Below are 57,671 nucleotides of genomic sequence, written 5' to 3'. Positions count from 1 at the left end.
CCACTCGTCACGTTTCGACGACGCCCCGATGGTGGCGAGCAGCCCCTCGGCCTGCTGCGGGGTCAGGCCGATGCCGGTGTCGGTGACGGTGATCCTGGTGCCGTCGGTGATGACCCGGATCTCGGCGGGGCAGCCCGGGTCGATCGCACGGTGCGCGGTGATCGCGTCGACGCCGTTCTGCAGGAGCTCCCGGACGAAGACCTGGGGGCCTGAGTAGAGGTTCCGGCTGAGGATCTCGACGATCCCGCCGAGATCGACCTGGAAGTTGTGGCTCTCAGCGCGTGCGCCGTCGGGCTGGGTCATGGATCGTTCGACGCCTTTCTCGGACGGTCTCCGGGGACTGCACCAAGAATACGGTTTCCCCGTGGAATACAGCGGACCCGGCCCCACATTTCACCGTGAGTCTCGCGTTCGGTGTGGTGGGGCCGGGTCTGGGCCGGTGTCAGACGTTCGGCCTAGTGATGGTGGCCGCCTGCCGGGGAATCATCTTCCTCGGCGGGCTTCTCCACGATCGACGCCTCGGTGGTGAGCACCATGCGGGCGACGGAGGTGGCGTTGACCACCGCGGAGTGGGTGACCTTCACGGGGTCGATGATGCCCGCGTCGATGAGGTTGCCGTACTCGAGGGTGGCGGCGTTGAAGCCTTCACCGTTCGGCAGCTCGGCGGTCTTGGCGACGACCACGGAACCGTCGACGCCTGCGTTCTCGGCGATCCAGAAAGCGGGCTTGACCAGTGCCCGGGACAGGGCGAGGACGCCGACCTTGGCGTCACCCTCGAAGTCCTCGGCGTAGGTCCTGAGCTCGCGGGCGATCTGCACGAGTGCGGAACCGCCACCGGCGATGACACCCTCCTGCGCGGCCGCGCGGGCTGCGTTGATGGCGTCCTCGACGCGGAGCTTGCGCTCGCTGACCTCGGTCTCGGTGGCGGCGCCGACCTTGATGACGGCGATGCCGCCGGACAGCTTGGCCAGGCGCTCCTGGGCTTTCTCCCGGTCCCAGGAGGAATCCGTGGACTCGATCTCACGGCGGATCTGGCCGCGACGGTTCTCGACCGCCTCCGCGCTGCCCGCGCCGTCGACGATGACGGTGGAGTCCTTGGTGACGGTGATGCGGCGTGCGGAGCCGAGTGCGTCGAGGTCGATCTCGGAGAGGTTGATGCCGACCTCCGGATCGACGATCGTGGCGTCGGTGACGACGGCGAGATCATCCATGAACGCCTTGCGACGGTCACCGAAGTACGGGGACTTCACGGCGACGATCTTCAGCGTCTTGCGGATCGAGTTGACCACCAGCATCTGCAGCGGTTCACCCTCGATGTCCTCGGCGACGATGAGGACCTGCTTGCCGGAATCGACGATCTTCTCCAGCAGGGGAAGGAAGTCGGGCAGGGAGGAGATCTTGTTGCGCACCAGGAGGACCAGCGCGTCTTCGAGGATCGCCTGCTGCGCGTCGATGTCGGTGATGAAGTACGGGGACAGGAACCCCTTCTCGAAGGAGATGCCCTCGGTGATGTCGAGGGTGGTGTCCATCGTCTGGGATTCCTCGACGGTGACGACACCGTCCTTGCCGACCTTCTCCATCGCGCCGGCGACCATCTCACCGACCTCCGGATCGCGGGAGCTGACGGTCGCGACGTTGGCGATGTCCGATGCGGAGGCGACCTCGTTGGCGCGTTCCAGCAGCAGTTCGACGGTGCGCTCGGCACCGGCGGCGATACCGCGGTTCAGCTCGATGGGATTGGCACCCGCGGCGACGTTGCGCAGGCCCTCGTTGATGAGCGCCTGGGCGAGCAGCGTCGCGGTGGTGGTGCCGTCGCCGGCGATGTCGTTCGTCTTCACTGCGACGGACTTCACCAGCTGGACGCCGAGGTTCTCGAAGGGCTCCTCGACGTCGATCTCACGGGCGATGGTCACACCGTCATTGGTCACGGTCGGGCCACCGAAGGGCTTGTCCAGCACGACGTTGCGGCCGCGCGGGCCGAGGGTGACCTTGACCGCGTCGGCCAGGGTGTCCACGCCGGCCTGGATGCCCTTCCGGGCCTCCTCGTTGAATGCGATCAGTTTAGCCATGGAAGAACCCTCTTACTTGGTCACGACGGCGAGAATGTCACGGGCGGAGAGAATGAGGTACTCCTCGCCCGCGTACTTGATCTCGGTGCCGCCGTACTTGGAGAAGATGACGGTGTCACCCTCGTTGATGTCCAGCGGGATGCGGTCGCCCTTTTCGTCGAAACGGCCCGGGCCGACGGCCACGACGGTGGCCTCCTGCGGCTTCTCCTTGGCGGAGTCCGGGATGACCAGGCCGGATGCGGTGGTGGTCTCAGCTTCGTTGATCTGGACGAGGATCTTGTCCTCGAGGGGCTTGATGTTGACGTTCGCCACGATGAATTCCTCCATGTGCTCGGGAAGTTGAATGTGATTGTGCCGGTTGAGCTTGCCCAGCACAGCCGTCGTCGCGGGTGAACAACTGTGTGTCAAACAACCTACTGGCACTCTACCCTCGCGAGTGCCAGCACTCAACCGTGCGGGGTGCCACCCGACAACGGCCGCGCCGCATCATCCGGTACTCCCCCACGCCTCCACTCCGGTGCTCCCCGACCGGGCGGGCATCGCCCGCAACGCCGCGTCCAACTCTGCCGCGACGTCACCGGAATAGACCCGCACCCACCGTCGGTCCACCCCGGTACGGCCCCGGGAGTCGGTCACCGTCAACGTCAGCAGGTAGGTTCCCGGATTCCGCCACACGTGCTCCACATAATTCCCGCCCGCGGAATCCACGACCGTGCCGTCCCCGAAATCCAGCCGCTGGTGCACGGGTCCGTCGGCGAACACCCTGGACAGCATCCCCGTCACCCCCGCGGGCTGGCCCGCGAACCAGATGCCCGGCGCGTCGAGGACCGCATTCGGCGCCGTCGCATGATCGGAGACCACCGTGAGTACCGCATCCGCAGTACCGGCCGCGGCACGACCGACGGTCTCCCGTCCGACGCGTACCTCCGTGCCGGCCACCGTGATCATGTTCCGCGTGGACACTCCGTCGGGCTCCGGATCAGCGATGATGTCACCGACGGGCCGCCCGGCGGGATCGGTCAGTGTCGCCGCGACGGCGGCAGCGTCCCGGGTCGGTGGGAGCAGCCACCGATTCACCCCGTCACGCACCACCGCCACCCCGACGCGGGAATCCGGATTCGCCCCGGTGACCGCATCCATGATCCGGGGGATCCCACGCGCCAGCTCAGCGAGTACGGCGGGTTCGACGGGTTCGGCGGTGTCGATGAGCAGAATCTCGTCGACGGGGCGGGTGACCGCCACGCGCTCCCCACCATCCAGCCGTGCCCTTGCCCCGGCGGTCCAGGCGGACAACGTGTCGGCCACCGCGCGGTCCGCCGCGTCCTCGCCGGGGATGCCGGTGAAGTAGCTGAGGTGGGCCTCCACCGACGTCCCTGCCGGATCACAGAAGACGTCGTTCCGGTAGCAGTAGTCGATGCCCTCCTGCCCCGGGGCGTTGAGCGACCGTGCGGTCTCCCAGGGCCACACGGGCGGGACGGCGCGGCCGGGCACCGGCGGTGCGCTACCGGTGTTCCGGGGAGGACGGCCGTCACGGAGCGGGTTTCCCAGGTACAGCACCCCCGGCAGATGGGCCGCGTCGGAGAGTGCCCGCTCGGCGCCGTTGAAGACCAGGGCCCCCTGCGAGTATCCGACCGGTATGACCACAGGCTGACAGCCGCCCGCCTGCAGGTCGGCCACCCGGCGCACGGCGGACCGTCGCCCCTGTTCGACGGAGCCCACCAGTTCACCGAGGCGCCATGCCTCGACCGCCGGGTACTCCTCCGGACCCAACGCCCGGACCGAGAATCCGTGGAGGTCGGCGCGTTCCAGCAGTCGGGAGATGGCCGTACCCTCCCATCCCGTCGACGGGCCCGCGGCACCGGGGTACTGCCGTCGGCCGCTGAACTGGGATCCGGATCCCCGGGCGGTGAGTACCACCGGCTCCGGACAGAGGGGAACCCTCGGGGAGGTGGCGGTCTGTGCCGCGGCGATCCCGGTACCACCCACCGACGCCGCCCCGGCGACCACCAGTGCGAGCAGTGTGCGAATGGTCCTGCTGCGGGACATGGGCACTCCTGACGGCCGGCTGTCGTTCGTTTCCCCGACAATCCTAACCGGAATGACAGCACCCGTGCTGAAGCTACGCGCCGTCGGCGTCGTTCTCCCGGCGCGCGATGGCGAGCACCGATCCACGCCACAGGGAGTACTCGTCGGCGTCGTTCTCCCGGCGCGCGATGGCGAGCACCGATCCACGCCACAGGGAGTACTCGTCGGGCTCGTCATCCCGGTAGTTGCGCACCGCCTGGATACCACGGTCGACCTTGGCGATGTCCTTCTCGGTGACATCCGCGCCGTCCGCGCCGATGAAGATCACCGGGCCGCAGATGGCGGACGTCGGATCGGTGAGGAAATTCGCGTTGCCCGTGGCGGCCTTGTTCCGGGCCATCGACGCCACCGGGTTCGGCTCGGCCCCACCCGCTTTCGCTCCCGCCGAGTACAGGGCCGCCAGGGTCTCTCCGTCGTCCTGGAAGGCGACGTAGACGCGGTCATTCTCCAGGGCGCCGAGGAAGCGGGCGGCCTCCTCGATCTCGAAGGTGAGGGTGCGGCTGGTCAGATCGGGGTAGACCAGGTAACCGATGCTCATGCGGGGGATACTCCAGGGGTTTCGTCGGGGCGGTCAGTGTTCAACGAAGCAACGGTATCCCGTCCGAGGCGTCCCCAACGTCGATGTCAGGGCATCTTCCCCGACTATTCACCGATGTGTACCCGGCTGTTTTCCGGTGTCACACCTGCGGGATCTCCACGTCGAGCCCGGGGTCCGTCCCCGCTGTCAGATCACTCGGTCCGGCGCCCGCCGCGATCCGGTGGGCGGCGAGTGCGGCGATCATCACGCCGTTGTCCGTGCAGAGTCTGAGTTCCGGGACCCGGAGCTCGACACCGGCGGCACGGCAACGTGCCTCCGCCAGTTCCCGCAGCCGGGAGTTCGCGGCCACTCCCCCACCGAGGAGAAGCACCTCCGCCCCGACGTCCCCGCACGCGCGGACCGCTTTCCGGGTGAGGACGTCGACCACCGCCTCCTGGAACGACGCGCACACGTCCGGCACGTCGATGACCCGCCCCTCACGCTCGGCGGCCTCGACGTGGCGGGCCACCGCCGTCTTCAAACCGGAGAAGGAGAAGTCGTGGCGGGAATCGTCGCGACGCATCATGCCCCGCGGGAAGTCCACCGCCCTCGGGTTCCCCCGCTTCGCCAGACGGTCGATGACCGGGCCACCCGGGTATCCGAGCCGGAGCAGGCGCGCGACCTTGTCGTAGGCCTCGCCCGCGGCGTCGTCCAGGGTGGACCCCAGCTCACGCATCGGCAGCCCCACACCGTCGACCTCGAGCAGCTGTGTGTGACCGCCGGAGACCAGGAGCGCCACCGAGTGCGGCAGGTCCCGGCCGTCGAGCGTCGCCACCGCGACATGCCCGCCGAGGTGGTTGACCGCGTGGAACGGCACCCCCCACGCCGCCGCGAAGGCCTTCGCCGCACTCGCACCCACGAGCAGCGCACCGGCGAGCCCGGGGCCGATGGTGCACGCCACGGCATCCGGGCGGTCGATGCCCGCCTGCCGGAGTGCCTCCCGGGTGACCGGGCCGATCGACTCCAGGTGCGCACGCGACGCGATCTCGGGCACGACACCGCCGAAACGGGCGTGCTGATCCATCGAGGAGGCGACGACGTCCGCGAGGATCTCCAGTTCGGGTGTCACCCCGGGACCGTGGGTGATGCGCACGATGCCGACGCCCGTCTCGTCGCAGGAACTCTCGACGCCCATGACGATGGTGCGGCGGATCGTGTCATCACCGTTCTGTGCCGGTTCCGGGATGGTCGACGTGTTCACGGGTCGTTTCCTCACAGGTTGTCTCCGGTGGCCGTCCGCGCTGATACGGGATCGCGACGCATGGTGTACGCGTCCGCACCCGACGGCTGATAGTAGTTGCGGCGCACACCCAGACGGACGAAACCGTAACGCTCGTACAGGGTGACGGCCGGTTCATTGTCGCACCGCACCTCCAGGAACACCGGACCGGAGCGTTCATCGGCGGCGGCGAGCATGGCCTCCAGCAGCTGACGGCCGATACCGCGACGCTGGTGTGCGGGGTCCACGCCGATGGTGTGCACCTCGAACTCGGGGTCATCAGGAGGACCGGCCATGGCGAGGATCGCGTAGCCCACGAGGCCGCCTGGGCCCTCGAACATGGTGTCCGAACCACCGGACTGATCCGCGTCCCCGGTATCCACCGCCGCGAGGCAGAGGCAGAAAGGGTTGGCCATCTCCGAACGGAACGCCGCGGCACTCCATGGATCATCCCCGGGGAAGAGGATCCGCTCCAGTTCGGCGCACCGCTGAGCGTCGGTCGGTGCGAGACGCCGGATGACGACGGACCCCATCACAGTTCCACGTCCGGTACTGCCGGGCTGATCGGTTTCGGCTTCGGCGGCACCGCGTCCGGGCGTCGCAGGTAGAGCGGGACGATGGGCTCCGGTTCACGGGCCAGATCGGCAGCACGGACGAGCGACACCGGCGACGGCGAGAGATCCAACGCGGGCACCTCGGCGAGCGTGCCGACGCGGAGCTTCTCCGCCAGGCCTTCCGGAACGCTGAGCGAACCGACGACACCGACGAGTTCAGCGACGTCGGCGGGTTTGTTCACCGCCGGCCCCCCGACGCGGACCGGTACCGCTCCGGTGTCGGTGCACTCGTAGCTGGCCCAGTAGACCTCCCGCCGTCGCGCATCGGTGGCGATAAGAAGCCGGGACTGTGCGGGGTCCCGGTCCGCGAGCCGGATCGCGATGGAATCCAGCGAGCACACACCGTGCACCGGGATACCGAGCGCCTCACCGAAGGCGGTGGCGGTCGCCATCCCCACCCGCAGACCGGTGAACGGCCCCGGCCCGCACCCGACGACCACCGCGTCCAGATCCACCGGCTTCAGACCCGCCTCATCGAGACACTCCAGGATCGACGGCGTCAGCCGCTCACCGTGCTGGCGGCAGTCCGGGAGGATGCGCTCGGCGACGGAGCGGGCAGTCGGAGTGGTACTTCCGCCAACCGGCCCATCGGAGGCCGTGACGATACCGGTGACGATGGTCGGTGTGGACGTGTCGATGACGAGGATGTGCACGGGGAACACTGTAGTGGATCGCCGATACCGGCCCGAGAGCAACCGGAACAATAACCTGCTGCACAAGACATACGCATACATTCCATCAGCTACCACTAACCTATTCACCCCCCGTTTGGGGATGTTAAATATACCCACATCTGTTAAGCTGGCCCACATTCCTCAATCATCAATACATCGACCATCCACATGTACAGACTATTATAAAATATCCTTTTGATTACAGCATCTTTCCATATTCAAGGTTCTACTAAATATGAAGGGAGTAATTCCCATAAAATTCTAGGTAGACCACCGGCAAAAATGGAAAAATTACAAGCTGCACATAAAACGACGAGCCATCCAGCACAAACTCTTCAGCAGCAATAATGACAAATTAATATACCGTGAACACTTCAATCATAAACCAGCCGACACAGAAATGAAGGAGGTCTTATGCACATCAAACTCCAACGCATTGAAAAAATATATCGAGACGCCGATGGTCCAGTCGTTTCAGGAGTGTCCTACACATTTGAGGGCGGTACGTTTACAGCACTGATCGGTCGGTCCGGATCGGGAAAATCCACACTCCTCAATATAATGTCCGGAATCACTCAACCGACTTCGGGACAAGTTTTTTACGACGATACAGACATATTCTCAATCTCCGACAGAGAACGATCAAAAATTCGCGCGCAAACTACGTCAACAATATTCCAGGATTACAATCTGCTCCCCTTTCTGACCGCCGCGGAGAACATTGAATTGGGTAAGCGAATCAGTAAGTCCAGACATGGAAAGATATCTCCACAACAGGCCCTAGAACAGGTCGGTCTTTCCAAATTTGCCGATAAACTACCAAATGAACTCTCTGGAGGTCAGTGCCAACGAGTCGCAATAGCACGAGCGATCGCGGTGGAACCGGATATTATTTTCGCCGATGAGCCCACCGGAGCTCTCGATGAGAAAAATTCAGAGATTGTCGTCAACCTGCTCAAAGAAATGGCTAATAATGGAGTAACCGTCATCATGGTCACACATGATCCTTTTATTGCCGCCGCATCAGACAGGGTAATCGAGCTTTGCGATGGACAACTAGAACGGTCCCTCGACGTGCCCTCCGCCATCGCCATTCTGGAAGTATTCGGACATAGGAATCGGACGTAGAGAAAGATGACCGAATGAACACGATGTTGATCTGGCGTGGCCACAAAACACTGATATCTTCGCAACTTCTTATCACATGTTTCCTCACCGCAATAATGAGCGGAATACTAGGAGTTGTGGTCAGCGCCACCGACAAAGCTAACGATCTCAAAAAATCAGACATCACCAGTGTCGAACTCGTGCAAAGAGTCAATATCCTTGACGGAATTGCAGTATACAGCATCCTTGTTTTCACAATTACCGCAGTTGTATCACTGATGATGACGGCTGCGATCATTCAGTTCATTATAGCCAACACCTCACCCACTATAAGATCTTTAAGAATATACGGAGTACCTCAGACAACTATACGCTTCAGTTTCTCCGCAATCAGCACCCTCTGTTCACTGGCCGCATTCATATCGTCTGTATTCCCCTCCCCCTTAGTCGTAGCGGTGTATAAATTTACACTATCGATGACCGGACTCGATGCGAACGACATAGGTTATGGCCCGAATGTACCAATCACCCTATGGGTTTCCCTCTGCATGGGAGCATTCTCTTTATCAGTGGCATTCTGGAGTTCAAAAAATGTTTCCGCGCTAGAAAAACCCAAAAAGTCCCACATCTGCATAAGTCATACGTTCCGTTTTGCTGTCCGTCTCGGCCTTTTTATAATGTCGATAGCGGGACTTCTCGCAATCCTCAAGACTCCCACCACCATCGAAAATGTAAATGAGATCACGTTCGGAGCCATGTTCACGGCTCTTATAGCCACTTGGTGCGCATCACCCCTAATCATTGCAATCTGCGGAAGGTTAATAAAACGATTCAGCGCGCGCGGGCTTTACACCGGCGGCTTAATTTACTTTGAATCAAGAAAACTCAGTGGACTTTCACTCATCGCTTCCCTACTCCTTGGAGTTGCCGGAACAAGTACGATTCTGACGTTGGCATCTTCAACAGCAGGCGAATATCTTGCAATGAACTCGATTTCAGCTGATGCCGTGACTCCAGAACGGGTAGAAAAAACCACGAACGATGTCCAGATATCGGCATTTGATTTCGACAAAGGCTGGTTGTTCTCAGACGATCCACTCCGGCAGGCACCTTTAATTCTGTTCAATCCTTCAGCTTTTGACGAGATGCTTGACCCTTCAACAATAGTGGCCGGAAGCCTAGCGAACGTTGATAAAGAATATGTCGTCGCAGACGCTGAGAAACATGATCTCGGAGATAAAATCTCTATCATCAATGGGGATGGAATCCAACGAAATGTCACCGTTGTTGCACTAAGCAAACGCAGTTCGATATTTAAAGGCGCACTAGGGGCGAATGCTGAATCCTTCACTCCTAGCGGAGTTGACAATGTTCAACACAGATCCTACGCCAAGGCCAGCGGAGGTCTTGACATGGTTTCCAACAGTTACCCGGAAAACTCATGGAAATCGGTGGAGAATTTTGTCTCCGATGATTTGAAATCAGCTCAATCCGCACAGATTTTCTCTATCTTATCGATGGTCGGAGGAATATCAATAGTTGCACTTTTTGGACTTCTCTACAGCGCGGTTCAGTTCTCTATCGCTCAACGAAAAACTGTGTTTTCATTGAGGAGAATTGGTGCGGGGCCGTCATCACACATTTTCATTTTCACTGCACTCGGCTTCGTCATGGCGCTTTCTTCCGCAACCGTGTCAGGCCTCGCGTTGCTCGCAGCAAGGTCCCGCGTGGGTGAACTCTTCCGGTCCCTCGACATCCCCCAGTCCCCCGGGCTCCCCTCTGGAATATTGTTCGGCCTCTGGATTTTGACCAGCACAGCAGCAACCATTGGCATGATTTCAGGACAGCAATGGAGGAAATAATTCCACAGGAAAGTCTGATCTCACTGGAATCCCGACGTTAATGCGCCATGTTTTACTGTCTGAACATTAAGCCACCAGTATCCCGTCCGGGAGGTTACCTGATCCCACAGATATATAGCTTTGGCCAATTCATCCACCACAGGTGCGGGCGATTGAAGTCGTCCTGGTCTAACCAGGGAACTCACGTCGGGTTTTGCACGTTCCACGATTCCTGCCGTGTGAGCCGGCGGATCTTCCCTGACTATTCCCCGACACCGAACCTGTCAATGCCAAATCTCATATTCCTGTGAGTTCCACCTCGTCGAGGTCGATCTCCTCACCGGGGTCCGACCAGCCGTCTGAACTGCTCCAGATGATGGAGAAGGGCATGGGGTTGCCCGGTTGCGTGAACCACGTGAGGATCGGCCCCTTCGCCCCGAAGACGTACTCGGACGGAAGCTGATCAATACTCGGGGGAGGTCCTGTCTCCAGAATTTCCGTTTCGGCTATGACACGTGCCCCGTCCTCGTTCAGTGCGGCCGCGAAGCGCTGCAACACGGTCGTCTCCTCCCACTCCTCGACACGGGCACCGCCGGCTTCCGTCGCGTAGGTGAAGTCCAGCGCCGGAACGACGACCCTGTCGAACATCTTCCCCTCACCCCGGGAGTACCCGGACACCAGGTGATCGACACGATGCAGCAGACCGAAGGCGTCGATACTCTCCGTTTCGGCGGGGTATTCCGCGAACCAGACGTTCACCGGGGCGCCCGAGGGCAGCCGCATGGGCACGCTGGCCACCGGGGTCCCGTCCACCTCGACGACGTTGTGCTTCCCGATGTCCACGCCGTAACACTCCGCATCCCGGTAGTCGGTGAAATCCCAGGGTTCAACGGGTTCAGACAGATCCCATGTCAGTCTCCCCGTGTCGATGGTCGCGGTCACCGACACCGGAGAACCGTCCGGAGGGCTGAAGGTGATCACCGCGAGCGCCGCGAGATCAGCGGGAATCCCATGGTCCAGTTCCACCGGAAGGTGGACGTGCAGACCTTTTTCAGAGAGTCCCCGGGCTGCGGTACACAGGGCCACCGGGTCGAATGCGGCCACGCCCCCGATGACAGGGATCTGGAATGAAGGGGTCGGCAGATCGTGCACAACACTCACGGTTGCTCCTCAGTATGTCGTCTGGGCGCCCGGTCACCGGGTTCGCGCCATTCTCCCACGAACCTACGTCTGCATTCAGGCGTCCTCCCCCGTCACGTTCACGGGGCTGGGACCTATTTCCGCAACCGCCAACTGAGGATCCGTGCCTCCGACTCCGGGTCCTCCCGCACCGCGGTCTCCCGGTCGAAGGTGACCTCGAGCCAGGTGTCGGCGAGTTGTTCCACCAGCCCCCCACCCCATTCGGCGACGATGACGGCGTCGTCGAGTTCGGTGTCCAGGTCGAGTGAGTCGAGAGCCCCGAGGGCATCGACCTCGGCGTCGGGGTCCTCCCCGAACAACCGGTAGGCGTCGACGTGGATGAGGTCGGGACCTCCGGTGAGTGAGCGGTGCACGCGGGCGATGACGAACGTCGGGGACGTGACCCGGCCCTTCACCCCCATCCCCTCCGCCAGGCCCTGGGTGAAGGTCGTCTTGCCCGCGCCGAGAGGACCGTCGAGAATCACCACGTCCCCCGCTTCGAGTGCTGCGCCGAGTTCCGCCGCGAATGCGCGGGTGTCGGCGGCGGTCTCCAGCCGCGTGGTTCCGGAGGTCGGGAACGTGGACTTCATCGGTGCTCTCCCACTGCGTGTTGCCTGATGGACACGGTCACCGCCCCACGTACTCGCGGACCACGCGCCCGTGCGGTCGGCAGATGATCTCGTAGGGGATGGTCTCCAGGGCGTCGGCGACCTCGTAGGTCGTCATCTCGCCCGAGGTACCGGGACCGAAGATCAACGCCTCATCACCCGGGTTCACCCCACACGGATTCGACCCGAGATCGATGACGATCTGATCCATGCACACGACACCGACCTGCGGGTAGCGGTGGCCGTCGATGGTGACCCCGATCTTCCCGGCGAGCGCACGGGCCAGGCCGTCGGCGTAGCCCATGGACACGACGGCGAGCGTGCCCTCGTGCCCGGCGCGCCAGGTGTGGCCGTAGGAGACCCCCTCCCCTTCGGCGACGGGTTTGACGACGGTGACGGTCGCGGCGAGTGTCATCGCGGGCCGGAGATCACTGTCCCCGCCGGCGACGGGGTCGAGTCCGTAGAGGGCGAGACCGGGCCGGACCATGTCGAATCCGAGGTCACCTCCGGTGAGGACGGCGGGTGAGTTCGACAGGTGGTTGATGGTCGGGTTGAGCCCGGCGTCCCTCGCCGCGCGGATGGCGTCGCGGAGTCTGGCGGCCTGGGCGTCGTTCTCCGGGTTGGCGGGTTCATCGGCGCACGCCAGGTGGGAGAACACCCCGGTGACCTCGACGGCGTCGGAGGCGTCGGCCAGCATGCCGAACACCGCGCCCCAGTCGCCGGCGGGCACCCCGGAGCGGTGGAGTCCGGTGTCGGCTTTGACGGTGACCCGCGCGGTGGTCCCGAGGGATCTCGCGGCGTCGATGACGGCGTGCGCGTGTTCCGGGGAACTCACCCCGAGGTCGATGTTGTCGCGGATCGCGGCGGCGATGTCCTGCCCGGGTGTCCATATCCAGGACAGCACCGGGGCGGTGATCCCGCCGACCCGTAGTGCGTGGGCCTCCGCGAGTGTCGCGACGCCGAACTGGTCGGCGCCGTTGTCTGCCATGACCGCGGCGACGCGCGGGGCACCGTGGTTGTAGCCGTCCGCCTTGACGACGGCCATCAGCTGCGAGTCACCGGCACGTCGCTTGATCAGCCGGGTGTTGTGCGCGATGGCGGCCAGATCGATGCGTGCGGTGAGCAGTTCCATGGTGGTCCATTGTGCCACGCGGGCGAACCTGGTTTCCGTTGGTGTCTCCCCGTTCGTCGACGCCCGTCCGTCCCCACCGTCGCCTGTCACCGGTCGGGGTTCACGACCTCACGGACGACGCCGCGGACGGCCTCGGCGATGTCACCGGATGGGACCGGGCCGCCGCAGGCCAGGGCCGCCTCGGCGTGTATCTTCGCCGCGAGCGCCACCATGCCGGGGTCGGCGCGGTGGGCGATGGCGGCACCGGTGATCCCGGTGAGCACGTCCCCGGAGCCGGGCGTGGCGGCCCAGGAGCAGCCGGCGTCGACGAGGAGACACTCGTCGACGCCGGCGATGACGGTGACCCTTCCCTTGAGCAGAACGCAGCAGTTCAGTTTCTCCGCCAGCGCCCGGGTGGCGGCGATCCGGTCGGGTCCCGGGGCGGTGCCGGCGAGGCGCCCGAACTCGCGGTCGTGCGGGGTGAGAACGGTGAATGCGCCCCGATGGCCGCGGGCGGTGACGGCGTCGACGAGGTCCGTGCGGGAGGAGACGAGGGTGAGCGCGTCGGCGTCGAGAAGCACCGGCAGGTCGGTGGCGAGGAGATCCGCGAGGATACCGGCCTCGTCGTCCCCGGTCCCGGTTCCGGGACCGACGGCCCACGCCTGGACCTGACCCGCCTCGCCGGTCGTGGCGGTACCGATGACCTCGGGGTGGGCGGTGGTCACCGCGCCGTGGCAGCTCCCGGCGAAGCGGACCATCGGGGAGGTGGCGCGCAGGGCTCCGGCGGTGGCGAGGACCGCCGCCCCGGGATACCTACCGGATCCCGCGTGGATGCCCACCACTCCCCCGGTGTACTTGTCCGAGGTACGACCGGGCCTCGGCCACGCCGCGAGGTCCCCACGTTCGACGAGTCGGGCGTACGGGGTGTGGTTCTCCAGTTCCCGGTCGATCCCGAGGCCGTGGCAGGTGACGGTTCCGCAGTGTTCCGCGCCGAACACGTGCACGGGTTTCAGCGCACCGAAGGTGACGGTGTGGGTGGCGGGGAGGTGATCGTCGTGGGCGTGTCCGGTCATCGGATCGACGCCGCTGGGGATGTCGACGGCGACGACGGTCGGACCGGTGCCTCCGGTTTGGTGGCCGCGGATGATCCGGGCCGAGTCCGCACCGTGCCCCCGAAGACCACCGGATGCCCCGATTCCGACGATCCCGTCGATGATGAGGTCGGCATCCCGGATGTCTCGGACCGGTTGTTCCCCGGGTTCACGCCAGCGGGCGTGGGTCCCGAGGAATGCGGACGCCTCCCCGTGCAGTGTCGAGCCGACGGGCCACACCGTGACACCTGCACCGCGACGGGCGAGCTCGGCGGCGGCGAACAGCGCGTCACCACCGTTTCCCCCCGAACCGGCGAGAACCAGAACCTTCGCGCCGGCGGCCCCTGCACGTCGACGGTCGCGCAGGATTCGGTCGCAGTCCACCGCCAGGGAATGCGCCGCACGGCGCATGAGACCGCCACCGAGTTTCTCCAGCAGCGGTCGCTCGGCGGCGCGGACGGTGTCCGGGGTGTGGACGGGGATCATGGTTTCATCTCCTGGAAGGTGACGGCGATGAAAACCATGGTAGGACTGTCTACCCCACCTGGCGCACCCGAGGCCGTCGCCGCTTCCGCGTGACGCGCGCCCCGGCGACGGCGAGTGCACAGGCTGCGGCGACACCGAGTCCCGCGACCAGCAAGATCGTCTCGCTGCCGCCGGAGGTACCGCCGGTGAACAAGGGCAGGGGGTGTTCGCCCGCCTGTCCACCGAGGAACGCCCCCGATGCGATGCCGATGTTGAAGGCACCGGAGTTGAGGCCGGATCCGGCCTCGGCGTTGTCATCGGCGGCGCGGAGTACCCACGCCTGGGAGACCACGGAGATCGCACCGCCGAACAGCCCCCAGGCGAGCATGACCAGGCCGGCGGACAGCGGCGAACCGACGAACAGAGCGAACGCCAGCAGCGCGGTGACGACTCCGGCGGGGATGATCACGACGGTGGCGTCGAGGGAACGTTTCATCATCGGGCCCGCGAGGAAGTTCCCGGCGAGTCCGGCGATACCGAAGACGAACAGTTGGGTGCTGATCCCGGTGACGGGTACCCCGCCGAGGTCCTGCAGGAGCGGTGAGGCGTAGGTGTAGGCAGTGAAGTGCGCGGTGACGAGAATGAGTGTGTAGGCCACACCGAACTGGACCCCACGCAGTCGGGCGGTCGCCGCGATGTCGCCCAGACTGACCGCCGTGGTGGTCGTGGCCGCGGGGACGAGCAGGATCAGGCCGAGCGCCACGAGGAGGGCGGCACCGGCCACGACGATGAACGCCTCCTCCCAGGAGGTCCGCTCCCCCAGCCAGGTCGCCAGCGGCACTCCGAGGACGATGGCGGCCGCTGCCCCAGAGAACGCCACCGTGAGGGCTTTCGGGGCGTCCTTCTCCGCCGCGACGCGGACGACCGTCGCACCGAGGAGCGCCCAGAACATGCCGAGCGCCACCCCGACGAGGATGCGGGAGGCCAGGAAGAACCCGGCCGTGGGCGAGAGCGCCGAGAGCACGCCCGAGATCCCGTTCGCGGCCAGGGCACCGGCGAGGATGAACCGTCGGTCGGTGCGTCCGACGAGCTTCGGGGCGAAGATCGCGACGATGCCCGCGAGAATTCCGGGGATGGTGACGCCCAGGCCGATCGTGCTGTGGGAGGTGCCGAGGTCATCGGCGACGAGGGTCAGGACACCGATGGGCAGTTCCTCCATCGTGGTCATCACGAAGATCCCCAGGCCCAGCATGACGATGCCCGCCCAGGGGGTGCGGTTGGCCGTGTCGGACAAGGGCGTCGATTCCTTTCCTCGGTGGGTTCGCGCGAGTACGCCCCGCGACCACGAGGTGGCGCGGGGCGTGTCGTGACGCCGGTGTGCGGAACCGCGGCGTCGACGGCTGACGAAGGGGGAGACTACTCCACGGTGACTGACTTCGCGAGGTTCCGGGGCTTGTCGATGTCGTCGTTGCCGCAGTGGCGGGCGATGTCGGCGGCGAGGAACTGGAGCGGCACGGTCGCGAGCAGCGGCTGCATGATCGACGAGGACTCGGGGATCCGGATGAGCCAGTTGGCGAACGGCTCGACGGAGGTGTCCCCTTCTTCGGCGATGACGATGGTCTTCGCCCCACGGGCGCGGATCTCCTGGATGTTGGACACGATCTTGGAGTGCAGGACCTTCACTCCGTTCGGGCTGGGCACGACGACGACCACGGGCAGGTCCTCCTCGATGAGCGCGATCGGGCCGTGCTTGAGTTCACCGGCGGGGAACCCCTCCGCGTGGATGTACGCCAGCTCCTTGAGCTTCAGCGCGCCCTCGAGGGCGATGGGGAATCCCACGCCACGGCCGAGGAACAGCATGGTGCGGATCGTGCCCAGGGTGTCGGCGATCCGGGAGACGTCGTCGGCGCAGTCGAGCAGCTTCTCGATCTTCGCGGGGATGGCCTCGAGGTCCTCCCAGATGTCGGCGATCTCGTCGGGGTACTTCGTGCCGCGCGCCTGTGCGAGCGCGAGACCCACGATGTAGTTCGCCGCGACCTGGGCGAGGAACGCCTTCGTCGAGGCGACGCCGATCTCGGGGCCGGCGTGGGTGTAGAGCACGGCGTCGGCCTCGCGGGGGATCTGCGCGCCGTTGGTGTTGCAGACGGCGAGGACCTTCGCACCCTGCGCCTTGGCGTGGCGGACGGCCTCGAGGGTGTCGGCGGTCTCCCCGGACTGGGAGACCGCGATGACGAGGGTCCGCTTGTCCAGGATCGGGTCGCGGTAGCGGAACTCGCTGGCCACCTCGATCTCGACGGGGATGCGGACCCAGTGCTCGATGGCGTACTTGGCCAGCAACCCGGAGTGGTAGGCCGAACCGCAGGCGACGACGTACACCTTGTCCAGGTTGCGCAGGTCATCGTCGGTGAGGCCGTCCTCGTCGAGGTGGATACGGCCGTCGACGAAGTGTCCGGCGAGGGTGTCACGCACCGCGGCGGGCTGTTCGTGGATCTCCTTGATCATGAAGGAGTCGTACCCGCCCTTCTCCGCGGCGGCGAGATCCCAGTCGATGGTGAACGGGCGCCCCTCGGCGGGGCTGCCGTCGAAGTTGAGCAGTTCGTACCCGTCGGCGTCGATCACGACGACGGTGTCCTGCCCGAGCTCCACCGCGTCGCGGGTGAACTCGATGAATGCGGCGACGTCGGAACCGAGGAAGGTCTCTCCCTCACCGACACCGACGATCAGGGGTGTGGAGCGGCGTGCGGCGATGATCTCGCCGGGGTGGTCGGCGTGGGTGAACAGGAGGGTGAACGCGCCCTCGAGACGGTTCAGCACGTCCAGCGCGCTGGCGCGGAAGTCGCCGGCGGTCTCTCCCTCGTTGTACGCGCGGGCGAGCAGGTGCGCGGCGACCTCGGAGTCGGTGACCGACTTCATCTCGACTCCGTCACGCTCCAGTTCCTCGCGGAGCGGGGCGAAGTTCTCGATGATCCCGTTGTGGACGATCGCGACCTTTCCGTCGAACGAGACGTGCGGGTGCGCGTTCTCGTCGGTCGGGCGGCCATGGGTGGCCCAGCGGGTGTGGCCGATGGCGGTGTGGCCGGCCAGATGGTCGCGCCCGGTCTCCGCGATCTTGTCAACCAGGTTCGCCAACTGTCCGGCGCGTTTGACGGACTGGATACCGCCGTCATCGCCGACGACGGCGATACCCGAGGAATCGTATCCTCGGTACTCCATCCGACGCAGCGCTTCCAGGGCGATGTCGAGACCCTGCTGTCCACCTACATATCCAACGATTCCACACATGCCGACCACATTAGTGGACGAGGGAGCCGGATCGATCTCGCACGCCCGGCGCGCCCCACGTCATCCGGGTGCCGCGATCGTCCGCCGGTGGATCGGACCGCACGCCCGGCACGGAAACCGGAACGAGTGTGATCGGGGAGTGTGGCGATGTACACAGGTGAACTATCCTGGGTGTCGTGGCTCAGAAACTGAAGAAGCAAATGTCCAAGCTGTCCCGGCGTGGCCCGCACCGGGTGATGGTCGGTGACCTCGCTGTCGCGGGTCTGCCCGGCAAGATCTACACGCCCGCCGAGGGGGACGGCGTCCCCGGCGTCGTGTTCGGTCACGACTGGCTGACCGGTGTGGACAAGTACCACCGCACGCTCCGCCATCTCGCGAGCTGGGGTATCGCTGTCGCGGCCCCCGCCACCGAATCCGGTGCTCTCCCCGACCACCGCGGATTCGTCGCGGACATGGAGACCTGTATCCAGATTCTCGCGGGCGTGAAGCTGGGAGCTGGGAAGGTGACGGTCGCACCTGGGAAGATCGGTGTGGCCGGACACGGCATGGGCGCGGGCTGTGCCATCCTGGCCGCCGCGGACCGATCCGTCGTCCGGGCGGTCGGGGCGCTCTACCCCGCGGTGACGAGTCCGTCGTGTGTGGAGGCCGCGAAGGCGGTGTCCGCTCCCGGTCTGGTCGTCGGTTCCGGGCGTCCGTTCCTGATCGACGCCGGCAGTCCAGCGAAGGTCGCGGCGAACTGGGGCTGCGACGACGTGGTGTACCGCGTGGTGGACAAGGGGACGCAGTTCGGTTTCCCGGAGCGTATCGGAACGAACCTCGCCATCGGTGTGGGTCTGCCGAGATTCTCCGCCCAGGAGTCGGCCCGCGCCCTGCTCACCGGATTCCTTCTCCATCAGCTGGGCCATGAGAAGGACTACGCCGCATTCTCCGACCCGGAAGCCGACCCGGGCAAGGGGGTGACCGGCTACACCGCCGAGGAGCTGGCGGACGAAGCCGAGACCCCGGTCTCCTGACCTTCGGCCGGTGACCGGGAAGGCCGACGCCTTTTCCCGGTCGTGGGCGTGCCCGGTATCCGACGGGAACAGCCACATCCCGCGGGCCCCGGTTCGGCCCGCTCCCGTCAGGCGAAGGGGATGGCGGCGCTGGTGAATACGAACACCACGAACATCACGAGATACTTGATCACCTGGAGCACGAGCAGGGCGGCCACGACGATCGTGACCCCACGGAACCAGCTTCTGCGGTCCCCCGCTTCCGGTTCTCCGCCGGGGGAGACACCCCGGTCACTTTCGCGGCATCGTGCGCGAGCTTGCCGAACAGTTCGAGGAGCGATCCCGCCCCATTGACCGGCATCCTGAGGCCGTCCGGGTATTCCCTGTCGGGGGATGCTGACCGTGTATTCGGAGGGCACGCCGTCGAAGGTCCCGTCCAGCGGCATCTTCAGTATTCCTCGTGGTTGGGGTTGATCTGCGCGGCACACGGAGTGGCACACATCCGAAAGCACCGGCAACAGGGCCCTGTGCCCGGATCACCCCGCGCGGCATGGACCTGCCCTCCGGCCCGGGTCACACCCGTGTTTCAGTCGGGTAAAACGGGCCTCGGCCGAACTGAGCCGACTGTCACAGCGTTCCGCTGTGGCCCGCTGTGACGTGACCAGGTTCCCACCGATCACAATTGCGGACACCGGGTTGTCCCACGGCGTCCCGGACTCAAGTCCCCGACGGTGTCAGTTCCATCCTCGACGAAGCACGCCTCTGGTCGCAGCCCGTGGTCGAGGGGCGGCAGCGGGTGGATTCTCCTGAGGCGGGTCCGGTACGCGGGGTTCCCCGCTGCTTCGCGCACCGGGAAACGGGTCTCCGACGCGCTGCCTTTCCCGTGCCTTCTTCTCGGCGGCGTCACGCGCCGATCTGTGCACCCGCTCGAGGGCCTTCTCGAACTCGGTGAGACGCTGGATGGAGCGCTGTTCGAATCCCGCGATGAATCGGTCGAACTCGTCGCTCACCACTGCCCCACCTTCCGCGCGGTTCCGGGGTTTTCCTCACCGGATGACGGGTAACCGCCGTCATGCTTGGGCTCGGGGGCGGTTACCGGCGCAGGCCCGGGAGACGGGTCTTCCCGTGGTGCCCCGTCCCCGGGAGCCGGTGCCTCAGGCACAGGGAGAGGTCCACCGACGGGATCCGTGGATTCGGGCTGCGGGACGGGTTCCGGTCGACCATCGGCCGCGTTATCCGGTTCCGGTGGACTCCCTGCCACGGTATCCGGTTCCGGTGATTCCGGGACGCCGGGAAGGTCGGGAACATCGGGGACCCCTGTACCGCAGGAGAACTGGTCCGGGGCATCGTGAGCCAGTTCAGCGAGGAGTCCGGCACCGATCAGTGCGGTTCCGACACCGATCGCTCCGAGAATTCCGGTGCACGGTCGCGGATCGATGCCACTTCCCGCCCACTCCCCACCGGATGCGGAAACGTCGGGCGGGACCGGCCCCGGCGATCCGGGATCCCCTCCCGGGAGGGGCCGACGGGGATACCGCTGGGCGGCTGCGTCGAACAGGGTTTCCGCCGCCGGGGTCAGGGGCGCCGCCGGGGCGTCCGCGACCGCGGCCTGACCCGTCATGAGGTGGTTGAGTCCCCCGCACATCGTTTCATCCCGGTCCACGCACAGCCCCCAGATCTCGTGGGCGCATTCATCGACGAGCGTGGCGGCGGCACTCACGAGCCGACGGAAGCAGTCCCAGTCCCCGTCGCCGTACGCCTCATCGATCATGCGTGCCTGTGCCCTGATGGCCGACAGAGTCGCCCGGGCGGTCACCCCGGCGGCCTCCCCGGACATCCGGCACAGGGTCGCGTTCGCGGACATCGCCCGGGCAGCCTTGGCCAGTACCTGATCCTGTCGGGTGCGGTGCTCGAGGTACTCCGTTACGACGGCACCGAGTTTGTCCCCGATCAGCTTTCCGATTCCCTCACCGCCGAGTTCGCTGATCACCTCGGAGACTCGATCGGCGACCACGTCAGGCTGGGTGGACCCACCGGCGGCCGTGGCCGATTCGAGAACCGCGGTGGGGTTGAAGCCTCTGACGGTGCCGGTGGTCTCCGCCAGTTCCTCCGGCGTCACCTGCGGTCCGGTCCACGCACCACGAGCCGCGGTGCACAGCTCCTCCACCACAGCGCGGTAGTCCTCCACCGCTCCGTCGAGCATGCTGACACCTGCGTCCGCGTCTTCCGTGCCCCCCGGACACGGCGGTGTTCCCTTCATCGCGGCAGCCTTCCCAGATCGACGCCGAACGCCTCGTCCTCCGATGTGAGTTCGGTGAGCTGTGCCAACGCCGCGGCAACGGTGGCGCGAACCGCCTCCAACCGGTGGGCGGTCGACGCGTGGAGGCGCATGAGCTGACTGTCCAGTTCGTCGGCGAAATCCCGGAATCCGGTTCCCAGACCGTCCCCGACGGCTGCCGGGGCCGTGCCGGAATGCCGCTCCTGCTGTAGCTGGACCTCGTCCAGGAGCCGTCTCAGGGCCGGAACCGCGCCGCCGCTGATACGGACGGATGCCGTACCACCCGTCGCAGGGTGGCCGGGATTGTGACCGTCATCCACGTTTGAACCTCTTCATCAGTGCCACGGGGGCCTCGCCGGGATCGGGAATCACGGTGCCGACGCTTCCCGATAATCGTTTCTGGCACTTAGACCGGAGCCTGCGCCGAAGTGGTTCCCAGTACCACTCACACGGTCCGTTCATTCTGGCCGCGTACCGGAAACTCCAGGCCGACCAGCGCGAACACGGTGACCGCGCGGACCATCGGGGGTATGCCGGGGGTGTCGGCGGAGAGGTTCGCGTGGTTCGCGATCCGACGCTCAGATCTCAGCGACGACGGCGGCCAGTCTCCCGGCCACACGACGGGCGGTCTCGGCGTCCGCCGCCTCGACCATGACCCGGTAGAGCTCCTCGGTGCCCGAAGGGCGGAGCAGCACCCGCCCGGTGTCACCGAGTTCCTTCTCCGCCGCCTCAATGGCCTCGGTCACCCGGGGACTGGACGAGATCGCCGACTTGTCCGACACCGGAACGTTGATGAGAACCTGGGGCAGGACCTTCATCGCGGCGGAGAGTTCCTTCAGGGACTTCCCGGACTCCGCCATCCGGGCCATGAGGGTCAGGCCGGTGAGCGTACCGTCACCGGTCGTTCCGTTGTCGGGCAGGACGATGTGGCCGGACTGCTCACCACCCAGGGAGAAGCCTCCGGCTTTGAGGTCGGCGAGAACGTACCGGTCCCCCACCTTCGTCGTGCGGAGGGTGATGCCCGCCTCCTCCATGGCGAGTTTGAGTCCGAGGTTGCTCATCACGGTGGCGACGAGGGTGTTCTTGCGCAGCTCCCCGTTCTCCTTCATCGCGATCGCCAGTATCGCCATGATCTGATCCCCGTCGATGATCGTGCCCTCCGCATCCACCGCGAGGCACCGGTCGGCGTCCCCGTCGTGGGCGAGCCCGAGGTCCGCACCGTGTTCGATGACCGCCTGCCGCACCTGGTCGATGTGCGTGGATCCGCACCCGTCGTTGATGTTGTACGAGTTCGGTTGATCATGGATGGCGATGACCTCGGCGCCCGCGGCCCCGTAGGCCAGAGGTGTCACCTCGTGGGCCGCACCGTTCGCGCAGTCGACGACGACCCTGATTCCCGACAGGTCGCGGGTGACGGCCTGGGACAGGTGCTGCAGGTACCTCTCCTGCGCATCGTGCGCCTCCTCGAGGACCCGTCCGATCCCGTGCCCGGTCGGTCCCCCCTCCGGCAGTCCGGCCATCGCCGCCTCGATCTCGTCCTCGACCTCATCGGCGAGTTTGTGCCCGCCCGCGGCGAAGAACTTGATGCCGTTGTCCGGCATCGGGTTGTGCGAGGCGGAGATCATCACGCCCATGTCCGCTCCGTAGTCGTCGGTGAGGAAGGCGACCGCCGGGGTCGGCAGGACGCCGACACGGAGGACGTCGACCCCCTGGCTCGCCATGCCCGCGGAGAGCGCCGCGGCGAGCATCTCCCCCGAGACCCGGGGGTCCCGACCGACGATGGCCATCGGACGGCGCTTGGAGGTGCGGTTCTCCTTGGTCAGGACATGGGCGGCGGCAGCCCCGAGCCGGAGCGCGAGGGGCGCCGTCAGAGCCTTGTTCGCCAGTCCGCGTACACCGTCAGTTCCGAAGAGTCGAGTCATGTGTCCATTATGCCGGTACGCCTCCCCGGGGACGCGCGTCGGGGTGATCCAGGTCATCGGTGGAGCCTGTGTGGGGTCGCGACAGCTACCGTCACCGTGTCCGATGCCGGCTGACCCCGGGCTCGATCGGATGAATGGGTGATCCTCGTCCTGAAACGGCGGAAGCCGCCGCCCCCACGTGAGTGGGGAGCGGCGGCTTCCGTGAGTCCCGCGGTGTGTGCGGGAAAGCGGATCCGGGGTGGATCAGCGCTTCGAGTACTGCGGAGCTCGACGGGCCTTGTGCAGACCGGCCTTCTTGCGCTCGACGGCACGGGCGTCACGGGTGAGGAAGCCGGCCTTCTTCAGTGCATCCCGGTCAGCCGGGTTGTACGTGATGAGGGCACGGGCGATCGCCAGACGGAAGGCGCCGGCCTGGCCGGTGGGGCCGCCACCGCCGAGGTTGGCGTGGATGTCGAACTGGCCCTCACGGTCGATCAGGGCCAGCGGGGCCTTGATCAGCTGCTGGTGCAGCTTGTTCGGGAAGTAGTCCTCGAGGGAGCGACCGTTGCAGAAGAACTGGCCGGAACCGGCGGTCATGCGGACGCGCACGATGGCGCGCTTACGGCGACCGACGGTCTGGATCGGGTGATCCAGCTCGGCGGGGGCAACCGGGGTCTCCAGTTCGGATTCGGTCGCCTCGGGGGCGATCGCGTCACCGATGGTGGTGGTGAACTCCTCGGTCGCGGCCTGCGCGGCGGCGATGTCGGAGGCCTCGGCGGCCTGGGGCTCGTTGGTGTTGTTCTCGGTCACTGGGCCACCTGCTTGATCTCGTAGGTCTCGGGCTTCTGGGCAGCGTACGGGTGCTCGGAGCCGGCGAAAACGCGCAGCTTCTTGACGGACGCACGGGTGAGCTTGGTGTGCGGCATCATGCCCTCGATCGCCTCGAAGACGACACGCTCGGGGTGCAGCTCCATGGAGCGACCCAGGGTCATGGTCTTCAGACCACCCGGGAAACCGGAGTGGCGGTAACGGAACTCACGGTCCCGCTTGTTGGACGAGATGTGGACCTTGTCGGCGTTGATGACGATGACGTAGTCACCGCAGTCGACGTTCGGCGCGTAGAGCGGCTTGCCCTTGCCGCGCAGCAGGTCGGCGACGTGCGTGGCCAGGCGGCCGAGCACCACGTCGGTGGCGTCGACGACATACCACTTGCGGGTGATGTCACCGCTTCTCGGGTGGTAAGTAGACAAAATGACTCCTCTGAAGAGCGTTGTGTCGAAAACTGCCGGCCACGAATCAACGTGCGGATGATCAGGTACGGCGGCCGGTGGAGACCCGCACTGATCCGCTGTCCCCCGAAGATCCTGGCCACCTGCATCCTGCGTGAATCTTTACGGATGGGTGCGACGGCGTCAGCGGGAGACTCCACACACGGAAAACTCAGCTTAGAGCATGGCCGTTGAAACTCCAACCCCGCGGCGCGGGGCACCGCACGACGACAGCCCCATCTCCCGGGAACGGAAGATGGGGCATGCGTCCGGACGGTCCGTAGACGAGTTGAGCGGCCCATTCTTATGGAGCTTCCGTCATAGCGCTGGGGGACACTGTTGAACGGATGGACGGGACAGCTCAACCCGGTGACCGAACGGAATCGGGGTCGCCCGCACCGCGGACGAGGACCGGGGTGGTCCCCCGCCCCACTCATCGAGGGAGGCGGTCAAGGGACGGGAACACCACGGACGGCGACGGTATGGCCCGATACGCCGCGCAGACGGTGCGGGGTCGGGGATCCGGCGGACGATGTGTGGTTGCACGGGAAGAGAGGTCCGCCGGATCCGGTGGTCAGGGGCTACGGAACGGGACAGGGTCTGTGCGGCATCACCCCCTCGGCAGGGCCACTGTCGCGGATGGTCACGACATCAGCTCCAGCTGGCGGCGGCCCGCCGGTTGATGTCGCTCATCCGGTCGTTCCCCTCACCCACGGTGCGGGCGATGGTGTCGAGGATGAGGTTGAGTTCAGCGGCGGCGTTGTCCCATTTCTGCTGGGCGGCCTGGTACTCCACGGCCGAGTCGCCTTCCCAGGCTTCCGCCATGGGACGGATCTGACGTTTGATCTCCTCCAGCTGCTGGCTGATGCGACCTGACGTCGCGCGGATGTCTCCGACGACAGCGGCGATCTCGCCGAACTGGTAGCGGATGGTGGATTCCATGGTGGGTTCCTTCGGTTGTTGATCGGGGACGGGCCTCAGAGCTGCAGGCCCGCGACGTCGGTCCGGCGGAGAGCGTCGGCGTTCTGTGCCTCGACGTTCTCGAAGGCTCCGGCGTTGCTCCGGAGATTCTCGGAGATGCTGCCCAGGGATTCCTGGAGCTTGACCGCGGCGTTGTTCCAGCGGCCCATGAGTTCATCGAACGACACCTGTGCGGCGCCATCCCACGACCCGCGGACCTGCTCGACCACGGAGCGGAGTCTGCCGAGTTCGTTCCGGATGTCGTCGTTGGTGGTGTCTACGTTGGCGGCGGCCTGTTTCATGACGGCCGCTTCGGTGCGGAAGATCTGATTCACTTCTGGCCTTTCTCGTTGCCTGACTGTTCGGGACTGTGGAGCACGCGTCCCCGTGAAGGGACAGACGTGTGACCGGGTGCCTGTCGCGTACCTCCCGGATTCCGGACTCCGGGGAAAAAGCTCTCCGCTGTCCGACTTTCCGGGGTGCGGGTTTGTTCTGCTCTTTCACTAGGGTGAGACCCACCGAACCGCCGACCGGTTCCGTCATTCGGCGAGATTCTCCGGATTCTCTTCTTTCCGCAGGACAACGCTGTTCACCGCCATGCGGCAGATCGCCCGCTGGGCGACGGTGGGCGCGATCCGGGTGTGACATCCGACGCTCATCTGGTGATCCTGATCGACCCAGGTGATCCAGTCCACGAACGATCCGTCACCCGGGTCCTCGCGGTAGGCCACTACCTGCACCCCGGGTCTCAGGTCCGCGCGATCCGAACGGTGGAGGACGGGATCGGTCTCCACACGCATCGAGGCCTCCTCGAGAATCGACTCCGGGGGAAGCCCCAGGGCCGGATCCGCGGCCAGGTGTATCCGGAGGTCCGGATCCGGGCCCGTCGCCATGACTCCACCGGCTTTCCCGGGGTTCAGGATGTACCCGGCGGGCAGTGTGACGCTGATGCCGCCGGCCTCGAGCACCACGCTGCCCGGCTGTGTGCCCGGCGGCTTCACGGGCACCCCGGGGCCCGGGTGGGATGAGGTCGATCCGGACGCGCCCACGGAGGTCACCGTCGGGGTGGGTACGGGGACGGTTTCCGTCATCCCGGACTCCTCGACCGGAGTGATCTCCTCCCGCAGACTCCACCACGAGACCGCGACGACACCGAGCACGACGGCCACGATCGCCGCGTGGAAGAGGCTCGGCCGGAACGGTGCCCGGTGACGGCTCCCCGAGCGTGGCCGCCGGATCGTGGGGACACCGTCCGCCGGCTCGCCGGTGACGCGGTGGGCGCCGCCACGGTCCCCGACGGACGTCTGGAGGACGCCGTCGTCGACCTCCGCGCCGTCAGCGAGAAGGACATCGGTGAGCAGGCCCGCTGAATCAGGGTCGGTCGCGATCACCGTGACCCGGACCCCCTCCCAGGTCCCACCGAGGAGGTCCTTCGCCTCAGCCACGACGGCATCGAGCCACCGGGGACTGTCATCCGGAACCAGGTCGTTCCGGAAGATCGTCTGTTGTCCTCCTTCGGTGTCGGTCAGTTCGAAGACTGTGGCGGTCGCCAGGATGGTGATGCGCATCAGTGAATGACCTTTCTGTCGTTTCGGTGGACCCGGGGTCACGGGTGGGCTGTCTGGCAGGTCCCTTGGACAGTTCCACGGGTCATCCAGGTTCCCCGGCCCGGAGGTTGCGGGACGGGACGGATCCCGAAGAGGGAGCCTTCGTCGCGGTCGGCGTCGAGGAGAAGCACAGCGGGCGACTGATCGCGGAGCTCCGAGATGAACGGGTCGTACAGGGCCCGGGATGCGCCTCCCGACTTGCGGGTCAGCACGACGTGCAGTCCTATGTCCCGCGCGTGCGGGATCAGTGGACGGAGAGGCATCAGTATGCCGTCAGCGAGGAGATCATGGTCCTCGATGATCAGGAAGATCTCGGGACCCGACCACCAGGATCTGTCCCGGAGCTGCTGCGCGGTGACATCGATCCCCGGGAGACGTCCACTGAGGGTGGCCAGTGTGTTCGTCACCGCCGCCACGACCGCATCGGACGTCGCCGCGTACACGGCGACCATCGATTCGTCGAGCGCTCCCAGATGGGTACGCCGCGGATCGAGCACGACCATGCGGGCGGCTTCCGGGCCCAGCGCGGTGATCCCGGAGGCGATGGTCGATACGAGGGTGGATTTCCCGGATCCACGCGAACCGAGGCACAGCAGGTGCCCGTCCACTTCCGGGCACCAGGGGAGAGGCTCAAGTCGCGGTCCCCCAACCCCGAAGAGGATGCCTCCGGGCGGTCCCCCGGCATGTTCGCCGGAGCGGAGATCAGCGAGCGGAATGTTTCCGGGGAGCTCCCGCAGCCGGGGAACCGGGACAGACCCGGCCTCCTGTGAACACCGGAGCACGTGCGCGAGATCCTGCGCACCGGAATTCGCCGTGAGCAGCGGCTCCCCCTCCCCGGTGATGCCGCGTCCCGGGAGCGACGGGAGGCTCTCCTGGGCACGCCTGTTGACGAGGGAATCCAGGGGCTCTGTGAGCTTCAGCTCCATCCGGTGACTGATCAGGTCGCGGATGGCCGGGCGGATGGAGGTCCACCGCTGGGTGGCCACGATGAGATGCACCCGGCTTCCCGGCCCTTCTGCGGCGATCCGTGAGAAACAGTCCCGGAGGTCATCCGAGACCTCGACGACCGACTGCCAGCCGTCGACCACGAGAAAGGTGTGCCGGTGTTCCGGCTCGTCGATCAGGCCGATCACCTCGTCCACGATGCGCCGTGTCTTCTCCGGCTCGCCCCTGCCCGCGCACCCGGCGACGTGCGGCAGCACCCCCAGATCGCCGAGACTGCGGCCGCCGTAGTCGAGAACGTAGAAACGGATGTCGCCGGAGCCGTGGGTGACGGCGAGGGACAGCATGATGCTGCGCAACGTCGTCGACTTTCCCGTCTGCGGTCCACCACAGACGGCCATGTGTCCACCGGTTCCGGTGAAGTCGACGGTGTACGGATCCTGGCGTTGCAGGAACGGCCGGTCGATGATCCCCAGCGCACATGTCAGGAAACCCGGCTCGCCCGGACACCGGAGGCGGTCCGGGGAACCGGCGATCCGGTGGATCTCCCCCAACCCGATCGACCCCGGCAACGGGGGCAACCAGATCCGGTGGGCGGTCATCCCCCGCGCCCGCGCAGCTGTGACGGCGGCGGAGACGACCGAATCAAGAATCGTCGGTCCGTTCCCCCGCGACGCGGCGGGTCCGGCTGGGGACCGCACCACGTCCACGTCCGACCAGGCGTCGTAGTGCCGCACCTCCGATCCCGTCCGCGGAGCCGGAGGCCCCGTGTGCGCCTCCACCTGGGTCGGTGCCGAGACGTAGGCTGCCCGGAACCGTGTCAGCTGCTCCGCTTCCGCCCGTAGATAGCCCGTACCCGGCTTCGGAGGCAGGAAGTACGCATCCGGGACCCCCAGCACCTGCCGTGATTCAGCTGCCGAGAAGGTCTTCAGTCCGATCCGGTACGACAGGTGTGACTCGAGCCCCCGGAGTCGCCCCTCGTCCAACCGTTGGCTGGCCAGCAGGAGATGTACCTGCAGCGACCGGCCGAGGCGTCCCACCGCGGTGAACAGATCCGCGAAATCAGGATGCTGCCCGAGCAGCTCCGAGAACTCGTCGATGACGATGAGGAGGGCGGGGAGGGGCCCCAGGTCGTCCCGCTCCCGTGCCGCGGCATTGTGCTCGGTGACGTTGGCGAACCCCCCCGGCGCGACGCAGCAGTTCCTGTCTCCGGTTCATTTCACCGGAGATCGCGTCGTGCATGCGTTCGACGAGGTGCGCTTCGTCGGAGAGGTTCGTGATCACGGCCGACGTGTGCGGCAGCCCCTCCAACCCCAGGAAGGTGGCTCCGCCCTTGAAGTCGACGAGCACGAGGTTGAGTTCCTCGGGGGTGTGGGTGGCAACGAGTGCGATGACGAGTGTCCTGAGGAGCTCCGATTTACCGGATCCAGTCGCCCCGATGCACAGTCCGTGCGGTCCGACTCCTCCGTGCGCCGACTCCCGGATGTCGAGCACCACGGGTTTCCCGGAGTCGTCCACACCGATGGGGACCGCCAACCGGTCTCCCCCACGCCTGTTCCAGAGTCCGGTGCCGGCCAGTTCGGATGGGCGACCGAGGCCGAGAAGCGCGAGCAGATCTGCGCCGGTCTCCGGACCGGTGTCGGACCGCGGCCGCCGGTACCCGGTCATGGACCGGGCCAGAGCCGTGATCTCCTCCTGCGTCAGTGTGTCCGCGGTACCGAGTTCTTCCTCCCCCGCACCCGAGACGACGCTGACGGAGCCGTCGACGTACAGGAGGAGGCCGTCGGTGCGGGCGATCTCCCCCAGTTCGGTACCCGGGCGGGAGTCGATGTCGATGACGGTGGTGACGTCTCCGCCGATGGCGAGCCCGTCCCGGTACCCCGGTCCCGTGATCAGCACCCGGAACGCGGCGCTTCCCGGATGCCGGGAATGGGGCAGCCACTTCGTCCAGCCGTGGTCGGGGAGGGTGGAGGTGATGCCCACCGCGTCAGGCCCGTGGTGGAACGCGAGCTGCGCGACGAGCGCCCGGACCAGGCCCTCCGCCCCCGGACCGTGTATCCCGATCACCGGGAAAGCACCCAGGTGCACGGCGAACGGGACATCGCGGACGACGCCGATGGTGTGCATCATCTGCCGCAACGCCACCATGCAGACCGGATCGAGGTCCTCCGGAGCCCCGGTGTCGGCGACGGTGACCGGGGTACACAACCGAACCGGCCCCAGTCCGACCCTGACCTCCAGGGCGTCGGCGTCCTTGGCCCTCCTCTCCCACATCCTCGGAGAACCGGCCCGACCGTGCAGACTCACCGGATCGGGATGGTGGTGAAACTCGGAGATCCGCTGTAGTGCGGCATTCCGGCGGGCGCGTTCTGTGACGGCGGACAGGTGCCGGAGGTACACCCTCCGTTGTTCGTCGGGATCATCCGCACCGGTGGGATTGACCATGGCGAACATGCTCACCAGCATCATCAGGGGAAAGATGAGCAACCCGGGGTTCATTCCCCGACCACCCATCACCATCAGGCCGACCATCGCCGCCAGAACCAGCACCATGACCAGAGGCATGAGCAGGCGTACCAGGGGAATGGGGCGGGGCCTGGCGACGGGGGGAACCGGATCGACGTGCAGCTCACCGGTCGGGAGCGGTGGTGCGGGTTCACGTTCGGCGGGGCTCAGGGGGACGACGATCCCGTCGTTTCGGGGAGGGGGCACGGCTGTTCCTCGTGCTTTCCGGGGGTCAACTCCGGCGGATCCACTCCCGGAGGCTCTCCACCGTCGCCCGTCACAATTCAGCACGGTGACGGATGGTGCCTGACGGTGCGGCGGTCGATGCCGCGGTGCGGTGTCCGACGGAAAAACGTGCCCGGATCCCCAAATCCGGCTGGACTTACGGAGAATTATAGGCCATCCTAAGTTCGGTTGCACATGTTCTACCCGGCCTGCCGGCGGAGTCCCCGCATCATCCGGGATCCGCCGCGGGCCCATCCGATCATGCCGTCCGCAACCATCCCACAGGGGGAACCAGTGGCCGTCGACCACGCTCTCCGCATCACCGTCCGGATCACACCGGACGCAGTTGATCTCCATCCGAACGCCCCGGGTCTTCCCCCGCCGGAGGTGGACCTCGTCCTACCCGTGCACGCCAGTATCGCCGAGCTTCTCCCGGAGATCCTGGAGCTCGCCGGACTGCCCGGACACCCCGGCCCCTGGGTGGCCTCCACCGCGGTGGGAATTCCTGTGGAAACCGCTATCCCGCTGACCCACACGGCCCTCCGACAGGGTGGGATTCTCGTGCTGTCGCCGGGAACAGTTCCGGAGGCACCGGTTCTCCGGGATGCCGCGGAGGTACTCTCCGACGGGAATCAACGCGACTCCCCCCGAGGCCTCGGAACCGCCGCCGCCCTGACCGGCATGATCGCCTGTGCGGCGATGGCGGTCACGGGTGCCTTCCCCGGAAGCGATCTCCTGCCCGTTCCCCTGCGCCTCGGTCTGCTGGGGCTGCTCTGCCTCGTGGTCGCGTCTCGGATCAGCTCCCGGGTGAATGATGCGGGGAGCTCCGCGATCACCGTTCTGGTGACCGGGGTCGTGATCTCGTCCGTCGCGGCGGTGATCGCGGCGATTCTCGCCGGGACCCCGATCACCGGGGGAAAGCCGGATGCCGCCGTGGGAGCCGCTGTCGTTGGCGGGTGCCTCACCGGCGCTGTCGTCCTCTTCCTCTGCTGGTTCTGTTGCCGCGTGAAACCGGAATCCGCCGCGATGCTGACCACCGCCATACTTCTCGCACTGTCGGGGGTCTGCGTTTTCCCCGTGGCCCGCGACTATCCGGGGGTCGCCGCCGCAGTGACGGGCTTCGCGTTGATCGCCGTCACTCTGCTGCCGTCCCTCGCCATCAGGGCGGCTGGTCTCACTGTTCCACGGTTGCCCCCATCCGGCGAGTACACGGGAACCCCGGAGGATCCTGATCCGGATGCCGGCGAACGCGCGGCGTATGCCCGGAGCCTGCTTTCCGGGGCACTCGCCGGAACCGCACTCCTGGGGGGTTCGGGCGCCCTCACCGTGGGATGGTCCGGAGGTGGTTTTCCCGCGGCGCTGTGTCTGGCCACGACCATCGCCACTGTTCTCCACGCTCTCCGGCACCGGGATCCGCTGGCCGTCTGGGCACTGTGGACCTGGGCGTTGTCCGGCGCCTCAGGTACCGTCCTCGCGGGCATCCGATCCGATTCGGTGGGTGTCGCGGCCGTCAGCTCACTCACGGCCGTCGCCGTCCTCACCGCCCCGTGGTGGGGCCGTCGCGTAGCGGAGTTCCGGCCGGTGGCGGTCAACTGGATGGAGAAGTTGGAGACTCTCGCCGTGGCCGCGGCACTCCCTCTCGCCGCACACGTCCTCGGTGTGTTCGCCCTGATCCGGGGACTCGGATGAGAAGAATCCTGACCGGTTCCGGAATCACGGTGATGTGCGCCTGCGCCGTAATCCCGGTGTGCGCGGAGCCTTCTCCCGGGCGACTCCCCGATCCGGACTGCGCGGTCGTCGTTCCGGCCTCCCCCGCCGATGTTCCCGCCCCGGACGATGTCCCGGAATCGCTGGCGGTGGCCCACCGATTCGCCACTGGAGCCGGCGTCCGGGTCGCTGTCATAGACACAGGCGTAACCCCGCATCCGCGTCTACCTCCGGTCATTCCCGGCGGTGACCTCGTGGTCGTCGGGGAACGGCGGGAGGATGAACCTCCGCTGCCCGACGGAGCGGTGGATGACTGCGACGGTCACGGCACGATCGTCGCGGGCATTCTCGCCGCCCATCCCTCCCCGGACGACGGTGTCGTCGGGGTGGCCCCGGGAGTGGAGCTGATCAGTATCCGGCAGACCAGCAGCCGCCGTGCCGCGAAAACCGTCGGTGCCGGCGGTAGCCTCGCCTCCCTCACGGATGCCATCAACCTCGCTCTGGACGGGGGCGCCCGCGTCATCAACATCTCGCTCGTCAGTTGCCTTCCCCCAGGTACCGCCGACCGGGTCGACACCCACGACTTCGATGCCGCACTCGCCCGTGCGGAGGAGCACGGGACGGTGATCGTCGCAGCGGCGGGCAACAAGGATGAACGGTGTCCGGCGGGCAGCACCGTGCTGCCCGCCCACCGACCCACCGTCGTTTCGGTGTCATCCCTGGACACCGCACGCACCATCGCGGAGTATTCGATCGACGGCCCGGGCCCCCTGTTGTCCGCCCCTGGCCGGGTTCCCCTCGCACTGTCCCCGGACGGCGTGGGCTTCACCGTCGGGCTGGCGGAGTCGTCGGGCCCCCGGGAATTCGAGGGCACGAGTTTCTCGGCTCCGGTCATCAGCGGTACCGCGGCGCTGTTGATGGAGCTGCACCCGGCCGATTCCGCCGCGGGAATCCGGGCCCGGCTGGTCGGAGCCGTCGACCCGGCCACCGGAGCGGTGGACCCGGCGGAAGCGGTGACCCACCTCCCCGCCGATTACCGGGGCATCCCGCACCCCGTCACGGTCACCGCACCCGTTGAACCACCCGACGGGGTCCGGGCCCGGACCGGCGTGACCGTGACGATTCTGCTGTGCGCCGTCGGTCTGATGCTGACCATCCGGTACACGGCACGCTTCCGGTTGCGGCGGACCGGACGGCACGCGGGTCAGTAGCGTGGCTCGAGTGCCCGCTCCCGGTTCAGCGATTCTCCGGTGGGCAGCAACCGGATGATGGACCAGGGTGCACGAGCTGGACTTGCGGCCCCGATGACGGCGAGTTCTCCGGCGGTGCCGACACTGTGCCTGAGTCCGGTGTCGGCGATGAGGTAGTAGCCGTGGCCGGTGTCCACGCCGATCCCGTTGACGACGGTCGGCGCATACCGGGTGGCGGTGGAATCCCCGGACAGGGCGACCCCCGCACCCGGCGCGTAGATCCCCGGAGCGGACGCCGTGTCCCCGATGACACCCAGGTGCCCGTCGTCGCCGATCGCACAGATCACCGCCTGCTCCGGGTCGATCCAGTCGAGCACCGTCGCGGGGAGCCGGATGTCCTCGGGTGTCGCGTCCGGCCGTGCCGCCGGCCCGTCCTGGGGCACCGCGCGCTCCGCTGCGCCGAGATCGAGCAGTATCCCCCGTTGTAGTGGGCTCAACCGGAGTATCCCGTCCGCGCGCAGCAACCAGGATTCCCTGCCGTTACCCAGCAGCACCCCGGAGTTCGGCGGGCGCTCGTACGGGGGTAGTTCACGGATCGCATTGAGTAGCTCGGGTGGAGGCTCCCAGACCGGGGTGTCCGCCGTGATCCCGAGCCTGCGCCGCAGTACCCTCCCGAACCGGGTGGTCGGATCCGGCAGGGCCACGCGGCCCGCGGTGGTGACCACATGATCCACCCCACGCACCCTCGTGTAGACCCCGGAATCCGCTGGTGGCGGGGGTGGCGGCGGGCCGAAGGCGACCGTGACGTCGACGGTGGACCGGCAGACGCTCCACACCAGATCGTCCGGGATCGTCCCGGCGACAGCTCCGGGGGCGCCCGGTATCCCGACGGGGACACCGCGATCCAGTTCGGCGAGCACCGAGTCCGCGGCGTTCACGGGCTCCACGTCGGATCCCGCTATCAACCGTGCGGAGACCAGATTGCCGACGGGGTGGAGACGACCGTCTATCCGCGAATAGAGGGCACCCGATTCCGCCCTCACGACAGCGGCGTCCCCGGGGTCGGGTTCGGGGACGAAGAGGGCCAAGGCTCCGGCTGCGAGTCCGGCGAGCACGCATCCGGCGACACCGAAGAGGATTCCCCGGCGGCGCCTGCCGAGCGGGTCATGGATCATCCGGGTGTCGCCTGTGACGAGACCGTGTTCCAGGCGGCGGACGAGAAACCTGTGACCGCTGACCTGGGCACGGGTTGTCGGAAGCGGGAAATGGGTCATCAAGGGCTCCGGTGGCGGGAAGGGACTGGGGAACGTCGAACGCGTGTCCCGCGCCCTTGACCGCGGGATAACGCACCGGTCGGGGCATCCCCTGTGCACCGGACCGGTTGACGGAGATCGTGGGATCTCCGTGGCCGACTGTCTTCACGCCATGTTATCGCTTCTGCAGCCGGTGTGGAACCCCGAACGCGGGATGCGTGCGCTATTCGGCCGCCTCGGCGGCTTCGCGCCGCTCCTTCTCCAGTTCGGATTCGAAGCGTTCCGCCGGGCCCTTCAGGAGTCTGCTCGGCCGATGGTGGTACGGACGCAGGCCGTCACCTGAATTCGCCGGAGCGACTCCGGCCTCCGCACGGGTGGGCAGCGGGGGCAGTGGTTCAGGTGAGTTGCCGGGACGACGCATCCGGTCCAGCTCCGAATCGGTGAACCACTCGTTGACGGCGTAGATCGAGACCTGCCGGTCCTTGTACACGGGCGTGACACCCGGGGTGTTCCAGAGCTCGACCTCCATCTCCGGCACCGGCTCCTGGAAGGCCCAGAAGTTCGGCGGTGAGACGTAGATGTAGTGGACATTCAGCTCCTGCGCCGCACGGTCGACCTCGTTCTCCATGTTCGGATGCCCGAGGTTTCCGGTACCGAGTTGGTTCGGGTTCCAGAACATGCGGTTCGTCGCGCTGGTCACCGGGACGGTCGGCCACAGATAATGCCGGAACACGTTCGGCAGACCGTTGTACGGGTACATCCAGCCGGAGCCGTCCGCCGGATTGCTCATGATCGTGCCGTCGTACGCCAACGGCTGCTTCGCCAGCCAGCGGTACGCCTTCAGGTCGGTCGAATCGACCATCCGTCCGTCCCGCGCCGCCCCGATGGCGAAGTCCGAGACGAACTGCATCTCCTCGTCGGCCTCCTGCACCAGGAAAAGACCACCGATCAGCGCGGCGACGACCGACATAGGGATCGAGACCACCGCGAACCGGCGGACCGGCCCCAGGAGAACCATTCGCACCACGGTGGCGAGGGCCACCGCGGCGGCGGCGGCGGTGAACATCGCCACCGGCATCACCAGACGGTGGGGCGTGTTGTAGTGGAGTGAACCGATCTGGGTGGCCAGGCCGCTCCACCAGGTCTCCTCGAAGGGCAACAGGGAGTTCACAGTGACAACCACGCTGATGAACCAGAACAGCGGAGCCCACACGTTCCGGCGCCACAGGACCAGAATCACCCCACCCACGGCAGCGGCCCAGAGCAGCGGCTCGTTCACCCCGAAGGCCTCGGTGTGCCGCGTCTGCATCTGGATGGCCACCCACCACGATTCACGCCGCGTCAGATCCTCGTAGGCGACGAAGGACTTGACCTCCTCGCTCTGGCCGAGACCGGTGAGGATCTGCGGGAGCAGGATGATGGTGGCCACGAGCCCTGTCGCCGCGAGAACCAGGAAGTCACGGACCCGGGAACAGATCCGTTCCCGGTGGTTCGTCGGGCGACGGGTGGGACGCCACACCAGGTCCAGGATCCACCACAGCCCGAGAACGAGAACGACGATGGTGGCGGCGGAGGGATGTGTCTCGACCATGCCGATGAAGACGAGGGCCGCGGCGAAAGCCCGGACCGGGGCCGCCGGAACCGACATGAAGAGCGCCAGAACGATGAAGGCCATCCCGATGGACGCCAGATAGGGCCATGCCCCGACGTAGTAGCCGATCCAGTAGAGGACCGGCATGGGTACCACGATGATGGCGGCGAACCCGGCCGCGATCTGCGCGGTCAGTCCCCGGTTCCCGACCAGCCGCCACGCCAGCACGGACACCGCCAGGGGAAGAAGCAGCGCGGGAAGCACGATCGAGGTGAGATTGATCGCCGCTATGGGAGACATTCCGGTCAGTTCCCGAACGATCGCCGCACCGGCGTGCCAGGCCGTGGGATAGAACAGCACCTCCCGCGACTCGATGTTCTGGAGCTCACCCATCCTGGTCGGGGACGCGACGCCGGTCTCCTGGATGAAGCGCACGACGCTCGCGTGCCAGTGCACGTCCCATCCCTGGAAGATGTTCTCCAGCCCGTACCTCGTCTCCCGCAGGAGACCGAGACTGCGGGACGTCAGCAGGACGAACGCGACCAGTACGCCGGAGGCGGGAAGAACCCACACGGGGTCGAAGATGGAACCCACGAGCCAACGTTCCTCACGACGCCGGGAACGTTCACGGGCCTCCTCCGCACTGCGTAGACCCGGTTCGGGCGGGATCTCCCGTGGTATCCGGGTTGCGGCGACGCTCTCCTCCCCCGTCTCCTGCGGGTCGGATCCCTCATCCCCGGAAACCACGGCGACGGGTTCCGCGTCCGCACAGGGGTCGGTGGTTCCGGATGTCACCAGGGGGGTCGGGTGCGCCGCTCCACCGGTGTCGTCGGTCTCCCCGTCATCGGGAGCATCACCGGGTTCTTCAGCCGTGTCCCGGGGCTCGGGCTGCCCCCCAACCGTGCTCTCCCCGTCCCTCCGGGCCTTCGCGAGGTTCCTCCGGGTGACAGCCAGCGCACACAAGCGCCAGCAGGCCGCGAGGACGAGAATGAACACGATGAACACGGAGACGCTCCGCGCGTCATAGGCGAAGGGGGTGAGTCCGTAGAACCAGGCCGCGAGCCCGTAGACGCCGAAGCTCGCCGGCACGGCCGCCGCTGCCGCCCACGGGGCGCGGACACCGGAGACCCGGCAGATGAGGAATCCCGGCACCGTGAATACCAGAACCGAGATGAGAGCTGCCTGATACAGGTCCATGGGACGTCCTCACCTCCTCGTCATCGTTCGTCGACCGCCCGACGCGGCGGCGGACAGTTCGTGGCCCGGGCAAACGGTCCCCGGTTCCCCTTCCGTACAACGTTCAACCACCAGAGTGTATCCCGCCGCCCCGGGGCCGACGGCAGGACGCGCTAGGGCGCGTCACCGGTTGTCCCCGGTGTGTCCTCGTAATAGGGATTGTTCTCCGGGCACCCTTTCCCCCGGGCGCGGTGTTCCTCCCCCGCCAGAACACGGATACCGCGGGTCTGTTCGGCGCGCTCGGCCAACCCGGTGTCATCGGGATAGTCGACGCCCGTGAGGGTGAGTCCTTTCGCCGGAGCGACGGGGACGAGCTGGGACCGTGTCCGCTCATCGAGCAGCCCCTCCGTGAAGCCCCGCTGCCGGCGCCCCTCCCCGACCGCGAGACACGCCCCGACCAGTGAGCGGACCATCGACCAGCAGAACGCGTCCGCGGTGACCTCCGCGAGGTAGAGATCCGGTTCCGCCGGGGTGGAGATGTCGTGCCAGGTGAAAGTCTGGAGGTCGCGGACGGTCGTCGCCCCGGCCCTGGCACGGCAGAACGCGGCGAAGTCGTTGAGCCCGGTGAGGACCTCCGCCGATTCCCGCATCAACTCGAGATCGACGGGCTTCGGCCAGTGTGCGGTGTCCCTGGATCTGGTGGGCAGGGCGCCCCTCGGGTGGGTGGTGACCCGGTAGGTGTAGTGCCTGCGCAGCGCAGAGAAGCGGGCGTCGAATCCCTCCGCGGCACGGACACACCGGTGTACCCGCACATCCTCCGGGAGGAGCTTTGCGAGCCTGCGGACGAGCATCGCCGGTTCGTCTCCTATGGATCGGGTGTCCAGACTGGCGCGGGGCACGTCCACGTGGGCTACCTGACCGGTGGCGTGGACACCCGCGTCGGTCCGTCCGGCGACGGTCAGCTTCGCCGGGTACCTCAGGATCGTCGACAGCGAATCCTCGATGGACGCCTGCACGGTCCGGAGTTCCTCCCCACCGGAGGGCTTCTGCCGTGCCCAGCCGTGAAAGCCGGTGCCGTCGTACGCGAGATCGAGACGGAGTCGTATCAGGCCCGGGTCGTCAGGGGTGGGGTGCAGGTCTTTCACAGCGCAAGAGTCTACAGGTACCCGTACAACCGCGTTGAACGGTGTCCTCGGGCCCGGAACACGAAAAACCCACGCTCCGTGGATCCCGTTTCTCAGGGGCACGGCGCGTGGGTTTCCGGTGGCTTCCGGTCAGAGGTCCGGAGTCGACCGAGGGGGAATTACTTCTCTTCCTCGGCCTTCTCGGGCTCAGCTTCGGCCTCGGCCGGGGTCGGGGCCTCTTCGGCGGCGTGGGCGTCGGTGGACTCGTCGGCTTCGACCTCGACGACCTCTTCCTCGGCCTTCTTGGAGGCTGCTGCGCGGGCGGCACGGGTGGCCTCCGCGGAGGCGGTCTCCTCGAGGACGAGCGAGATCTGGCTCATCGGGGCGTTGTCGCCCTTGCGGTTCTCGAGCTTGATGATACGGGTGTATCCGCCGTCACGGCTCTCGAACTTCGGCGCCAGCTCATTGAAGAGGTAGGCGACGACGTCCTTCTGGTTGACCAGCTTCAGGACGTTGCGGCGGTCAGCGACGGTGCCGCTCTTGGCCTTGGTGATGATCTTCTCCGCGTAGGGACGAAGAAGCTTCGCCTTGGCGTCGGTGGTCTTGATAGCGCCGTGCTCGAACAGCTGGGCAGCGAGATTCGCCAGGATCTTCTTCTGGTGCTGCGCCGAACCGCCGAAACGGGCGCCCTTCTTGGGCTTGGGCATTGGGGGTACTCCTCGTGTACGTGTGTGTGAGCGCGGCGGCCGTCATCCGGTGATCCTTCGACCTCCGGGGCCGCCTGGGCGTGCTACCCGGGTTTTACTCGGAATCGTCGCCGTCGATGTCGATGAAGTCACCGGTCTCGGCGTCGTATCCCTCGATGGTGGAGGGATCGAAGTCCTCGGGGGCGTCCTTCAGGGTCAGACCCAGGTTGGCCAGCTTGATCTTCACCTCGTTGATCGACTTCTGACCGAAGTTACGGATGTCGAGGAGATCGGACTCGGTGCACTCAGCGAGTTCACCGACGGTGTGGATCTCCTGGCGCTTCAGGCAGTTGTAGGAACGAACGGAGAAGTTCAGGTCCTCGATGGCCATGCTGTAGTTGGCGTTGGTCTCGGTCTCCTGGGTGGAGGGACCGAGATCGATGCCTTCAGCGTCGGTGTTCAGCTCGCGGGCGAGACCGAACAGCTCAACCAGGGTCTTGCCTGCCGACGCGAGAGCGTCACGGGCGGTGATGGAGTTCTTCGTCTCGACATCGATGACCAGCTTGTCGAAGTCCGTACGCTGTGCGACACGGGTGGCCTCGACCTTGTAGCTCACCTTGAGCACCGGGGAGTAGATCTGGTCCACGGGAATGCGGCCGATCTCGCCGGTGTCACCGGTCAGGGTGGCGGGAACGTAGCCACGTCCACGCTCCACGACCAGTTCGATGTCGATCTTGCCCTGCTCATTCAGCGTGGCGATGTGGAGGTCCGGGTTGTGGACCTCGACGCCGGCCGGGGGCTCGATGTCGGCTGCGGTGACCTCGCCGGGGCCCTCCTTGCGGAGGTACATGACGACGGGATCGACCGAGTCCGAGGACAGCACGAGTCCCTTGATGTTCAGGATGATGTCGCTGACATCCTCCTTGACACCGGAGATCGTGGTGAACTCGTGGAGAACACCCTCAATCTTCACGCTGGTCACCGCGGCGCCCGGGATGGACGACAGCAGGGTGCGGCGAAGAGAGTTGCCGAGGGTGTAACCGAAGCCGGGCTCCAGAGGCTCGATGGTGAACCGGGAACGGGAGGAGTCGATGTACTCCTCGTGGAGCTCCGGACGCTTTGAGATGAGCATTGCTTGAAGATCTCCTTATGTGACGCCCGCTATTTGACGTCAGTAGGCAGACGATATGACGGTGTGGACGAATTCCACGCGACGGTTCCCCGCGGCCCCGCTCCGCGTACCCCATCCGGGATGGTCGATGCGGGACCGGACCGCGGGTTGAACCGGTTACTTCGAGTAGAACTCGACGATGAGCTGCTCCTGCAGCGGCACGTCGATCTGGGCACGCTCGGGCAGCTGGTGCACGAGGATGCGCAGGGTCTCGGGAACAACCTGGAGCCAGGCCGGGACGACGGAATCGACGAGCCGGTCCTGGGCGTCCTCGAACCACTCCATCTTCCGGGACTTCGGACGGACATCGATGATGTCGTACTGGGAGACCTGGAAGGACGGGACGTTGACCTTCTTGTTGTTCACGGTGAAGTGACCGTGGGAAACCAGCTGGCGTGCCTGGCGGCGGGTCCGTGCGAGACCAGCGCGGTAAACCACGTTGTCAAGACGGGACTCGAGCAGGATGACCAGGTTGTCGCCGGTCTTGCCGGGGCGACGGTTCGCCTCAGCGTAGTAGCGGCGGAACTGCTTCTCCATGATGCCGTAGGTGAAGCGGGCCTTCTGCTTCTCCTGGAGCTGGAGCAGGTACTCCGACTCCTTGATGCGTGCGCGTCCCGCCTGTCCCGGGGGGTACGGGCGGCGTTCGAAGGCCATGTCCCCGCCGACGAGGTCGACGCGGAGACGGCGGGATTTACGGGTGACTGGGCCGGTATAACGAGCCATAGTGTGTCTGTTTCCTTTCCCTGCTAGACGCGGCGACGCTTCGGCGGACGACAGCCGTTGTGGGGCTGGGGCGTCACGTCGGTGATCTGGCCAACCTCAAGGCCGGCGGCCGAGAGGGAACGGATAGCGGTTTCGCGGCCCGAGCCCGGGCCCTTGACGTAGACGTCGACCTTCTTCATGCCGTGTTCCATCGCCTTACGGGCGGCGTTCTCGGCGGCCATCTGTGCGGCGAAGGGGGTCGACTTGCGCGATCCCTTGAAGCCCACGTGACCGGAGGAGGCCCACGAGATGACGGCACCGTTCGGGTCCGTGATGGACACGATGGTGTTGTTGAAGGTGGACTTGATGTGTGCGGCGCCGTGCGCCACGTTCTTCTTTACGACGCGGCGGCCAGTGCGGCGCGCGCCAGAGCGTGCTTTAGGAGGCATTGGTTACTTCTTCTTTCCGGCGATCGTCTTCTTCGGACCCTTACGCGTACGTGCGTTGGTCTTGGTGCGCTGGCCACGGACAGGGAGTCCACGACGGTGGCGGAGACCCTGGTAGCAGCCGATCTCGATCTTGCGGCGGATATCCGCCTGAACCTGACGGCGGAGGTCACCCTCGACCTTCCAGGTTGCTTCGATCACGTCACGGAGAGCGGCGATCTGCTCATCCGTGAGGTTGTCGGTACGCAGGTCCGGAGAGACGCCGGTCTCTTCCAGCAGCTTCTTGGCTCGGGCGGGCCCGATACCGTAAATGTAGGTCAGAGCGACCTCCATGCGCTTGTTGCGCGGGAGATCCACTCCAGCAAGGCGTGCCATATGGCAGTTTCCTTCCGGTTGGTCCGGTGGTTTTCCCCACACCCGTCCCCGTCTGCTGATGCTTCGTCCGGGCGGATGCCGGAAAGTGGATCAGGGGTACACGGGGCTTCGGCCACCGATGCCGAAGGTGCATGATGCACGTGCCACGGAGCGGTTTCAGGCCGGTTCTCGCGAACCGGCGCAGAGCGCTGGACACGTGCGGTGAGTGTGGAGGCTGATGGTCTTTACTTGTAGCGGTAGACGATGCGGCCGCGGGTCAGGTCGTAGGGGCTCAGAGCCACGACGACACGATCCTCCGGCAGAATACGGATGTAGTGCTGGCGCATCTTGCCGCTGATGTGCGCAAGAACCTTGTGTCCGTTGTCGAGTTCGACCCGGAACATCGCATTCGGCAGGGGCTCGACGACGCGGCCCTCAACCTCGATGGCGCCTTCCTTCTTAGCCATATCCTCCACGTTTCTCCGGTGCCGCACCCTGGGCGCGGCGTCATCCGGTAGATAGTTGACTGCATTGTCTTTTCCGACAAGCGGTGCGCATGGTGGTGCACACCAACGTCTGACAATACGCGGAGCAGAACCGGAGCGCAATCTGAACAAGGGAACGGTCCGCCGGACCACTCCACTGGAGTGCCCTGACGGACCGGTGTCGACCGGATTCCCCGGCCGGGGATCGTCGTTTCAGTAGACGTAGACCATGTCGCCGATCTGGAGGGTGTCGAAGTACTTCACCGCGTCCGCGTGGTTCAGGTGGATGCATCCGTGGGACATGAGGTTGACACTGCCCTGGTGGAAAGCGATCCCGTTGTAGGTGAAGTACACCGAGTAGGGCATGGGAGCGTTGTTGAACTCCCGGGAGATCTCGTCCCGCACCTTCCGGTTGACGTAGTGCACACCCTTCGGGGTCTCGTAACCGGCCGCACCGGATGAGATCGGTACGGCACCGTAGGTGATCCGGCCGTTGTTCTGGAGCCAGCTCCTCTGCTTCCCCAGGTCGATGCATGCACGGGCCTCGGGAGGACAGCTGCCCCGGTCGAACTCCGGTGCAGGAGCCGGCGCGGGCGCGGGTGCGGGCGCCGGAGGTGGCGGTGCCTGACGCGCCGCCTCTTCGGCGTTTCGCTGTGCGATCAGTCCCGGAAAGAGAAGGTCGACGGTGCCATCCGTCGCGGCCCGGACCCCGTCACCGATGAACGGGGGTAGCCCGTTGGCGCGCCGGTGGACGTCGTTCCTGATGTTCCAGGCGTCATTCGCGAGGTTGCTGGAGCCGCTGGGTGCGGCGGAGGACCCCGGAAGCGGAGCCGCACCGGCGGTCGGCGGCGACAGGAGGAATCCCAGGGTGAGCGCCAGAACGGCGATGACGAGAAGCCTGCGGGGCGTCGTCATCGCGGTCGAGGAACCGCTACGAGCTGAATACATGGGAGTAATCCTAGTCTGCCGTGCGAGAGAGTCGGAAGTCCGGCGGCGTGTCATCCGGATCGGTCAGTGTCTGGGGGTGAGGATCCGGGGACCGTGGGCCGTTGCCGCGACCGTGTGCTCCCAGTGGCTCGCCCGGGATCCGTCGAGGGTGACCACCGTCCAGTCGTCCTCCAGGACCGCCGAGTCCGGGGTTCCCGTCGCGAGCATCGGCTCGATGGCGAGGACACTGCCCTCCCCGATGACGGGACCGCGGCCGGGCCTGCCTTCGTTGGCGAGGAACGGATCCTCGTGCATCTCGCGTCCGATACCGTGCCCACCGTAGCCGTCGACTATGTGGAGGGTGATCCCGAATTTCTCGGCGGCCTGCGCCGTGGCCCGGCCGAGTGCGTGCGAGACGTCGGTGAGCCGGTTTCCGGGGACCATGGCCTTCAACCCCTCGGCGAGAACCCACTCTGTGGCGTTGTTGAGCCGCTCCGACTCGTCGTCGAGATCACCGATGCCGAAGGTCCAGGCCGAATCCCCGACCCAACCGTCGAGGGTCGCACCACAGTCGATGGAGACGAGGTCCCCGGGCCGCAGAACCGTCTCCGCGTTCGGGATGCCGTGGACGATGACGTCGTTGACGGAGGAGCAGATCGAGCCCGGAAAACCGTGGTACCCGAGGAACGTGGGGATCGCGCCGTTGTCCCGGATCGTGGCCTCCGCCACTGCGTCCAGCTCCAGGGTGCTGACCCCGGGCTCTGCGGCCGCCCGAACGGCCTGTAGAGCCCTGCCGACGATCTCCCCGGCCGCCTGCATGGCGTCAAGTTCTCCCGGGGTGCGGACGGGCATGGTACGGCGGCGTTTTCGGAATGCCATTGTTCTCTCTACTCCTGGGTTCGGTGCTGGAAACGGGGGCCGGCACGGAACCGGCCCACCCGGAAACACCGGAGGACCGGCCCACTGGAGCGGGCCGGTCCTCCGGTCTCCCCTGTCGTCGTCCGTGCGGGGCACACGGGGCGGTCCGCTACTTCTCGAGGGCGGCCATCGTCCGGGCGTTGATCTCCTCGACGGACCCCTCGGCCTCGATCGGGATGATCACGTCCGCGTAGTGGTCGATCAGAGGCGCCGTCTCTTCCCGGTAGACACCGAGACGCGTGCGGATCGTCTCCTCGTTGTCATCCGCTCGTCCGCGGGCGAGCATGCGCTCCACGACAACGTCCTCCGCGACCTTGAACTGCACGACCCCGTCCAGTTCGTGGCCCGACTTCCCGAGCATGCCGGCGAGCAGCTCCGCCTGCTCGACAGTCCGGGGGAAACCGTCGAGCAGGAAACCCTTCCGTGCGTCGTCCTCCGCGAGCCGCGATTCGACCATGCGTGCGGTGACGTCAGTCGGGACGAGCGTGCCGGCGTCGATGTAGCTCTTGGCTTCGAGCCCCAGCGGGGTTCCCTCACCGATGTTGGCGCGGAAGAGATCGCCGGTGGAGATGTGCGGTACTCCGAGCTTCTCGGACAGGATGGCTGCCTGAGTGCCCTTCCCTGCACCGGGGGGACCGAGGAGAACGAGTCTCATTTGAGGAATCCTTCGTAGTTGGACTGCAGCAACTGGCTTTCGATCTGTTTCACGGTGGTCAGTGCGACCGACACGAGAATCAGGATCGCGGTACCACCGAACGGCGTCGAACCCGAGGAGGTACCGACGCCCAGGTCGAGCATGAGGTTCGGGAGCACGGCGATGATACCCAGATAGAGGGCACCGACGAAGAGCAGCCGGTTCATGACGTAACCGAGGTATTCAGCGGTGGGCCGCCCGGGACGGATCCCGGGGATGAAACCACCGTACTTCTTCATGTTCTCGGCCTGCTCATTGGGGTCGTACTGGACCGATACATAGAAGTAGCTGAAGAAGATGATCATGGTGAAGTACAGGACGATGTACTGCCATGACGACGGGGTCTGCAGATACTGGATGACGTTGTTCTGCCACCAGTTGTCGGGCGAGACGTTTCCGCCGGAGTTGATGATCTGGGTGATCAGGACCGGGACGTAGATGATCGACGACGCGAAGATGACCGGGATGACGCCACCCTGGTTGACCTTCAGCGGCAGGTACGTCGACGTACCGCCGTACTGCCGGCGCCCGACCATCCGCTTGGCGTACTGGACCGGGATGCGGCGCTGTCCCTGCTCGATGAAGACGACACCCACGACGAGGATCAGGACCGCGATGAGCACCAGGGAGAACACGAGCCCCCCGGAGCTGGCCAGGATGCCCGCACCATCGGTGGGGAGGCGGGTGGCGATGCCCGCGAAGATGAGCAGCGACATACCGTTGCCGATACCGCGTTCGGTCATCAGCTCACCGAGCCACATGAGCAGCACGGCACCCGAGGTCATCACGAAGACGAGGAGGATGAGGTCGAAGATGTTCCGCTCGGGGACGAGCACCTCGAAACCGGAGCCCAGCAGCTGCCCGCGATCCGCCAGTGCGACGATGCCCGAGGACTGGAGCAGTGCCAGCGCGACGGTGAGGTAACGCGTGTACTGCGTCATCTTCGCCTGTCCGGACTGCCCCTCCTTCTTCAGCTCCTCGAAGTGCGGGATCACCACGGTCAGCAACTGCGTGATGATGGATGCGGTGATGTAGGGCATGATACCCACCGCGAAGATGCTCAACTGCAGCAGCGCGCCACCGGAGAACAGGTTGATCAGCGAGTACACGCTGGACTGATCCTGGGTGAGATCACGCAACCTGCCCGCGATCGCGCCGTAGTTGACGCCCGGGGACGGTATCTGGGCACCGATCCGGTACAGAATGATCATCGCGATGGTGAACAAGATCTTCTTGCGTAGATCAGCGTCCTTGAATGCCGAGACGATGGCGGACACATATCCTCCTGCTGGCTCCCCCGCCGCAGAAAGCCCCGTCAAAGGACTTCGGCCCACCATCGGGCCCGCGGTTTCTTGGAGAAGGTGACGGTAATTGAGATTCTTCTTCAGAGCACCCCATCAAACCCGGCAACCGCTGGCGGGCGGGTCGGTCAGTGGCGCAGAAGTTGTACGACTACGTAACCCTACCAGCTGACAGAGCCGCGTACACATGTAGGGGTTCTTCTAGGATCCCCTCCGCCGACCCCTCGGCGCGACACACCAGCCGTACGGTGCGGCAACGGCCGACCGACTGGTGAGTGGAACCTAAGTCAGACACCCGCCGCGGTCCGCACCAGGGTGATCATCCCGACGATTCCGACCAGGACACCGAACGTCGCCGACAGCACCGCCGACGGTACCCGCTGGGACAGACGTCCCGCGAGCACCCCACCGACCATGGAGCCACCGGCGAACAGGAGAACCAGGCTCCAGTCGAGTACGAAGGACTCCCTGGCGATCCCGATCAGTATGGAGACACCCGACGCGATGATCATCACGAGCAACGATGTTCCGGTCGCCTGCCGAATTCCGAACCCCATGGCCACCACGAGAACGGGGACGACCGCGAAACCTCCTCCGACCCCGAACAATCCGGTCAGCAGCCCGGTCACCGCCGCGGCACCGGCGACGAGGACGGGGGATCGACGCGGAGTTCCCCGGGTCTCTCCCGGCGAACAGGGGCCGGCACCGGCGGAGCCCCCACCACACAGGTCCCTGAACGAGCTGCCGATCATGGTCGCCGCGACGGTGAGCAGCAGCGCGGAGAAGGCGAGGAAGAGGGTCTCCGCATCCAGGCGCTCATTGATCAACCGGCCCGGCACCGCACCGAGGGTCGTCATGGCGCCGAACACGAGTCCGTCCCGCCACCGCACCTGGTCGCGCCGCGCCTTGCCGGGAAGGGCGACCGCCGCCGTCAACGCGACGATGACGAGGGAACCGTTCGTCGCCGCATGTTCCGACTGGCCGAGGAGATAGGTGAGAACGGGAACCGCGATGATTCCGCCGCCCGCTCCGAGCGCCCCGACGACGGCGCCGACCAGCAGGCCGATCCCCGCAGCACCGAGCAGGCTCACGACGCGGTTTCCCTTCCAGGCTCCATGATGGATGTACGGACCCACTCCAGCGTAGGTCAGCGTCCCCGGGCACGCGCGCTCACCCGGCGGGCCGTCCACGGGGAGCGCGGAGGAGTGTCCGCGTGGCCCCGGGCCGGCAGGTGGTGCAGCCCGGACGGCACGACTGCCGTGCTCCCGGTGGTTCCGCTGCACTCCACGGGGCTCCCCTGAACCACCGCGCGACCCCGGGCGGGGTCCGGGGTGGCCCGCCCTTTCCCGGGGAATCGTCCCGACGCCCTGCGGTTCGACGGATGACGGGACGGACAGGACACACAGAAACCCCGTACCTCCGGCGACGGAGATACGGGGTTCTCGTGTTCCACAACCGGGCCTCTACGGTCGGTGCGGAACCCGGAAGGCGGTTGTTACTTGCCTTCGGCGGTCACGGAGCCACCTGCGGCCTCGATCTTCTCCTTGGCGGAGTTCGAGAACTTGGTGGCGGTGACGTTGACCTTGACGCTGATCTCGCCGTTACCGAGAACCTTGACAGGCTGCTTGGCGCGGACGAGGCCGGCTGCGACGAGGTCGGCGACGGTGATGTCGCCACCCTCGGGGAAGGCCTTCCCGAGATCCGAGACGTTGACCACCTGGAAGGTGACCTTCGCCGGGTTCTTGAAGCCCTTCAGCTTCGGCAGGCGCATGTGAAGCGGCATCTGGCCGCCCTCGAACGACGCCGAAACCTGCTTGCGGGCCTTGGTGCCCTTGGTACCGCGACCGGCGGTCTTGCCCTTGGAGGCCTCGCCTCGACCGAGACGGGTCTTGGCCTTGTTGGCGCCCTTGGCGGGGCGCAGATCGTGAAGCTTGATGGGATCGCTCATTTAACTACCTACTCCCCCGCCACTTCTTCGACCTCGACCATGTGGCGCACCACGTTGACCAGTCCGCGCACCTGAGGGGTGTCGGGCCGGACCACAGAGTGGCGGATGCGCTTGAGACCGAGAGTACGCAGCGAGTCCTTCTGGTTCTTCTTGGCACCGACGGTGCCCTTGAGCTGGGTGATCTTGAGGGCCATTGGTTAAGCCTCCTTGCCTGCGCGAGCGCGCAGCATCCGGGCCGGGGCGACCTCTTCGAGGGTCTTGCCGCGGCGGGCCGCGACCTCTTCGGGACGGACCAGCTGCTTGAGACCGGCGACGGTCGCATGCACGACGTTGATGGCGTTGTCGGAGCCCAGGGACTTGCAGAGAATGTCCTGGACACCGGCGCACTCAAGCACGGGGCGCGCTGCGCCGCCGGCGATGACACCGGTACCGGGGGCGGCCGGACGCATCATGACGATGCCTGCGGCGTCCTCGCCCTGGACCGGGTGGGTGATGGTGCCGGCGATCATCGGGACACGGAAGAAGTTCTTGCGCGCTTCCTCTGCACCCTTCTGGATGGCCGCGGGAACTTCCTTGGCCTTGCCGTAACCGACACCGACCATGCCCTGGCCGTCGCCCACGATCACGAGAGCGGTGAAGCTGAAGCGACGACCACCCTTGACGACCTTGGACACGCGGTTGATGGTGACGACGCGCTCGATGTACTGGTTGCGCTCGTCCTGCTGCTGGTTGCGACGGTCGTCGCGGCGTCCTCCGCCGCGGCGATCATTGCGGTTGTTGTTGTCTTTGCTGTTGGTGGTGCTGTCGGCGGAGCGTCCGCCGTCACGCCGTTCACGTCCCGGCATTACGCGATCCTTCCGTTGTTGATCTTGGTGAAAGCGGTCATCAGAACTTCAGACCACCTTCGCGGGCGGCGTCGGCCAGAGAGGCGACACGGCCGTGGTACTTGTAGCCGGCGCGGTCGAACTTGACCGCCTCGATGCCGGCGGCCTTCGCACGCTCGGCGATGAGGGTTCCGACCTTGGCGGCGCGGGCCTTCTTGTCGCCCTCGGAGCCACGGATGTCCGGTTCCATCGTGGACGCGGCGGCCAGGGTGTGGCCGGCCAGGTCGTCGATGATCTGGACGTGCATGTGGCGCGAGGTGCGGTGCACCACGAGACGCGGGGTATCCGCGGTTCCACGCATGTGCTTGCGCAGGCGCGCATGACGGCGCGTGCGGGCGACACGACGGCGGGTGGAGATGTCCCGACCGATGGGGAGGCGCTTGTTCTGTGCAGTGTTGCTCATTACTTACCCGTCTTTCCGACCTTGCGGCGGATCTGCTCACCGGCGTAGCGGATGCCCTTACCCTTGTAGGGGTCATCCTTGCGCAGGCGGCGGATGTTCGCGGCGATCTGGCCGACCTTCTGCTTGTCAATACCCGTGATGGAGAACTTCGTGTTGCCGTCGACGGCGAAGGTGATACCCTCCGGAGCTTCGATCAGGATCGGGTGGCTGTAGCCGAGAGCGAACTCGAGGTTGCTGCCCTTGGCCTGGACACGGTAACCGACACCGAAGATTTCCATCTTGATGGTGTAGCCCTCGGTGACGCCGACAACCATGTTGTTGACCAGCGAGCGGGACAGGCCGTGCAGGGCGCGGCTCTTGCGGTGATCGTCCGGGCGGGAGACGATGATCTCGTTCTCCCCCTGGGCGACGGTGATCGGAGCCGGGATGGTCTGGGTCAGGGTTCCCTTGGGACCCTTGACCTGGACGTCCTGGCCGTCGATGGTGACGGTCACGCCGTTGGGGACGGCGACCGGGTTCTTACCGATACGCGACATTGTTGCTCAATCCTCCCTTACCAGACGTAGGCGAGGACTTCTCCGCCTACACCCTTCTCGGTAGCCTGACGATCGGTCAGCAGACCCTGGGACGTGGAGATGATGGCCACGCCCAGGCCTCCGAGGACCTTCGGCAGGTTGGTGGACTTGGCGTAAACGCGCAGGCCCGGCTTGGACACTCGGCGAACGCCCGCAATGGAGCGCTCGCGGGACGGGCCGTACTTCAGCGTCAGTGAGAGGGTCTTGCCCACCTTCGCATCTTCGACGCTGTAGTCGGCAATGTAGCCTTCCTGCTTCAGAATCTCGGCGATGTTCGCCTTGAGAGTCGAGGACGGCATCGACACGGTGTCGTGGAACGCGTTGTTCGCGTTGCGCACGCGCGACAGCATGTCGGCGATAGGATCAGTCATGGTCATGGCAGACCAGTAGCCTTTCTCGTTGCGGTTCCCCTGATCACGCTAATGACCACCCGGCGTTATCATCTTCTCCCTGGCCACTTGTCGCCACAGGCCACTTAGTAGTGGTGCAGCTCGCTGCCAGCAGTAACCGATGGACGCCATCGGGCGGGGGGCCTACAACAAAGTAGGAGTGGAACGTCTGTACGTTTTCGTGGCGGTGTTGCCACAAGGGACCTGCACGACGACCACTGGAGGTTGCACGGGGCAGCGCGACAGCGGACGGACGCAAGTCCAGCGGATCACGTTACCGCAGCTGGACGTCGATAGGCAATCCGTCGGCAATGTTCCGGCCCCGACCCCCCATCGGCCCCGACCCGCGTACCGCTATCCGCGGAGGCGCACCTGTCCCTCCGGGGTCACCGTGACTTCCGCCGCCATCGCGGCGGCGAAGTTGATCCGCTGCCAGGAGCCCTCCGGCCCGGTCTCGTCGAGCGGCATACCGCCGGGCCCGGCGGTCAGCCGGAGAATCTCGGCTCTCTGCGGGTGGGAGAGATCCGGAAACGCCCCGAGCAGCAGATCGGGTGCCGCCTGCGGAACAATCATCCCCGCGGCCGGGTCCCCCACCGGAGTGAACCCGTAGTTCATCCGGCGGGTGTACTCTCCCACCGGGTCAGCCGAGTACGCGGCCCCCCGGGACGCGCATTCACCGAGGGGCGCCCCACACCGCCACTCGAGTTCGGCGCGGATCTCGGCTGCCGCCGCACGGAGATTGGCCCGCATCTTCGGATCGTTCCACCGGTCCGCGGCCGCGGCGGTTCCGGTCATCCTGCCACCGATGACGTCGAGCGGGTAGTGGACGCCCATGACCAGACGGTGTTCACCGGCCTCCGATCCACGGGCCAGCAGCTGCGGCCCGAACTCGGGAAGCATCACCGCAAGCAGGATGGTCGTCCACGTCGCCTGGTTCGTGTGACCGGAGGGGAAGGACTTCGAGGTGCTGTAGAAGTTCCGGTCTTCGGCGGTGTACCTGGTGATGCGGTCGGGTGCGACCACGAAGGGGCGCGGGTTCGCGAAGATCTCCTTCTCCACGAACGTGGAGCTCGCCGGTCCACCGGCGCGGGCCAGCCATCCGCCGCCGAGCAGCATCCGGGTCTTCGGGAGGCGGTTCTCTGCGAGAGCGTCGCGGAAGTGTCCGGCCAGGTTCGGGCCGAGCGCGTCCGCCAACGGGTTCAGCACGCCGTCCCGGTCGGCGCGGGCGTCCGCCTGGGCCCGGCGAATGCGCTCCGGGTCCGAGGCTGCGGCGTTGTTGATCGCGATGACCTGCTCGAGGTTGGAGTTCATCACGTCCGGGTTCTCCCGGAGTTGCGTGAATGAGTCGATCACGTCGAGATAGATGCCGTAGGGGTGGGAACTGATGTCGGAGATGTAGCCCACGTAGTCCTGGGGACCGAAGGGAACGGGGACCGGCGCGCCGTCGTGGTGGACGGGGATCTCCTGCCCGGGGAGCTGCGCGGGGATGGGCGGCAGATCGACCGCCTGGGCCGGTTGTGCGCAGAGGGCGGTGAATGCGATGGCTGCCACTGTGGCGGCGGCGCGGCGACGGTGAGACATGCCCGTCAGTCTAGGGCTCCGCCCGTGGCCCCGAGACGATCTGACGGGACGCTCACCGGATCGTCACCGCCCGTTCACGCCGGGTGGGGGTGGCGGGGGTGTTCAGTCCCTCTTGAGCTCGTGTTCGAGCGCGTCCAGTTCCCCGCCCCCGGCCATCTGGAGCGCGAGTTCGTCGATGCCGGTGTCGGCGCGGTTCACGGCGAGTATCTGGCGTCCGAGCCCGAGCACGACGAATTCGTCACCGACGAGGTAGGCGTGGTGCGGGTTGTGGGTGATCAGGATGACGGCGATTCCCCGGTCACGGGCGTCGGCGACGAACTTGAGCACCATGCCGGACTGCTTGACACCCAGCGCAGCTGTGGGTTCGTCCAGGATGACCACCCGGGCACCGAAGTAGATCGCCCGGGCGATGGCCACGACCTGCCGCTGACCGCCGGAGAGCTGATTCACCTGGACATCCACGTCGGGGAGGTCGATGCCCATCTCCAGCAGCTGCTCGCGGGTGATCCGGCGCATCTCCGCGGCACGCAGGTGCCCGAACGGGCCCACGGTCAGTTCCTGGCCGAGGAAGAAGTTCCGCCAGACGGGCATCGTCCCGACGACCGCGAGATCCTGGTAGACGGTGGCGATACCGGCGTCGAGCGCGTCCTTCGGGCCACGGAAGTGCGCGACCCGCCCGTCGATGACCACGTCCCCGGAGGTGGCGGGGTGAAGCCCGGAGAGGATCTTGATGAGCGTGGATTTCCCGGCGCCGTTGTCGCCGAGGATGCAGGTGACCTCCCCCGCACGGACGGTGAGGTTGACCCCGGACAACGCGTTGAACGCCCCGTAGGACTTGGCGACATCGCGCAGTTCGACGATGGGGGTCCCGGCGTCCGCCGGACGTGGATCCCGGACCTCGGGGGCGGTGTCGGTGGTGGTGGTGTCCATCTACCTGTTCTCCGTGTAGTTTGCCGTCGTCCTGTTGGCGATGACCGCGAAGAGCAGCATCGCCCCGAGGAAGAACTTGAACCAGTCGGGGTTCCATCCCGCGTAGACGATTCCCTGGTTCGTCATGCCGAATATGAGGGCACCGATCGCGGTTCCGACCGCGGTCCCCTTGCCGCCGGTCAGTGCGCAACCGCCGATGACGGCGGCGATGATGTAGAGGAACTCGTTGCCCACGCCCTGTCCGGCCTGGATGGAATCGAAGGCGAAGAGATTGTGCATGCCGACGAACCAGGCGGCGAACCCGACGAACATGAACAGCACGATCTTGACGCGACGGACGGGGACGCCGACGGCCTCGGCCGCGGCCTTGTCTCCACCGACCGCGAAAACCCAGTTGCCGAACCGGGTCTTGTAGAGGATGTAGCTCGCGATCCCGACGAACAGAAGCCACCAGAACACGGTCACCTTGACGTTCACCCCACCGATGCTGACGGAGCTCGCGAAGATCACCTTGGCGGAGTTGAAGCCGTCCATGTTCCCGATTGAGTGGGTGGCGACCTGTCCGGCGATGAGCTTCGTCAGCGCGAGGTTGAGACCCTGGAGCATGAGGAACACCGAGAGGGTGATCAGGAACGAGGGGATCCCGGTGCGGGTGACGAGGAAACCGTTGAGTGCGCCGATCGCGAGGGCGGTTCCGAGGGAGAGGAACACACCGACCCAGGAGTTCAGGTGCAGGTGGTAGTTCAGCATCGCCGCGGCGAGTGCCGCGGAGGTGACCGCGACACCCGAGGAGAGGTCGAATTCGTCGCCGATCATGAGCATGCCGACGGCGAGCGCCATGATGCCCATGGTCGATGATGCGTAGAGCACGGTGGCGAAGGCGTCGGGTGTGCGGAACGGCGGGGCCACGATCATGAAGAGGATGAAGATGATGACCGCACCGACGAGGCTCGCCAGTTCGGGGCGACGGATGAAACGGTCGAAGACCGTCCGCTCCCGGAGCCGGTCGTCGGCCGCGCCGTTCGCCGGCGGGCCGACGTCCGGGCTCACGGCCGCGTCACCGGCGGAGGTGTGCCCACGAGTCATCGAAGACCTTCTGTTACGGCGTCAGCTATGGAGTCGACGTTCTTGGCGTCGACGAACGAGGGGCCGGTGAGGACCGGCTTGCCGCCGCCGAGGGTCGATCCGTTGCGGATCGCGAGCCAGATGGCGTCCACGGCGAGGTATCCCTGCACGTAGGGCTGCTGGTCGATGGCCCATTCGATGGTGCCGTCCTTGATCGCCTTGACCAGTTCGGCGTTGGTGTCGAAGGTGGCGATCTTGGCGTCGCTGCCCGCGTCCTTCGCCGCGTCGATGCTGGTGATCGCGACCGGCGCGACCAGCCCCATGATCCAGTCGATGGAGGGATCCTGGGCGAGCTTCGCCTGGACGGTGGAGGCGACCGAGGTCATGTCCATCCCGTTGACGTAGAGGATCTCCATGTCCCCGGAGTCCCCGAGGCCCTTCTTGATGCCGCCGCAGCGGGCTTCCTGGGAGGAGTTTCCCTGTTCGTGGATGACGCAGAGGACCTTCTTCGCGCCGTCGGTGGCGAGTCGCTCGCCGGCGAGTTCACCGGCGATGGACTCGTCCTGCCCGAAGAAGGCGGACAGGTCGTAGTCGGTGTAGTCGTTCATTCCTGCGTTGAGCCCGACGACGGGAATCCCGGCATCGACGGCCTTCTTCGCGGCCGGCCCGATGGCCTCGGCGTTGGGTAGCGTCACGGCGATACCGTCGACGTCGGCGTCGATCGCGGACTGAACGAGGTTCGCCTGGTTCGGCGCCTGGGGGTCCGAGGAGTACCGCAGCTCGATGTTGTCCTTCTTCGCGGCATCCTCCGCGCCCTTGCGCACGAGATCCCAGAAGGTGTCACCGGGAGCTCCGTGGCTCACCATCGCGACGACCGCGCGGGGCGTGTCGACGGTCCCACCGCCTGCGGAGTTCGAACCGGACTCCGGGGCTCCGCCCGTGGATGAGCAGGACGCGAGCGCGAGCGCTCCTGCGGTTATGGTTGCGGCGACCGCGGAGACCCGACGTGCGGGACGGGTGCGGGTGGCGCGGTCACGGGAGAACAGCGTGGACAGGTCTTTGAGTTTCACAATGAGTCATTGAACGCACCCGCGAAACCAAAAACAAGCTGGCTGAACTGCGTATTTACCGATTCAGTGAACATGACCAGCGGGATACCAGCAAAAGAAATTCAGTCGGTGGAGCACCATCGGCCCCGTTCGGGTTCCAACCCGTCACGCTACCGGTCGTGCGCCGATGCGCCCCTGAACTCTCCGGCGACATCACCGGCGGACGCCAAAAGGAGCAGCAGCGGCACGACCCCGGGCGCCGGAACGTGGTATCTCCCGTCCCCGTCGCGTTCGATGATTCCGGCGGACTGCAGCGGCTTGAGGTGATGGTAGAGGGGACCCGGCGAGCTGTATCCGAGGAGCTCCTGAAGCTGCTTCGGGGCGGCCGGTCCGGCGATCAGTTCGCGGAGCATGACCAGCCGCACGGGACTGGAGAGGGCGGTGAAGATCTCCGCGATCTTCTCCCCCGGCAGGAGGCGTGCGGCCTCGGCTTCGAGCGTGATCGCCCACCGGAGCTGCTCCGGTGCCGTCAACTCACCGCTGTACCGGACGGTTCCGGTGATCGCCCCCTGTCCGTCGGTGGACGGCGGTTCCGGGGGTCCGGGGTGCTCGAGCCTGCGTACCCGCGACTCAAGGTCGGTGACGCGTTTCCTGAGATCCGCGAGTTCCTGTGCTTCAGTCATTCTCCACACGTTAGCTGGTCGAGTGTCCCGTCGGAGTCGACCGCCCGCAGCATGAGGTCCTGCCAGGCGAAGGAACGCAGCATGTCCGCGTTCCCCTCTTCGGGCACCTCGTTGGTGATCAGGACGGCGACTGCCGCGGTTCCGTCCTCACGTCGGATCTCCATGGCGTCGGCCAGCACCCCCGGAAGGCTGCCGCCCTTGTGCCCGATCGCGGTGTACCCCTCCGGGTCGGTGTGCTCCAGGTGACGGCGTGCGACGTCACCCGCGGGCCCACCACCGCCGGTGGCGAGAGCGGTGTAGACGGCGGCGAGGTCGCCGGCGGTGGCGGTCGCGGTGCCGCGGAGGATGTCCCGCTGCACGGCGTACCCGACCGGCGTGCGGTGCAGGATGTCGGCGGCCCATTCGGCATCCTCCCGGTATCTGCGGGATGCCGCGGTCGGATCACCGGCGACCTCGGGGTCGAGGATCGCGAGCATCGATCCGAGGTAGTCGGGGATGCGGGGGTTGCTCCATCCGGCTCCCTCTGCCGCGGCCGTCAGGGCGCCCGGGCCGAGTTCCTCGGCCAACCAGTCCGCGGCTGCGTTGTCGGACTCGATGATCATCGCGCTGACGAGGTCGTCGAGTGCGACGGTGGCGTCCGGGTCGGAGGCCACGGCGACTCCGGGAGCCATTTCCCGGGTCTGAATTCCCAGCCGCTCGAGTGCGGCGGCGTGGGCACCACCGTCGAGGGGCAGATAGAAGGCCTCCCAGTCGGAGACCGCTACCTGTGTGTCGGGCCGGAGGGTGCCGTCGGCGACGGAGTCGGCGTAGGCGAGCAGGTGGATGATCTTCGCCGCGGATGCGACGTCCAGCGGCGTGTCGGCGTTCTTCCGCACGGTGTCGGGGCCGTCGGGTGTCGCGGCATCGGGGATGATGACGAGGGCGGTGTCCTCCGGGTGGGCCGCGAGATGGGTGATCCACCCCGGGGTGGTGGTCAGGTCGGCGTCGGTGCCGGTCCGCGGACACTCCGCCACAGACTGGTTCGACCCGGTCTCCGTCGGTGTCGTGGCACAGGACCCCAGGGTCACTGCGCTACAGAGGATGGCTGCGGTGAGAGTTCTGGAGAGACGCTGAGTTGACATATTTCTAGAGTTCCAGAGTTCTAGAAATATGTCAACGGATTCTCGCTACCTGGACTCCGGACGCAGGTAAGCCCCGGGACGGATGACCTGCCCCGGGTTCTCGATGTCGGTCCCGTCCGCCAGCCGGATCCGGTTGATCTGCACCCCGTGCTCCCGGCCGGTGTGGGCCGCGGGACCCGCGACGACGACGATGTGCTCACCGTCGGTCACCACCCGCCCCGGGGTGCCGCCGAACCGCATGGGGCTGATCTCGACGTCGATCAGGTAGATCAGCTGATCCCCCAGGTAGACCCACGCGTTGAAGAAGGGGTCGCAACTCGCCCGCACGAGGTTGAACACCGCGCGGGCGCCGAGAGAGAAGTCGACGCCACAGTCCGCCGGGCGACGCCGGTGGAAGTAGGTCCACTGTTCGGGATCCTGCGGCGTCGGCACCTTCCCGGCGTCGAGGGCGTCGAGGGAGTCCCGCAGGACCGGTCCGACCAGATCGAGACACCGGTCGGTCAGCGTCAGTGCGTCATCGGAGTCCGTCACCCGGGTGGCACGCTGGGCGACGATGGGGCCGGTGTCGAACCCCTCGGCCATCAGGTGTCCGGTGACCCCGACCTCGGACTCGTCGTTGATCAACGCCCAGTTCGGCGCCCCGAATCCCGCGTATTTGGGCAGCAGGGAATCGTGGATGTTCAGCGTTCCCAGACGCGGAGCGTCGTACACGTCCCGT

54 protein-coding genes and 2 pseudogenes (2 of these 56 only partly in view) are annotated in these 57,671 nt (G+C 66.2%); 5 read left to right on the top strand and 51 right to left on the bottom strand.

The features are described from left to right. From JIM95_RS06305 to tsaB, 8 genes and pseudogenes are all read right to left on the bottom strand, one after another. Nucleotides 1-303, bottom strand: the start of a protein-coding gene (locus tag JIM95_RS06305; protein ID WP_200260294.1) for an HSP90 family protein. 1,527 nt of this gene lie to the left of the window's left edge; the window shows 303 of its 1,830 coding nt (coding positions 1-303); the start codon lies at nucleotides 301-303; the stop codon falls past the left edge of the window. Between the two features lie 152 nt (nucleotides 304-455). Then, the gene (gene groL / locus JIM95_RS06300) at nucleotides 456-2,069 is read right to left on the bottom strand and encodes a chaperonin GroEL (protein ID WP_200260297.1); all 1,614 of its coding nucleotides are present in this window, start codon (nucleotides 2,067-2,069) and stop codon (nucleotides 456-458) included. Between the two features lie 12 nt (nucleotides 2,070-2,081). Then, the gene (gene groES / locus JIM95_RS06295; protein ID WP_200260508.1) at nucleotides 2,082-2,381 is read right to left on the bottom strand and encodes a co-chaperone GroES; all 300 of its coding nucleotides are present in this window, start codon (nucleotides 2,379-2,381) and stop codon (nucleotides 2,082-2,084) included. Between the two features lie 174 nt (nucleotides 2,382-2,555). After that, nucleotides 2,556-4,115, bottom strand: coding sequence for a PKD domain-containing protein (locus JIM95_RS06290; RefSeq protein ID WP_200260300.1), 1,560 nt, complete (start codon nucleotides 4,113-4,115; stop codon nucleotides 2,556-2,558). Between the two features lie 172 nt (nucleotides 4,116-4,287). Beyond that, nucleotides 4,288-4,692, bottom strand: a pseudogene (locus JIM95_RS06285) (hypothetical protein); the annotation flags it as partial. 139 nt (nucleotides 4,693-4,831) lie between these two features. After that, on the bottom strand, nucleotides 4,832-5,866 hold the full coding sequence (gene tsaD / locus JIM95_RS06280; protein ID WP_200260511.1) for a tRNA (adenosine(37)-N6)-threonylcarbamoyltransferase complex transferase subunit TsaD: 1,035 nt from the start codon (nucleotides 5,864-5,866) through the stop codon (nucleotides 4,832-4,834). A gap of 77 nt (nucleotides 5,867-5,943) precedes the next feature. Beyond that, nucleotides 5,944-6,483 (bottom strand): GNAT family N-acetyltransferase, encoded by a 540-nt coding sequence (locus JIM95_RS06275; RefSeq protein ID WP_200260303.1) that lies wholly within the window; start codon nucleotides 6,481-6,483, stop codon nucleotides 5,944-5,946. Beyond that, nucleotides 6,483-7,217, bottom strand: coding sequence for a tRNA (adenosine(37)-N6)-threonylcarbamoyltransferase complex dimerization subunit type 1 TsaB (gene tsaB / locus JIM95_RS06270; RefSeq protein ID WP_200260306.1), 735 nt, complete (start codon nucleotides 7,215-7,217; stop codon nucleotides 6,483-6,485). The genes JIM95_RS06275 and tsaB overlap by 1 nt, the downstream gene beginning before the upstream one ends. A gap of 435 nt (nucleotides 7,218-7,652) precedes the next feature. On the opposite strand from tsaB, the gene JIM95_RS06265 reads away from it, so the two are divergent. Further along, nucleotides 7,653-8,366 (top strand): ABC transporter ATP-binding protein, encoded by a 714-nt coding sequence (locus tag JIM95_RS06265; RefSeq protein WP_200260309.1) that lies wholly within the window; start codon nucleotides 7,653-7,655, stop codon nucleotides 8,364-8,366. A gap of 14 nt (nucleotides 8,367-8,380) precedes the next feature. Continuing rightward, the gene (locus JIM95_RS06260; protein ID WP_200260312.1) at nucleotides 8,381-10,207 is read left to right on the top strand and encodes a hypothetical protein; all 1,827 of its coding nucleotides are present in this window, start codon (nucleotides 8,381-8,383) and stop codon (nucleotides 10,205-10,207) included. Nucleotides 10,208-10,483: 276 nt separating this feature from the next. Here JIM95_RS06260 and JIM95_RS06255 read toward each other — a convergent pair whose 3' ends face one another. The 6 genes from JIM95_RS06255 to glmS all read right to left on the bottom strand — a co-directional run bounded on the left by JIM95_RS06255 (nucleotide 10,484) and on the right by glmS (nucleotide 17,922). Continuing rightward, nucleotides 10,484-11,347: a hypothetical protein gene (locus JIM95_RS06255; protein WP_200260315.1), complete on the bottom strand. Its 864-nt coding sequence runs from the start codon at nucleotides 11,345-11,347 to the stop codon at nucleotides 10,484-10,486. A gap of 113 nt (nucleotides 11,348-11,460) precedes the next feature. Further along, complete coding sequence (tsaE, locus tag JIM95_RS06250) at nucleotides 11,461-11,955, bottom strand: tRNA (adenosine(37)-N6)-threonylcarbamoyltransferase complex ATPase subunit type 1 TsaE (protein WP_200260318.1); 495 nt, start codon at nucleotides 11,953-11,955, stop codon at nucleotides 11,461-11,463. A gap of 37 nt (nucleotides 11,956-11,992) precedes the next feature. Further along, nucleotides 11,993-13,105, bottom strand: coding sequence for an alanine racemase (gene alr / locus JIM95_RS06245; RefSeq protein WP_200260321.1), 1,113 nt, complete (start codon nucleotides 13,103-13,105; stop codon nucleotides 11,993-11,995). 86 nt (nucleotides 13,106-13,191) lie between these two features. After that, nucleotides 13,192-14,661, bottom strand: coding sequence for a bifunctional ADP-dependent NAD(P)H-hydrate dehydratase/NAD(P)H-hydrate epimerase (locus JIM95_RS06240; protein WP_200260323.1), 1,470 nt, complete (start codon nucleotides 14,659-14,661; stop codon nucleotides 13,192-13,194). Nucleotides 14,662-14,710: 49 nt separating this feature from the next. Next, entirely contained in the window at nucleotides 14,711-15,934 is a 1,224-nt protein-coding gene (locus tag JIM95_RS06235; RefSeq protein WP_200260326.1) for an MFS transporter, read from the bottom strand. Nucleotides 15,935-16,056: 122 nt separating this feature from the next. Beyond that, nucleotides 16,057-17,922 carry a glutamine--fructose-6-phosphate transaminase (isomerizing) gene (glmS, locus tag JIM95_RS06230; protein WP_200260329.1) on the bottom strand — a complete coding sequence of 622 codons (1,866 nt, stop codon included), beginning with the start codon at nucleotides 17,920-17,922 and terminating at the stop codon, nucleotides 16,057-16,059. A gap of 176 nt (nucleotides 17,923-18,098) precedes the next feature. Between glmS and JIM95_RS06225 the strand changes: the two genes are divergently transcribed. Then, nucleotides 18,099-18,935: a dienelactone hydrolase family protein gene (locus JIM95_RS06225; RefSeq protein WP_200260332.1), complete on the top strand. Its 837-nt coding sequence runs from the start codon at nucleotides 18,099-18,101 to the stop codon at nucleotides 18,933-18,935. Between the two features lie 713 nt (nucleotides 18,936-19,648). Here the strand turns inward: JIM95_RS06225 and JIM95_RS06220 are convergent. From JIM95_RS06220 to eccCa, 10 genes and pseudogenes are all read right to left on the bottom strand, one after another. Then, complete coding sequence (locus JIM95_RS06220; protein WP_200260335.1) at nucleotides 19,649-19,924, bottom strand: hypothetical protein; 276 nt, start codon at nucleotides 19,922-19,924, stop codon at nucleotides 19,649-19,651. Then, complete coding sequence (locus JIM95_RS06215) at nucleotides 19,921-21,117, bottom strand: hypothetical protein (protein ID WP_200260338.1); 1,197 nt, start codon at nucleotides 21,115-21,117, stop codon at nucleotides 19,921-19,923. The genes JIM95_RS06220 and JIM95_RS06215 overlap by 4 nt, the downstream gene beginning before the upstream one ends. Nucleotides 21,118-21,170: 53 nt before the next feature. Continuing rightward, nucleotides 21,171-21,512 carry a hypothetical protein gene (locus tag JIM95_RS06210; protein ID WP_200260341.1) on the bottom strand — a complete coding sequence of 114 codons (342 nt, stop codon included), beginning with the start codon at nucleotides 21,510-21,512 and terminating at the stop codon, nucleotides 21,171-21,173. 258 nt (nucleotides 21,513-21,770) lie between these two features. Next, the gene (gene glmM / locus JIM95_RS06205; protein WP_200260344.1) at nucleotides 21,771-23,114 is read right to left on the bottom strand and encodes a phosphoglucosamine mutase; all 1,344 of its coding nucleotides are present in this window, start codon (nucleotides 23,112-23,114) and stop codon (nucleotides 21,771-21,773) included. 243 nt (nucleotides 23,115-23,357) lie between these two features. Then, nucleotides 23,358-23,903 carry a 30S ribosomal protein S9 gene (gene rpsI, locus JIM95_RS06200; RefSeq protein ID WP_200260347.1) on the bottom strand — a complete coding sequence of 182 codons (546 nt, stop codon included), beginning with the start codon at nucleotides 23,901-23,903 and terminating at the stop codon, nucleotides 23,358-23,360. After that, nucleotides 23,900-24,343, bottom strand: coding sequence for a 50S ribosomal protein L13 (gene rplM / locus JIM95_RS06195; protein WP_198739066.1), 444 nt, complete (start codon nucleotides 24,341-24,343; stop codon nucleotides 23,900-23,902). Before rplM ends, rpsI begins: the two co-directional genes overlap by 4 nt. Before the next feature lie 669 nt (nucleotides 24,344-25,012). Beyond that, nucleotides 25,013-25,303, bottom strand: coding sequence for a WXG100 family type VII secretion target (locus tag JIM95_RS06190; RefSeq protein WP_200260350.1), 291 nt, complete (start codon nucleotides 25,301-25,303; stop codon nucleotides 25,013-25,015). A gap of 35 nt (nucleotides 25,304-25,338) precedes the next feature. Continuing rightward, a complete protein-coding gene (locus JIM95_RS06185) occupies nucleotides 25,339-25,656 on the bottom strand; it encodes a WXG100 family type VII secretion target (protein WP_200260353.1) in 318 nt (105 codons plus the stop codon). A 204-nt stretch (nucleotides 25,657-25,860) separates the two neighbouring features. After that, nucleotides 25,861-26,889 (bottom strand): type VII secretion-associated protein, encoded by a 1,029-nt coding sequence (locus tag JIM95_RS06180; protein ID WP_200260356.1) that lies wholly within the window; start codon nucleotides 26,887-26,889, stop codon nucleotides 25,861-25,863. Nucleotides 26,890-26,927: 38 nt separating this feature from the next. Further along, nucleotides 26,928-30,339: pseudogene (gene eccCa / locus JIM95_RS11570) on the bottom strand (type VII secretion protein EccCa). A 522-nt stretch (nucleotides 30,340-30,861) separates the two neighbouring features. Between eccCa and eccD the strand changes: the two are divergent. Both eccD and JIM95_RS06160 read left to right on the top strand, forming a co-directional pair. Next, nucleotides 30,862-32,289, top strand: a complete 1,428-nt coding sequence (eccD, locus tag JIM95_RS06165; RefSeq protein WP_200260359.1) for a type VII secretion integral membrane protein EccD — start codon at nucleotides 30,862-30,864, stop codon at nucleotides 32,287-32,289. Further along, nucleotides 32,286-33,518, top strand: coding sequence for a S8 family serine peptidase (locus JIM95_RS06160; RefSeq protein ID WP_200260362.1), 1,233 nt, complete (start codon nucleotides 32,286-32,288; stop codon nucleotides 33,516-33,518). The genes eccD and JIM95_RS06160 overlap by 4 nt, the downstream gene beginning before the upstream one ends. Here JIM95_RS06160 and eccB read toward each other — a convergent pair. From eccB to JIM95_RS06025, 27 genes are all read right to left on the bottom strand, one after another. Continuing rightward, on the bottom strand, nucleotides 33,512-34,771 hold the full coding sequence (eccB, locus tag JIM95_RS06155; protein ID WP_200260365.1) for a type VII secretion protein EccB: 1,260 nt from the start codon (nucleotides 34,769-34,771) through the stop codon (nucleotides 33,512-33,514). The genes JIM95_RS06160 and eccB overlap by 7 nt on opposite strands. A gap of 202 nt (nucleotides 34,772-34,973) precedes the next feature. Beyond that, nucleotides 34,974-37,538 carry a DUF6541 family protein gene (locus JIM95_RS06150; RefSeq protein WP_200260367.1) on the bottom strand — a complete coding sequence of 855 codons (2,565 nt, stop codon included), beginning with the start codon at nucleotides 37,536-37,538 and terminating at the stop codon, nucleotides 34,974-34,976. A gap of 152 nt (nucleotides 37,539-37,690) precedes the next feature. Further along, nucleotides 37,691-38,662 (bottom strand): tRNA pseudouridine(38-40) synthase TruA, encoded by a 972-nt coding sequence (truA, locus tag JIM95_RS06145; protein WP_248113192.1) that lies wholly within the window; start codon nucleotides 38,660-38,662, stop codon nucleotides 37,691-37,693. A 158-nt stretch (nucleotides 38,663-38,820) separates the two neighbouring features. After that, nucleotides 38,821-39,348 (bottom strand): 50S ribosomal protein L17, encoded by a 528-nt coding sequence (gene rplQ / locus JIM95_RS06140; protein WP_200260370.1) that lies wholly within the window; start codon nucleotides 39,346-39,348, stop codon nucleotides 38,821-38,823. A 94-nt stretch (nucleotides 39,349-39,442) separates the two neighbouring features. Further along, a complete protein-coding gene (locus JIM95_RS06135; protein WP_200260373.1) occupies nucleotides 39,443-40,459 on the bottom strand; it encodes a DNA-directed RNA polymerase subunit alpha in 1,017 nt (338 codons plus the stop codon). Nucleotides 40,460-40,615: 156 nt separating this feature from the next. After that, nucleotides 40,616-41,221, bottom strand: coding sequence for a 30S ribosomal protein S4 (rpsD, locus tag JIM95_RS06130; protein WP_200260376.1), 606 nt, complete (start codon nucleotides 41,219-41,221; stop codon nucleotides 40,616-40,618). Between the two features lie 23 nt (nucleotides 41,222-41,244). Next, nucleotides 41,245-41,649: a 30S ribosomal protein S11 gene (rpsK, locus tag JIM95_RS06125; protein ID WP_200260379.1), complete on the bottom strand. Its 405-nt coding sequence runs from the start codon at nucleotides 41,647-41,649 to the stop codon at nucleotides 41,245-41,247. A gap of 3 nt (nucleotides 41,650-41,652) precedes the next feature. Next, the gene (rpsM, locus tag JIM95_RS06120; RefSeq protein ID WP_198734920.1) at nucleotides 41,653-42,021 is read right to left on the bottom strand and encodes a 30S ribosomal protein S13; all 369 of its coding nucleotides are present in this window, start codon (nucleotides 42,019-42,021) and stop codon (nucleotides 41,653-41,655) included. A 224-nt stretch (nucleotides 42,022-42,245) separates the two neighbouring features. Next, a complete protein-coding gene (gene infA, locus JIM95_RS06115) occupies nucleotides 42,246-42,467 on the bottom strand; it encodes a translation initiation factor IF-1 (protein ID WP_075724780.1) in 222 nt (73 codons plus the stop codon). A gap of 231 nt (nucleotides 42,468-42,698) precedes the next feature. Continuing rightward, nucleotides 42,699-43,433, bottom strand: a complete 735-nt coding sequence (locus tag JIM95_RS06110; RefSeq protein ID WP_200260382.1) for a L,D-transpeptidase — start codon at nucleotides 43,431-43,433, stop codon at nucleotides 42,699-42,701. Between the two features lie 63 nt (nucleotides 43,434-43,496). Further along, a complete protein-coding gene (map, locus tag JIM95_RS06105; protein ID WP_200260385.1) occupies nucleotides 43,497-44,291 on the bottom strand; it encodes a type I methionyl aminopeptidase in 795 nt (264 codons plus the stop codon). Nucleotides 44,292-44,439: 148 nt separating this feature from the next. Further along, nucleotides 44,440-44,985, bottom strand: a complete 546-nt coding sequence (locus JIM95_RS06100; RefSeq protein ID WP_200260388.1) for an adenylate kinase — start codon at nucleotides 44,983-44,985, stop codon at nucleotides 44,440-44,442. Further along, complete coding sequence (gene secY / locus JIM95_RS06095; RefSeq protein WP_200260391.1) at nucleotides 44,982-46,301, bottom strand: preprotein translocase subunit SecY; 1,320 nt, start codon at nucleotides 46,299-46,301, stop codon at nucleotides 44,982-44,984. The genes JIM95_RS06100 and secY overlap by 4 nt, the downstream gene beginning before the upstream one ends. A 311-nt stretch (nucleotides 46,302-46,612) precedes the next feature. Further along, on the bottom strand, nucleotides 46,613-47,416 hold the full coding sequence (locus JIM95_RS06090) for a TSUP family transporter (RefSeq protein ID WP_200260394.1): 804 nt from the start codon (nucleotides 47,414-47,416) through the stop codon (nucleotides 46,613-46,615). Nucleotides 47,417-47,820: 404 nt separating this feature from the next. Next, nucleotides 47,821-48,273, bottom strand: a complete 453-nt coding sequence (gene rplO / locus JIM95_RS06085) for a 50S ribosomal protein L15 (protein ID WP_200260397.1) — start codon at nucleotides 48,271-48,273, stop codon at nucleotides 47,821-47,823. A gap of 8 nt (nucleotides 48,274-48,281) precedes the next feature. Continuing rightward, nucleotides 48,282-48,467, bottom strand: a complete 186-nt coding sequence (gene rpmD, locus JIM95_RS06080) for a 50S ribosomal protein L30 (RefSeq protein ID WP_198734927.1) — start codon at nucleotides 48,465-48,467, stop codon at nucleotides 48,282-48,284. Between the two features lie 3 nt (nucleotides 48,468-48,470). After that, nucleotides 48,471-49,118: a 30S ribosomal protein S5 gene (gene rpsE / locus JIM95_RS06075; RefSeq protein ID WP_200260400.1), complete on the bottom strand. Its 648-nt coding sequence runs from the start codon at nucleotides 49,116-49,118 to the stop codon at nucleotides 48,471-48,473. A 40-nt stretch (nucleotides 49,119-49,158) separates the two neighbouring features. Then, nucleotides 49,159-49,560: a 50S ribosomal protein L18 gene (rplR, locus tag JIM95_RS06070; RefSeq protein ID WP_200260403.1), complete on the bottom strand. Its 402-nt coding sequence runs from the start codon at nucleotides 49,558-49,560 to the stop codon at nucleotides 49,159-49,161. Continuing rightward, complete coding sequence (gene rplF, locus JIM95_RS06065) at nucleotides 49,560-50,096, bottom strand: 50S ribosomal protein L6 (RefSeq protein ID WP_198739048.1); 537 nt, start codon at nucleotides 50,094-50,096, stop codon at nucleotides 49,560-49,562. Before rplF ends, rplR begins: the two co-directional genes overlap by 1 nt. Nucleotides 50,097-50,113: 17 nt before the next feature. Then, entirely contained in the window at nucleotides 50,114-50,512 is a 399-nt protein-coding gene (gene rpsH / locus JIM95_RS06060; RefSeq protein WP_198734931.1) for a 30S ribosomal protein S8, read from the bottom strand. A 366-nt stretch (nucleotides 50,513-50,878) separates the two neighbouring features. Next, nucleotides 50,879-52,105 carry an acid phosphatase gene (locus JIM95_RS06055; protein ID WP_200260406.1) on the bottom strand — a complete coding sequence of 409 codons (1,227 nt, stop codon included), beginning with the start codon at nucleotides 52,103-52,105 and terminating at the stop codon, nucleotides 50,879-50,881. A 102-nt stretch (nucleotides 52,106-52,207) separates the two neighbouring features. Beyond that, complete coding sequence (locus JIM95_RS06050) at nucleotides 52,208-53,035, bottom strand: ATP-binding cassette domain-containing protein (protein ID WP_200260409.1); 828 nt, start codon at nucleotides 53,033-53,035, stop codon at nucleotides 52,208-52,210. Then, a complete protein-coding gene (locus tag JIM95_RS06045; RefSeq protein WP_200260412.1) occupies nucleotides 53,036-54,121 on the bottom strand; it encodes an ABC transporter permease in 1,086 nt (361 codons plus the stop codon). It lies immediately after the preceding gene. Further along, on the bottom strand, nucleotides 54,118-55,080 hold the full coding sequence (locus tag JIM95_RS06040) for a sugar ABC transporter substrate-binding protein (RefSeq protein ID WP_200260516.1): 963 nt from the start codon (nucleotides 55,078-55,080) through the stop codon (nucleotides 54,118-54,120). Before JIM95_RS06040 ends, JIM95_RS06045 begins: the two co-directional genes overlap by 4 nt. A gap of 239 nt (nucleotides 55,081-55,319) precedes the next feature. Further along, nucleotides 55,320-55,832, bottom strand: a complete 513-nt coding sequence (locus tag JIM95_RS06035) for an ArsR/SmtB family transcription factor (RefSeq protein ID WP_200260415.1) — start codon at nucleotides 55,830-55,832, stop codon at nucleotides 55,320-55,322. Beyond that, a complete protein-coding gene (locus JIM95_RS06030; protein ID WP_200260417.1) occupies nucleotides 55,829-56,953 on the bottom strand; it encodes a serine hydrolase in 1,125 nt (374 codons plus the stop codon). The genes JIM95_RS06035 and JIM95_RS06030 overlap by 4 nt, the downstream gene beginning before the upstream one ends. A 45-nt stretch (nucleotides 56,954-56,998) precedes the next feature. Next, nucleotides 56,999-57,671, bottom strand: the 3' portion of a protein-coding gene (locus JIM95_RS06025; protein WP_200260420.1) for a methionyl-tRNA formyltransferase. 269 nt of this gene lie beyond the right edge of the window; the window shows 673 of its 942 coding nt (coding positions 270-942); the start codon falls outside the window, past its right edge — the gene reads right to left on this strand; its stop codon occupies nucleotides 56,999-57,001.

It is taken from the genome of Corynebacterium antarcticum (assembly GCF_016595285.2).
GTDB classification, from domain to species: Bacteria; Actinomycetota; Actinomycetes; order Mycobacteriales; family Mycobacteriaceae; genus Corynebacterium; species Corynebacterium antarcticum.
This window is presented reverse-complemented; position numbering and strand designations above follow the sequence as displayed.

Coding starts and splice junctions, on each gene's coding strand:
- JIM95_RS06110 (WP_200260382.1), bottom strand. CDS start 43,433: ATGTATTCAGCTCGTAGCGGTTCCTCGACCGCGATGACGACGCCCCGC.
- rpsH (WP_198734931.1), bottom strand. CDS start 50,512: ATGACCATGACTGATCCTATCGCCGACATGCTGTCGCGCGTGCGCAAC.
- JIM95_RS06030 (WP_200260417.1), bottom strand. CDS start 56,953: ATGTCAACTCAGCGTCTCTCCAGAACTCTCACCGCAGCCATCCTCTGT.
- JIM95_RS06215 (WP_200260338.1), bottom strand. CDS start 21,117: ATGCTCGACGGAGCGGTGGAGGACTACCGCGCTGTGGTGGAGGAGCTG.
- rpmD (WP_198734927.1), bottom strand. CDS start 48,467: ATGGCCCTCAAGATCACCCAGCTCAAGGGCACCGTCGGTGCCAAGAAG.
- infA (WP_075724780.1), bottom strand. CDS start 42,467: ATGGCTAAGAAGGAAGGCGCCATCGAGGTTGAGGGCCGCGTCGTCGAG.
- JIM95_RS06240 (WP_200260323.1), bottom strand. CDS start 14,661: ATGATCCCCGTCCACACCCCGGACACCGTCCGCGCCGCCGAGCGACCG.
- JIM95_RS06160 (WP_200260362.1), top strand. CDS start 32,286: ATGAGAAGAATCCTGACCGGTTCCGGAATCACGGTGATGTGCGCCTGC.
- rplQ (WP_200260370.1), bottom strand. CDS start 39,348: ATGCCCAAGCCCAAGAAGGGCGCCCGTTTCGGCGGTTCGGCGCAGCAC.
- rplR (WP_200260403.1), bottom strand. CDS start 49,560: ATGAGCAACACTGCACAGAACAAGCGCCTCCCCATCGGTCGGGACATC.
- eccB (WP_200260365.1), bottom strand. CDS start 34,771: ATGACCCATTTCCCGCTTCCGACAACCCGTGCCCAGGTCAGCGGTCAC.
- eccD (WP_200260359.1), top strand. CDS start 30,862: ATGCCGTCCGCAACCATCCCACAGGGGGAACCAGTGGCCGTCGACCAC.
- JIM95_RS06190 (WP_200260350.1), bottom strand. CDS start 25,303: ATGGAATCCACCATCCGCTACCAGTTCGGCGAGATCGCCGCTGTCGTC.
- rpsE (WP_200260400.1), bottom strand. CDS start 49,118: ATGCCGGGACGTGAACGGCGTGACGGCGGACGCTCCGCCGACAGCACC.
- rpsK (WP_200260379.1), bottom strand. CDS start 41,649: ATGCCTCCTAAAGCACGCTCTGGCGCGCGCCGCACTGGCCGCCGCGTC.
- JIM95_RS06260 (WP_200260312.1), top strand. CDS start 8,381: ATGAACACGATGTTGATCTGGCGTGGCCACAAAACACTGATATCTTCG.
- rpsD (WP_200260376.1), bottom strand. CDS start 41,221: ATGGCTCGTTATACCGGCCCAGTCACCCGTAAATCCCGCCGTCTCCGC.
- JIM95_RS06050 (WP_200260409.1), bottom strand. CDS start 53,035: ATGGACACCACCACCACCGACACCGCCCCCGAGGTCCGGGATCCACGT.
- JIM95_RS06055 (WP_200260406.1), bottom strand. CDS start 52,105: ATGTCTCACCGTCGCCGCGCCGCCGCCACAGTGGCAGCCATCGCATTC.
- rplO (WP_200260397.1), bottom strand. CDS start 48,273: ATGAGCGATCCCATCAAGCTTCACGATCTGCGCCCCGCCAAGGGCGCC.
- JIM95_RS06135 (WP_200260373.1), bottom strand. CDS start 40,459: ATGCTCATCTCAAAGCGTCCGGAGCTCCACGAGGAGTACATCGACTCC.
- JIM95_RS06180 (WP_200260356.1), bottom strand. CDS start 26,889: ATGCGCATCACCATCCTGGCGACCGCCACAGTCTTCGAACTGACCGAC.
- tsaD (WP_200260511.1), bottom strand. CDS start 5,866: ATGGGCGTCGAGAGTTCCTGCGACGAGACGGGCGTCGGCATCGTGCGC.
- glmM (WP_200260344.1), bottom strand. CDS start 23,114: ATGACTCGACTCTTCGGAACTGACGGTGTACGCGGACTGGCGAACAAG.
- JIM95_RS06045 (WP_200260412.1), bottom strand. CDS start 54,121: ATGACTCGTGGGCACACCTCCGCCGGTGACGCGGCCGTGAGCCCGGAC.
- JIM95_RS06290 (WP_200260300.1), bottom strand. CDS start 4,115: ATGTCCCGCAGCAGGACCATTCGCACACTGCTCGCACTGGTGGTCGCC.
- glmS (WP_200260329.1), bottom strand. CDS start 17,922: ATGTGTGGAATCGTTGGATATGTAGGTGGACAGCAGGGTCTCGACATC.
- map (WP_200260385.1), bottom strand. CDS start 44,291: ATGGCATTCCGAAAACGCCGCCGTACCATGCCCGTCCGCACCCCGGGA.
- tsaE (WP_200260318.1), bottom strand. CDS start 11,955: ATGAAGTCCACGTTCCCGACCTCCGGAACCACGCGGCTGGAGACCGCC.
- JIM95_RS06100 (WP_200260388.1), bottom strand. CDS start 44,985: ATGAGACTCGTTCTCCTCGGTCCCCCCGGTGCAGGGAAGGGCACTCAG.
- JIM95_RS06275 (WP_200260303.1), bottom strand. CDS start 6,483: ATGGGGTCCGTCGTCATCCGGCGTCTCGCACCGACCGACGCTCAGCGG.
- rpsM (WP_198734920.1), bottom strand. CDS start 42,021: ATGGCACGCCTTGCTGGAGTGGATCTCCCGCGCAACAAGCGCATGGAG.
- JIM95_RS06035 (WP_200260415.1), bottom strand. CDS start 55,832: ATGACTGAAGCACAGGAACTCGCGGATCTCAGGAAACGCGTCACCGAC.
- JIM95_RS06265 (WP_200260309.1), top strand. CDS start 7,653: ATGCACATCAAACTCCAACGCATTGAAAAAATATATCGAGACGCCGAT.
- rplF (WP_198739048.1), bottom strand. CDS start 50,096: ATGTCGCGTATCGGTAAGAACCCGGTCGCCGTCCCCAACGGCGTGACC.
- JIM95_RS06150 (WP_200260367.1), bottom strand. CDS start 37,538: ATGGACCTGTATCAGGCAGCTCTCATCTCGGTTCTGGTATTCACGGTG.
- alr (WP_200260321.1), bottom strand. CDS start 13,105: ATGGAACTGCTCACCGCACGCATCGATCTGGCCGCCATCGCGCACAAC.
- groL (WP_200260297.1), bottom strand. CDS start 2,069: ATGGCTAAACTGATCGCATTCAACGAGGAGGCCCGGAAGGGCATCCAG.